The organism is Streptomyces sp. NPDC030814 (assembly GCF_055572155.1).
In genome coordinates, this window is record NZ_JBVIDX010000008.1 from 220979 (window position 1) to 278480 (window position 57502).

Genomic DNA, 57502 nt, shown 5'->3' on the forward strand with positions numbered 1-57502 from the left:
CTCCGCCCCGGTGACGGCGGCGGCCACGGCATCCGCATCCGCGGACGCGCGGGGTGTACGGCCGCCGTCCGGGCCGTACCCGAAGCGAATCAGCAGGTGCGGGCAGCACCGCCGCCTCGATCCCGCCATGGCCGCGCGCAGGTCCGGCCACTCCATCGCCTGGTGCAGCATCGAGGTCCGCACCCCGCGCCGGGTCGCCGTGAGCAGCACGCTCTGAAGCGCCTGCCCCGCCCGCAGCCAGTCCTCCCGCCGGTCCAGTGGCGTCCACAGCAGGGCCACCTGGGCGTGACGTTCGAAACGCAGGGCGGGCAGGTGGGGATCGGGCAGACGGCCCGTGAAGTCCCGCAGCGGCATCCGCCCGGACGCGTCCCGCGGGCCCAGCGCCGTGAGGGGAATGCCGTAGGAGGCGTCCGTTCCCGCAGCGGTGATCCAGGTGCGCGCCTCGGCCGCACGGGCCGGATGGGCGGCGTTGCGCGCCTCTGCCGCCTGGGTCAGTCGCAGCAGACGCCGCGTTTCCACGATGCCGGGCACGACCAGGTGAGCGCCCTCGGCTCTGGCCGAGCTGATCATCTCGGCCACGATCGAGTCCGGAACCGGACGTCCGGTGAACGGCATCCGGCTCGTGTGGCGGCGCTCGACCGCCTCGTACACATCGCCGAGGGGCGGCTGTCCGGCCGCGGCGGGCCCGGCCAGTTGGACCCGAGCCAGCAGGTCCGGATCATCCGCGACGGGCAGCAGCCGGACGACGGGCTCCCAGCCCAGATGCGCGGCGGCCACCCGCAGGTTGAAGACCGCCGCCCCCACCGACAGGTGCTGGGCGCGCAGGTCCGGGTCGGCCAGTGGCAGCTGCCGCCGACGGTCGGCACGGACCTCGACCGACCGGCTCTCGGAGTCGAGGCCGAACCGCCAGGGCTGCGTGTTGTGGATCGACGGCGCCGCCACCGCCGCGGCCAACAGGGTGTGCACCACTGTGGCGTCGACTTCCCGGGCCTGCATCACGGCTCCTTCGCAGAGACGTCCTCCGTTTCACCAACCCTGCGCCGCGGTCCCTTCGCGGGGGAGGGTTGGCCGGCCCCGGGGCCGTGGGCCGTACGGCCTCATTCGGCGGCCGAAGTGCCCGGGAGGGCACTCCGCGCGGCAGGGCAGGGACCTGCGCGACCCAAGGGGTGCGGGACACGGGTGCTCGACGTCGAGACGGGGCGTCGGCGTCGGCGTCGGCGTCGGCGTCGGAGTCGGCTCCATGGTGACCGCGTCAGGCGGGACTTGGTGTGCCGGCCGTCGCTGCTTCCTCGTGGCCACGGCTCACGTCGCGGGCAGCGCCGTGGCCAGCAGCACGGCGCCCAGTGAGCCGACGAGGGACACGACCGCCAGGGCCCGCGCCAGCTCGGCGCGGCCCCTGGCGTGGGCGATGCCGTGTCCGGCCGCCGCGACCATCACCAGCACGAACAGGGCGAGTTTGGCCGTCAGGGTGCGGCCGTAGCCGGGGTCGGCGAGGGATGCCCAGGTGACACCCCGGTGCCAGACCATGGCCCAGCCGGTGGCCAGTTGCACGGGCAGGAACACCGCCCCGGTCAGCATCCCGAAGCGGCGCCCGGCCGCGGCGGTGAAGCCGTCCCTGGCCTCAGGGGCGAGCAGACGGCGGGCCAGCGGGAGGATCACCAGGGAGAGGGCCAGTTGGCCGCCGACCCACAGGGCGGCGCCGGCCACGTGCGCGAACCGCACCAGGGACCACCAGCCGACGGTGTCCATCAGTTCGTCACCTCCACCACGCCGTGCGCGCCGGATTCGGCGTGCCGCATGTCGTGGTCGACGAAGGCATAGTGGCCGGGCCCGGGAAATGTCGTCTCGACGAAGCCGCCTTGCGCGGCGGCCAGGTCCAGGACCTGCGCCCCGCCCGGCTGATCGGGCCTCAGCAGGTAGGCGCCTTCCTTGTACACGGTGTCGAAGACGGTGCCGACGAGGTGGAAGGCGATGCCGTCACCGGGCCCCGCGGCCACCACCCAGAAGCGGGCCCGCTCACCGGTCTTCACCTTCAGGGGCCGCTTGGCGTACTGGGAGGCGATGCCGTTGAACGCCCAGGCGTCGGGGATGCCGGCGCGCATCTTGGCAACCTGTCCGGGACTGCCGGTCGTGCCGAGGTAGAGCTCGGAGCTGACCAGCACGTACTCGTGGTCGACCTTCCGCAGACCGGGCGGGTCGATGATCACGGCGCCGTACATGCCGTTGCCCATGTGCTGGAGCATGGGCGAGGTGCTGCAGTGGTAGAGCCATGCCCCGGCTCTCTCGGCGCGGAAACGGTAGACCAGCCGCTCGCCCGGGTCGAGGGTGCGCATCGGCCGGTCGGGGGCGAGGGACCCCGCATGGAAGTCGATGCCGTGGCCCATGTCCTCGTCGTCGTTGACGAGGGTGACCTCGAAGACGTCGCCGACCCTGCCGCGCAGGGTGGGGCCGGGTGCGGTGCCTGAGAAGGTCCACATCTGCTGCTTCACCCGCGGGGCCACTTCCACCATGGTGTGGGCGGCGTGCAGTTCGACCTTGTGGACCGTCCCGCCGGGGGCGGGCGCCAGGTCGGCGGCGCGCGGCTGCCAGCCGGCGGAGAAGTCAGCGGAGAGGTCGGCGCCGGTGTCGTGCACGTCGGCCCGGTCCTCGCCGGCGGCGGCCGACGTGTGCCCCGCGTGTCCGCCGCCGTCCGTCGCCCCGGCGTCCGGCACGACGATGCTCATGACCATTCCGGCCGCCTTGTGGCCCGGCAGCGTGCACCACGCCTCACGGTTCCCGGTGACCGGCCCCACGTCGAGTACGCGGGTGTCGCCCCGGCCGAGCATCGGGGTGCCGGGGCCGTCCTCGACCTTGAGGTCATGGCGCTGGGCGTCCTTGTTGGTGACCTTCAACCGCAGCGCGGTGCCCGCCGGGACCTCGATCCGGGCGGGGCGGACGCGCATGCCGGCCAGAGTGACGGCGACCGTGCGGGTGGTCCCGGCGCCGGCGCCCGACGCTCCGGCGGCGCTCGTACCGCCGCCTGTGTCCCCACCGCTGTTGGCCACCAGTACCGCCAGCACGGTCAGGACGACACCCGTGGCGGTGCCCCACAGGACCGGGCGCCGTGCCCCGCCGGCCCCCTCCGCGTCCGTCTCCCCGACCAGGCCCCGTCCACTGCGCACGAGCACCGGCACCGCGAGGGCGAGGAACGCCGCCCCGGCCAGCGCCGCCAGCAGCATGCCGGTCGTGGTGGCGGGACCGGGCAGCGGGAGTGCCGCCAGCGCGACACCGGCGTTCAGCGTCACCAGCCGCGCCATCCAGCCCCGCTCCAGCACCGCCCGTACGGCCGCGCGGTCTCTCGGGCCGCTGCTGAGGACGACGGGGAGGAGGTAGGTGAGCGCGCCGATCAGGATCTGGGCGACGAAGCCGACGAGCAGCACCGGGAGCAGGGCGTCGACCCCGGCCTGCGCCGCCGCCAACGGCCGGCTGACCAGCCAGGCGAGATCCGCCGCGACCCCGGTCAGCAGCCAGCAGGTGGCCGCCGCGAGCATCCAGGCCGCCGCCGAGACGGGCCGGTTGCCCCGTACGGTGCGGAGGAACAGGCTGACGGCGAGGGCGACTCCCTCCACGTAGAGAGCGAGGCCCGCCACGGCCGGCCAGCGCCATCCGAGGGCCAGCGCGGCGACCGCCACGAGCAGCCCGCCGCCGGTGAGCCGGAGCGCCTTCCGGGACCCCTGCGTGGTGCGGTCCTTCATCCGTACGCCCAGCACGGTCGGCCACAGCATGAACAGCGTGCCGAGGACGGGCAGCCCGATCCAGCCGAGCAACGTGACGTGCAGGTGCGCGAGGCGCAGCCCCGCGTACCGGTCGGACCCGCCGGCACCGCCGGTGGCCAGCAGCCAGCCCAGGAGGGCACCGGCGATCAGGGCCGCGGTGGCCGCCTGGTAGTAGGAGACGACCGGCTTGAGACGTCCGCCGAGCGCGCCCCGCCTCAGCCGGAGCAGCATCACCAGGTGCGCGACGGCCGCGGCCACCAGCACCGCCGCGGAGATCGAGGTCAGCACGACGGTCGCGGTCCACACGCCGACGAACAGGCCGGCCACGGCGAGGTTGGCCGCCGCCAGCCGGGCGGCACTGCCTCGTGCGTCCGGGATTCTCGCGTGCAGCAGGGCGACGGCGAAGTGCTCGCTCCACACGAGCACGGACGTCGTGACGGCGCCGAGCAGGAACATGTGCACGGCGAGCCAGTGGGCCACCGGCCATGCCTCCCGCCCCGCGACCGCCACCAGGGCCAGGGCCAGCCACGCCACGACCAGGACGTGGGCGCGCAGATGCCGGGCCCTCACCCCGGACGACCTGAACCTGTTGGGATACGTACCGGGTTCCCTCCCTTTTCCGGCCCCGGTGGGCCCGGCCGCGATGCTGGTCATGCCTCTCCTTGCCGCTCGGGTGAACCCTCGCTCCTGCGCTGCGGCACACTCCCGGCCGGGTGCCCGGGGGCCGACCGGCCCTCGGCGTCGGCGCCCTCGGACAACAGCGCGGCCAGTTCCCGCCGACGCGAGAAGGATCCGGGCCGGTATCCGCACCAGGGCTCCTCGGCGTACGGGTCGCCGGTGACGCCGTAGGCGCGCGATCGGGAGCCGCCGCAGACCCGGCGGAACTCACAGGCACCGCACCGGCCGCCCAGCCGGTCGGGGTCCCGCAGGGCCGTGAACAGCTCCGAGGTGCGGTAGATCTCGGTCAGCGGCCTCTCGCGGACGCTTCCCGCGCCCAGCGGCAGGAAGCCGCTCGGGTGCACGGTCCCGGTGTGGGAGACGAAGACGAAGCCGCGGCCCGCGTTGACGTCCAGCGGTGGCCGCCGCACCCGGCGCGCCACGGTGTCCAGGCCCAGCTCGGCGGCCCGTTCGCGCAACTCCCGGTACAGCGGGCCGAGTCCGAGCACCGCCACATGGTCCTCGCCGGTGGTGGCAAGGACCTGGCGCTGCAGGGCGACACGGCGGAAGTGGTGTGCCTCGGTGGTCTTGGCCGGCACGGTCAGGCCGACGTCGTGGACGAAGTTGAGGACGTCCTCCACCTCACCGGGGGCGAGCGCGCCGAGGGCGCGGCCCCGGCCGGTGGGCACCAGGAAGAAGGCGCTCCACAGCATCGCCCCGTGCTCGGCGACGAGGCGGACAATATCGGGGAGGTCGTGCAGGTTGTGCCGGGCGACCGTGGTGTTGATCTGGACCTTCATACCGAGGGCGCGGGCGGTGTCCCAGGCGTCCAGGGTCCACTGGAACACGCCGGGCACCCCGCGGAAGGTGTCGTGTATCCCGGCGGTGGAGCCGTCCAGGCTCAGCGAGAGACCGACCGCCCCCGCCGTGTGCAGGTCCCGCAGCCGGTCCGCGGTGAGGGTCGGGGTACCGGAAGGGGACACCGCGACCCGGACGCCGATCTCCTGCCCGTAGGCGATGAGTTCGGTGAGGTCGGGGCGCTGGAAGGGGTCGCCGCCGGTGATCACGAACAGCGGGGCGGGACGCCCGAAGTCGGCCACCTGGCGCAGCAGGTGCTTGGCGGCGGCCGTGTCCAGCTCGCGCGGGTCGCGGTCGGGTACGGCCTCGGCGCGGCAGTGCAGACAGGCCAGCGGGCAGGCCCTGGTCGATTCCCAGATGACGATGAACGGCCGCTCTCCCGCGTCGTGCCGCTGGCGCCGGACGGCCTGGGCGGTGGCGCTCACCGCGCGGTCCTGCCCAGTGCCCTGGGGCTGTGTCCGGCCGCCCTGGAGTCAGGGCAGACGAGGCGGGCGGCCGGACGGTGACCGGGCCGGACCGTGCGCGGCGCCCACCGCGTGCGGCAGCGGCGGCATCGGCCTTGAGGGCGGTCGACATGGTCGTGCACGGAACACCTCCGGATCGGTCGCCGTCAGCATCCACCGGCGGCGGTGGCCGGCGCGGCGGCCGATGGTCTTGTGCGGCAGGGCCGACGGTCCCTGTTCGGGGCAGGGGTACCAGGGCCGAACGGGCCGTCGGCGGCGCGAGCGGCTGCACACCGGCCCGGCCGGGCTGCGTGCCGGCTGTGTCGGGCCCGAGCCACCGCACCGGGCCGCCGGGGCGCCCCCTCCCACGCGGGGCCATTGGTCCCCATGGGCGGCCGGCCACATGGGGCCGGAAGGTCGGCCCTCAGGGACCGCCGGCCCCGGGTGGGGGACGCCTTGCACCACCTAGCGTTCCCGGCCATGGAGATCGATCGGAACGCACGGCAGCGGGAGTCACGCGCCGGTGAAGGCTGGCCGCTGGCCGCCCGTCGACTGCTGACGCGTCGTGAGGTGTCGGCGGACGGACGTGCCGTGTTCGGCACGGGCGACCCGCAGTGGGAGGGCTTCTACCGTGACCGGTGGGCCCACGACAGGGTGGTGCGCTCCACACACGGGGTGAACTGCACGGGTTCGTGCTCGTGGATGGTGTACGTCAAGGACGGCATCATCACCTGGGAGCACCAGGCCACCGACTACCCCTCCATCGGCACCGACTGCCCCGAGTACGAGCCGCGCGGATGCCCGCGCGGGGCGTCGTTCTCCTGGTACACCTACTCCCCCAGCCGCGTCCGCTACCCGTACGTACGGGGTGCCCTGCTCGAGCTGTGGCGCGAGGCGCGTGAACGGCTCGGTGACCCGGTGGCGGCGTGGGCGGAGATCACCTCCGATCCGGCGAAGGCGCGTGCCTACAAGCGGGCCCGCGGCAAGGGCGGCCTCGTGCGCGCCGACTGGGACGAGGTCGGTGAGCTGATCGCCGCGGCCCAGGTGCACACCGTCAAGACGTACGGCCCCGACCGGGTCGCCGGCTTCTCGCCCATCCCGGCGATGTCGATGGCGTCGTTCGCGGCCGGTGCCCGGTACCACTCCCTGATCGGCGGCACCCTGCTCTCCTTCTACGACTGGTACGCCGACCTGCCGATCGCCTCCCCGCAGGTCTTCGGCGACCAGACCGACGTGCCGGAGGCCGCCGACTGGTGGAACGCGGGCTACCTGATCATGTGGGGCTCCAACATTCCCGTCACCCGCACGCCCGACGCGCACTTCCTGACCGAGACGCGCTACAACGGCACCAAGGTCGTCGCCGTCAGCCCCGACTACGCCGACAACGTCAAGCACGCCGACGAGTGGCTGGCCCCGCACCCGGGCACCGACGGCGCGCTGGCGATGGCCATGGGCCACGTGATCCTCCGCGAGTTCCTCGTTGACCGCGAAGTGCCTTACTTCCAGGACTACTTGAGGAAGTTCACCGACGCGCCGTTCCTGGTGGCCCTGCGCGAGCACGACCGCGGACTCGTCCCCGGCGGCTTCCTGACCGCGGCCGACCTCGGACACGACACGGAGCACGCCGAGTCCAAGACCGTTCTCCTCGACTCGGTCACCGGTGAGCCGGTCGTACCGAACGGCTCGCTCGGCTTCCGCTGGGCGAACGGGGAACAGGGCCGCTGGAACCTCGAACTGGGTGATGTCGTCCCCGCGTTGAGCATGCTGGAGCAGTCTGGGGAGACAGCCGAGGTGGCGCTGCCCCGCTTCGACGAAGGCAGCACGGAGGGCGGCTCGGTCCTGATGCGCGGTGTGCCCGTGCGCCGGATCGGCGACCGCCTCGTCACCACCGTCTTCGACCTGATGCTCGCCCAGTACGGGGTGGAGCGGCCCGGTCTGCCGGGCAGTTGGCCTGCGTCGTACGAGGACGCGTCCGAGCCCTACACCCCCGCCTGGCAGGAGACGATCACCTCCGTCCCCGCCGAGCAGGCGGCCCGGATCGCCCGGGAATTCGCCCGCAACGCCGAGCGCACGGGCGGCCGGTCCATGATCGCGCTGGGCGCCGGCACCAACCACTGGTTCCACTCCGACACCATCTACCGCGCGTTTCTGGCGCTGACCACCATGACCGGCTGCCAGGGCGTCAACGGCGGCGGCTGGGCCCACTACGTCGGCCAGGAGAAGGTCCGCCCGGTCACCGGACAGCAGCATCTGTCGTTCGCCTTCGACTGGCAGCGGCCCACCCGGCACATGGCGGGCACCTCCTACTGGTATCTGAACTCCGACCAGTGGCGCTACGAGGCGTTCGGCCCCGAGGAACTGGCCTCCCCGCTCGGCAAGGGGCGGTTCCAGGGCAAGGGGTTCGCCGACTGCCTGGCGCAGGCCGTGCGGCTGGGCTGGACACCCGGTCACCCCGGGTTCAACCGCAATCCGCTCGACCTGACCGACGAGGCGCGGGCCCAGGGCAAGCAGGTCGCCGACCACATCGTGGACGAGCTGAAGGCCGGGCGGCTGCGGTTCGCCGCCGAGGATCCCGACGACCCGGCCAACTTCCCCCGCGTGCTGACCGTGTGGCGGGCCAACCTGCTGGGCTCCTCCGGCAAGGGCAACGAGTACTTCCTGCGCCACCTGCTGGGCACGGACGCGGCGGTCCGCTCCGAGGAGACCCCGCCCGAGGGGCGCCCGAAGGACGTGGTGTGGCGGGAGGAGGCCCCGGAGGGCAAGCTGGACCTGCTGGTGACCGTGGACTTCCGGATGACCTCGACCGGTCTGCTCGCCGACGTGGTCCTCCCGGCCGCGACCTGGTACGAGAAGGACGACCTGTCCAGCACGGACATGCACCCCTTCGTGCACGCCTTCACCCCGGCCATCGCCCCGCCCTGGCAGGCCCGCACCGACTACGACGCGTTCCTGACCATCGCCGACCGGTTCAGTGAGCTGGCGGCCGAGCACCTGGGCACCCGTACCGACGTCCTGGCCGTACCGTTGCTGCACGACACCCCCGACGAACTCGCCCAGCCCGGCGGTGTCGTACGGGACTGGAAGACCGGCGAGTGCGAACCCGTCCCGGGTCGCACCATGCCGAAGCTCGTCGTCATCGAGCGCGACTACGCGGCGGTGTCGCAGAAGATGCGGGCCGTCGGTCCGCTGCTGGACAGCCTGGGCACCACCACCAAGGGCGTCACCGTCCACCCCGACCAGGAGATCGACGACCTCCGGCGCCGCAACGGCACCATCCGGGACGGCGTCGCCGCCGGACGGCCCTCCCTCGCCACCGCGAGCGACATGTGCGAGGCGATCCTCGCCCTGTCCGGCACCACCAACGGACGCCTCGCCACCGAGGGGTTCCGCGCCCTGGAGCGGCAGACCGGCAGCAAGGGCCTGGTGGAACTGGCCGCCGAGCGGGAAGCGGAGCGGATCACCTTCGCGGACACCCGGACCCAGCCGCGCTCCGTGATGACCTCCTACGAGTGGTCGGGTTCGGAGACCGGCGGCCGGCGCTACTCGCCCTTCGTCATCAACACCGAGCACAAGAAGCCCTGGCACACCCTCACCGGGCGCCAGCACTTCTTCGTCCAGCACGACTGGATCACCGAACTCGGCGAACAACTGCCCGTCTACCGGCCGCCGTTGAACGCGCCCAAGCACTACGGCAACGAGCACCTGAACGACGGCCGGGCAGAGGTCACGGTCCGCTATCTCACCCCGCACTCCAAGTGGTCCATCCACTCGAACTACCAGGACAACAAGTACATGCTCGACCTGTCCCGCGGCGGACCCACGATCTGGATGTCCACCACGGACGCCGACAAGATCGGCGTGAAGGACAACGAGTGGATCGAGGCCTACAACCGCAACGGCGTCGTCGCCGCCCGGGCCGTGGTCACGCACCGGATGCCCGAGGGCACGGTGTACATGTACCACGCCCAGGACCGCACCGTGAACGTGCCGAGGACCGAGGTCAGCGGCAAGCGCGGCGGCATCCACAACTCACTCACGCGGCTGCTGCTCAAGCCCACCCATCTCGCCGGCGGCTACGCCCAGTTCACCTACGCCTTCAACTACTACGGCCCGACCGGCAACCAGCGCGACGAGGTCACCGTCATCCGCCGTCGCTCGCAGGATGTGGAGTACTGACATGGCCCGTGGCCAAGCCACCATCGGACGCGTCATGGCTCAAGTGGCGATGGTGATGAACCTCGACAAGTGCATCGGCTGCCACACCTGCTCGGTCACCTGCAAGCAGACGTGGACCAACCGCACCGGTGTCGAGTACGCCTGGTTCAACAACGTCGAGACCAAGCCGGGCGTCGGCTACCCCCGCCGCTACGAGGACCAGGAGCAGTGGAAGGGCGGCTGGACGCTCGACAAGCGCGGACGCCTCGTCCTGCGCTCCGGCGGCCGGATCAAGCGCCTGCTGTCGCTCTTCTCCAACCCTGACCTGCCGTCCATCGAGGACTACTACGAGCCGGTCACCTACGACTACGACAACCTCGTCAACGCCCCCGCCCAGAAGGACATGCCCGTCGCCCGCCCGCGATCGGTCCTCACCGGCCGGCCCGCGGCCATCACCTGGGGCGCCAACTGGGAGGACGGCCTGGGCGGCGCACCCGAGCACGCCGGCGGCGACCCCAACCTGAGCGGGCGATGGGCGCAGAAGGTCAAGTTCGAGTTCGAGCAGACCTTCCTGTTCCACCTGCCCCGCCTGTGCGAGCACTGCCTCAACCCGGCCTGCGTCTCCGCCTGTCCGTCGGGCGCGATGTACAAGCGGGTCGAGGACGGCATCGTCCTCGTCGACCAGGACCGGTGCCGCGGCTGGCGGATGTGCGTGACGGCGTGCCCGTACAAGAAGGTCTACGTCAACCACGCCACCGGCAAGGCCGAGAAGTGCACCTTCTGCTTCCCGCGCATCGAGGCCGGGCAGCCCACCGTCTGCTCCGAGACCTGCGTCGGCCGCCTGCGCTACCTCGGGCTGCTGCTGTACGACGCGGACCGCGTCGGCGAGGCCGCCGCGACCCCGGACGAGAAGGACCTGCTGGACGCCCAGCGCGATGTCTTCCTCGACCCCAACGACCCCGACGTCGTCGCGGCGGCCCGGAAGTCGGGGATTCCGGAGGACTGGCTGGAGGCCGCCCGCCGCTCGCCGGTGCACGCGCTGGTGTCGACGTACAAGGTGGCGCTGCCCCTGCACCCGGAGTACCGGACGCTGCCGATGGTCTGGTACGTGCCTCCGCTGTCCCCCGTCCTGGACGCCGTCGACGCGGCCGGCGGGAACCAGGACGACCCCGACCATGTCTTCGCCGCGGTCACCCGGCTGCGGATACCGCTGGAGTACCTGGCGGAGCTGTTCTCCGCCGGGGACGTCGATGTGGTCGCCGGTGTGCTGATGAAGCTGACCGCGCTGCGCTCGTACATGCGCGAGCGCACCCTCGGCGAGGCCGGCGACGAGGCCGTGCTCGAAGCCGTGGGCCTCACGGCACGCGAGGCGGAGGACCTGCACCGCCTCCTCGCCGTCGCCAAGTACGCGGACCGGTATGTCGTCCCCGCCGCGCACAAGGAGGACGCCGCCGCGCTGAGCGCCATGGAGAACCGCTGCCCGGTCGAGACCTCCGACACCGCCGGCTCCCGCACGACCATGCTCGGCATCCCCACCCTGCGCCGCCGTACATCCGAAGCCCCCGCCGGAGGCCACCCGTGAGTCCGCTGCCCTCCCCCGGTGCCGCACGCCTGGGGGGACCCCCGTCCGTTCCCGCCGTCATCCGCTCCCGCATCCGGGCAGCGGTGCGCCGCCCGGGCCGGGCGCGGGCGGGACGTCCGGCCCCGCTCACCCCGGAGGAGACCGAGGACCGGGCGCTGCTGCTGCGGCTGCTGTCGCTGCTGCTGCAGTACCCGGACACCGAGCTCGCCGCCGCCCGCCCCGTGCTCGCCGCCACCGTCGAGGCGCTCCCGCCGTCGCCCGCCGCCACGCATCTGGCGGCCTTCACGAACTGGTGCACCGCCGAGGAGCCCCAGACACTGGAGCGCCACTACGTCGAGACGTTCGACCTGCGCCGCAGGAGCAGCCTCTACCTCACCTACTACCTGCACGGCGACACCCGTCGCCGCGGCATGGCCCTGCTCACGCTCGGGCAGCGCTACCGCGCCGCCGGCTGGGACACCGACGGCGGTGAACTCCCCGACCACCTCCCGGTCGTCCTGGAGTTCGCCGCACTCGCCGGGCCACGGGCCGGCGAGGCACCACTGCGCCAGCACCGCCGTGGCCTGGAACTGATCCACCGCGCGTTGACCGACGCCGAGTCCCCCTACCGGCACGTCCTGGCCGCCCTGCTCGCCCTGCTGCCACCGCCCACCGAGGCCGACCTGCGGGCGGTCGCCGAACTGGCCGCCCAGGGCCCGCCCGACGAGGACGTGGGACTCGACCCGTACGGAACGTACGGGACCGGGGAGTTCGCCCCGCCCGGCGCCTTCGTCCCGCCCGAGCGGGCCACGCCCACTCTCATGCCGCCCCTCTCCACCCCGGAAGGTCCCCGATGACCGCCGCGTCCTCTCCCCTTGCCGCAGCGAGCGGCGCCGATCTGCTCCTGTGGGTCGCCGTGCCCTACATCTGCCTCGCCGTGTTCGTGGTCGGGCACGTCTGGCGCTACCGGCAGGACCAGTTCGGCTGGACCTCCCGCACCACGCAGCTCCTCGAACACCGGTGGCTGCGCTGGGGAAGCCCCCTGTTCCACCTGGGCGCCTTCATGGTGATCGCCGGACATGCCGTGGGGCTCGCCGTTCCCGGCACATGGACCGAGGCCGCCGGGATCTCCGAGCACGCCTACCACACGACGGCCGTCTGGGCGGGCTCGGTCGCGGGCGTCGCCATGGTCGCCGGGCTCGGCATGCTGTGCGCCCGCCGTCTCCTGACCCGCCGGATCCGGCTCGGCACCGACCGCAGCGACAAGCTCCTCTTCCCGCTGCTGTCCGCGACCGTCCTGCTCGGCATCACCGCCACCGCCGCACACAACGTCTTCGGCACCGGCTACGACTACCGCTCCACCGTCTCCGTCTGGTTCCGGGGCCTGTTCGTCCTCCAGCCGGCGCCCGAGGCGATCGCCGGAGCTCCGCTGCTGTTCCGGTTGCACGCCCTGACCGCGTTCCTGCTCTTCGCCGCCTGGCCGTTCACCCGGCTGGTCCACGTGTGGAGCGCCCCCGTCGGGTACCTGGTCCGCCCGTACCTGGTCTACCGGCGGCGCACCACCCCGGTGGCCGCGCCGACGGCGGGCGGCCGGGCCCGGTCGGCTCCGGGCTCCCGGCGAGCCGCCTGAGCCGCCTGAGCCGCGAGGACGCGCTCCCGGCAGCCACCGATCGCCAGGGCCGCCCCCGCCACCCGCCGCGCCATCGAGGCCACCTGAAGCTGCAGCGGGGTCGTCTGCCGCGGGGCGGCCGCGGCCAGCCGGTAGATCCGCCCGAACTCGGTCGCCGCGCCGGTGCCGAAGACCACGGCCCGCCCGGAGCCGGCGACCACGTCGGGCCCCATGAACACGCAGTTGCAGGCCTCCAGCGGTGGTCCGGCGGCCACCGGGTCGGCCGTGCGGCCGACGGCGTTGCTCTCCCCGGTCAGCGGCGCGTTGTTCACCGCCGGCTCGTGCGCCTCCACCACCCGGCAGTGGGATCAGGTGCTGCGGCGGACGCCCTGGATGTGGAAGTTGAAGTCCGTGTGGCCGAGTGCGCCGTACAGGCGCAGCCAGAGGGACAGCAGCATTTCAGGGCCACGGGCGGTGGTGATGTCGCCCAGGTCGATGATGTCGCCCGCCGGCCACCGAAGGATCTGAGCAGGTCCGTGACGACCCCCTTGGCCCCGGCGTCGTCACCGGAGACGAACACGGTGTGCGCACCCGGAACCCGTGCCGGGTCGACCATGATCCGGACGTTCATGGTGTTGAGGGTCTTGACGACCTTCGCGTCGGGGAAGGCGCGCTGGATCTGTTCCGCGAGGCTGTCGGTGTCGACCGGGGTAAGCGACGGCGGCATGCCCCGGGAGGAGTCCAGGGGGTTGGCGATGTCGACGACGATCTTGCCGGTCAGGTTCGCGGCACCGGCGGACTCCAGGGCCCCCAGGCTGCTCAGGCCGGCGGTGGCGTTGACCACCACCTCGCCGTGGGCGGCCGCGTCGGCGAAGGTCGCCACCCGGATCTGCGGATGCTCGTCCTGCCACCGGGCGTACGGCGGGTTGCCGTAGGCGTCGGGCTCGGTGCGGGCGAGGGTGGCCTGCGGGTCGCGCGTGCCGACGACGACCTCGTGGCCGAGTGAGGAGAGCTTGCCTGCGATGGTCCGGCCGACGACGCCGGTGCCGAGAACTGCGTAACGCATGGGTGCGGGTCCTTTCCGGCGGTACGCACGCCTCGGTGTGTTCCCCCGTGACGCCGGGACGAAGCGGACATGGATACGTCCACCCTCGCCCCGGGACGTCGACAGCGCCCGCGAACTCGGCCGAATGCCCGCTGCGGCGCGCGGTTCGGCGCGCAGCGCCATCAGGTGCCCGACCGGCCCCGCGGCTCCGGGACGGTCGGCCCCGGGCCGGGACCTTTGCCGCCTGGGGGGCGGCTCCCGTCCACGGGAGGGTGATGGCGGAGGCGGTTCCGGTTCCCGGCGCCGCTCCCCGCACGGCCACGCTGCCGGACTTCCGGCCCACGACCTCGACGACGGAGGCTCAACGCCATGACCCGACAGGACGCCCTGACCCGCCCCGCCGCCCCGGGCGAAGAGCCGTCCGAGACCGCCATCGCCGTCGACCGGTTGGTCACGAACGGGCTCAAGGCGCTCGCCGACTACGAGGACCTGACACAGGAACAGATCGACCACATCGTCAAGAAGGCCTCGGTCGCCGCCCTGGACCGGCACACGGAACTCGCGCGGCTCGCGGTCGAGGAGACCGGACGCGGTGTCTTCGAGGACAAGGCGGCCAAGAACATGTTCGCGTGCGAGCACGTCACGCACAGCATGGGCGGGATGAAGACCGTCGGGGTCATCGCCCGCGACGACATCGAGGACATGGTCGAGATCGCGGAACCCGTGGGGGTGGTGTGCGCGATCACTCCGGTCACCAACCCGACCTCCACCACGATCTTCAAGGCGCTCATGTCGCTGAAGACCCGCAACCCGGTCGTGTTCGCCTTCCACCCCTCGGCCCAGCGCTGCAGCGCGCAGGCGGCCCGCGTCGTGCGCGACGCGGCCGTCGCCGCCGGCGCCCCCGAGCACTGCGTGCAGTGGATCGAGGCTCCGTCGGTCGAGGCGACCGGAACGCTGATGCGCCACCCTGGCGTCGCGCTGATCCTCGCCACCGGCGGCAATGCCATGGTCAGGGCCGCCTACTCGGCAGGCAAGCCCGCTCTGGGCGTCGGCGCCGGGAACGTCCCCGCGTACGTCCACAAGAGCGCCGAACTGCGCCGCGCCGTCAACGACCTGGTGCTGTCCAAGTCGTTCGACAACGGCATGATCTGCGCCTCCGAACAGGCCGTCATCCTCGACGACGAGATCTACGACGCCGCGCTGGCCGAGTTCCGCGTCCTGCACGCCCACATGGCGACCGCCGACGAGAAGGCGAAGCTGGAGACGTTCCTGTTCCCCGCCGACCGGGCCGGCGCCGGCTGCGAGCCCAAGGTCAACGCGGCCGCCGTGGGTCAGAGCCCGGTCTGGATCGCCGAGCAGGCCGGCTTCACCGTGCCCTCCGACACCTCGCTCATCCTGGTCGAGGCCGACCGGGTGGGCCCGGACGAGCCGCTGACCCGCGAGAAACTCTGCCCGGTCCTCGCCGTTCTGCGGGCCGGCTCCGAGGAGCAGGGCTTCGCCCTGGCCGCCGACATGGTCGCCTTCCACGGCCAGGGCCACAGCGCGGTCGTCCACACCGAGGACAGGGCGCTGGCGGAGGCGTACGGCAGGCGGATGAAGACGGTACGGATCATCGTCAACGCGCCGTCCTCGCAGGGCGCCATCGGCGGCATCTACAACAGCCTCCTGCCGTCCCTCACCCTGGGCTGCGGCTCCTGGGGCAGCACGTCGGTGTCCAACAACGTGTCCGCCGCCCAGCTCCTCAACGTCAAGCGGGTCGGCACCCGCCGCAACAACCTCCAGTGGTTCAAGGTGCCGCCGAAGATCTACTTCGAGCCACAGGCCATCCGGTACCTGGCCGCCATGCCGGACGTCCACCGTGTCACGATCGTCACCGACGCGACCATGACCCGCCTCGGCTTCGTGGACCGCCTCGACCGCGTCCTCAAGCGCCGTCCCGAACCAGTGACGCTGCAGATCATCGACAACGTCGAACCGGAGCCCAGCATCGATTCCGTGCAGCGCGGCGCCCGCCTCATGCGGGACTTCCGCCCGGACACGATCATCGCGCTCGGCGGCGGCTCGCCCATGGACGCGGCGAAGGTGATGTGGCTGCTCTACGAGCACCCCGACGTCGACTTCGCCGACATGCGGCACAAGTTCTCCGACATCCGCAAGCGCGCCTTCCGCTTCCCGACGCTGGGCAGCCGGGCCCGCCTGGTGTGCGTGCCCACCACCTCCGGTACAGGCGCCGAGGTCACCCCCTTCGCGGTCATCTCCGATCCCGCGACGGGCAAGAAGTACCCGCTTGCCGACTACGCGCTCACCCCCAGCGTCGCCATCGTCGACCCCCTGCTGACCACCGCCCTGCCCCCGGCCCTGGCCGCCGACAGCGGCTTCGACGCCCTCACCCACGCCATCGAGGCGTACGTCTCCGTCTACGCCAACGACTTCACCGACGGCCTCGCGCTGCACGCGATCCGGCTGATCTTCGACCACCTCGAAGCGGCGGTGAACGACCGCCAGGGTTCGGCGCAGGCCAGGGAGAAGATGCACAACGCCGGCACCATCGCGGGCATGGCTTTCGGCAATGCCTTCCTCGGCATCGTCCACGCCATGTCCCACACTCTCGGCGCCACCTTCCACATCGCCCACGGCCGCACCAACGCCGTCCTGCTCCCCCACGTCATCCGCTACAACGGCACCGTCCCCGGCAAGCTCACGGGCTGGCCCAAGTACGAGCACTACCGCGCCCCCGAACGCTTCCAGGACATCGCCCGGACCCTCGGTCTGCCCGCCGCAACCCCGCAGGACGGCGTGGAGTCGCTCGCCCGGGCCGTCGAGCGGCTGCGCGACGCCGTGGGTATCGAGCCGTCGTTCGCGTCCCTCGGCGTCGACGAACACGCCTTCCTCGACGCCCTGCCCCAGCAGGCCCTCAATGCCTACGAGGACCAGTGCGCGCCCGCCAACCCGCGGATGCCCATGCTCGACGACATGCAGGACCTCATGCGAGCGGCCTACCACGGCCCGGACCGAACAGCCGGCGCACAACGGGCGGCGGCCTCGTTCACCGCCGAGCCGCCCCACGCCGCTTGCCCCGTCCGCCCCTGAAGGGCGGGCCCACGGACGCCGCCGTCGTCGGACGCCCCGACAGCGGCGGCGGACAGGGGCCGTCAGGAGGTCGGCCCCGCACCATCCGGTCCTACCCGGCCGGGACCGGTGGGGCCACTGTGCCGGAATCGACGGGGCCGTTCGGCCCCTCTTCGTCCAGCGCCCCCGAAACGCCGTCCGCCGCCTGCTAGACAGAAGACGGTCGCCCCGGGGCGCGGCGCCCCACCCCACTCACCCACCCTTCCGGGAGTCTCCATGCTGTCCGAAGAGTCCGCCGCTGTCGTCCGTGCCACCCTGCCCGCCGTCGCCGGAGCGCTCGACGAGATCACCACCCGCTTCTACGGAGCGATGTTCCGCGACCGTCCGGAACTGCTCGACGGGATGTTCAACCGCGGCAACCAGGCCAGCGGCGCCCAGCGCCGGGCCCTGGCCGGGTCGATCGCCGGGTTCGCGACCGCCCTCCTGGACGACCCGGACACCCGCCCGGACACACTCCTGGACCGCATCGCCCACAAGCACGCGGCGGTCGGGGTCACCGACGACCAGTACACGATCGTCCACAAGTACCTCTTCGGCGCGATAGCCGAGGTGCTCGGCGACGCGGTCACCCCGGAGGTGGCCGCCGCCTGGGACGAGGTGTACTGGCTGATGGCCGGCGCGCTCATCGGCCGCGAGGCCCGCCTCTACCAGGACGCCGGCGTCGAGCCCGGCCAGGTATGGCGACCGTGGACGGTCGTCGAACGCCGCACCGAGACCGACGACGTGGTGTCCTTCCTGCTCCGCCCGTCCGACGGCCGACCGGCACCGCGGGCGCGGGCGGGCCAGTACGTGAGCGTACGGTCGCTGATGCCCGACGGGGTGCACCAACTGCGCCAGTACAGCCTGTCCTCCGACCCCGGCGGGGACCTGCGGCGCATCACCGTCAAACGCGTCGCCGGCACGGCCGGCACGCCGGACGGGGAGGTCTCCACCCTGCTGCACGACCAGGTCCGCGAGGGGGACGAACTGACGCTCTCCGCCCCCTTCGGCGATGTCTTCCTCGACGACCCGGCCGACGCCACCACCCCGGTCGTCCTGGTCTCCGCGGGCATCGGCGGCACCCCCATGACGGGCATGCTGGCCCATCTGGCGGCCCTCGGTTCGCCCCGGCCCGTGCTGGTGCTGCACGCCGACCGTTCCCCCTCCGACCACGCCCTGCGGGCCGAGACACGGGAACTGGTCCGCCGACTGCCGGGCGCCCGCGCGGTCTTCTGGTACGAGCGGCCCGGCCCGCAGGAACCCGGGGCGCGCGAAGGCCTGATGAACCTCGACGGCGTCGAACTGCCCGAGGACGCCACCGTGTTCCTGTGCGGCCCGCTGCCCTTCATGCGGGAGGTGCGCGGGCAGCTGCTGGCCGCAGGCGTCCCGGCCCGCGGCATCCGCTACGAGGTCTTCGGCCCCGACCTGTGGCTGCCCGGTCCGGTGGCCTGACCCCCGTGAGCCCTTCAGAAAGGACATCACCATGACCAGCGACACGTCCCGGACCACACCCGCGGTGCGGTTGCGTTCCGACGGCCCGGTGGACAAGGAGACGCTCGACTACGCCCGCGCGAAGATCGACGCCCTGCTCGGCCGGCCGGGGCTGCCGGCCGTCACCGGCGAGGTGCGGATCGTGCGGGCGGCCGGCCGACACGCGGAGTACCCCTGGCTGGCCACGGCCGACCTGCGCGTCGGCGGCCACCAGGTGGTCGTCCTGGCCGAGGAGGCCACCGGCCGGGAGGTCGTCGACAAGCTGCAGGACCGGCTGCACCGCCAGACCGACAAGGCCGCCCACACCGGGAAGGACACCCACCGCGCGACGGCCCCGCCGTGGCGTGGCGGTCGCCGGTCGGCGTGAACCCGCGAGGAACATGGCCCGGTCGGTGCCGCCCCACCGACCGGGCCGTCGTCGTCCCCGCGCACTCACCCACGGTGGCCTTTCCGGGGCATCGCCCCTGAACGGAACCGGGACACCAACCTCGCGGCACGACACCCCGATCACCCACGGCCCTGGCCGGTCCACGGACCTCGCAGCGGCGGCGGGCCGGACCCCGGCCGACCGCCTCGGTCCCGTGAGCCACCGTCCCTCGTGGCCACCGAGTCCACCCGTCACGCTTCCCGGTGGGGAAACCCGTTCGCCAGACCGGCGAGTGCTCTGCTTGGCTCGGCCCATGAGCGATCTTCATATCCGCCACGCCACCCTCTCGGACATCGACACCGTGCTGCGGTTCTGGGGCGCCGCCGCGGAGGGAACGAGCATCAGCGACGACCACGACGGGGTGGCCCGGCTCATCACGCGGGACCCCGAGGCCCTGCTTCTCGCGGAGCGTGACGGCGGCCTCGTCGGAACGGTCATAGCCGGGTTCGACGGATGGCGGTGCTCCGCCTATCGGCTGGCCGTGCACCCGGACCGCCGTCGGCAGGGCATCGCCACCGCGCTGCTGGAGGCGGCAGAACAGCGTTTCGCCGCCCTGGGCGGTCGGCGCGTCGACGCCATGGTCCTGGAAGCCAACGAACAGGCCCACCACGCCTGGGCCGCCGCCGGCTACCACCGCGAGGACCACTGGCGACGCTGGGTCAAGCCCCTGTAGCCGCGAAGCCGCTCGGGGCCCCGGGAAGCCGGCCTCCGGAGACCACGACGCTCCACTTTGCCGACCCTTTACCATGGGTGGACCAGTGAACCTCTACGAAAGGTCGTGAGCGTCCGCCCATGGGCGAGCCTCCCAGTAGTCGGCCCGGTGCCCGTCGCACCCGCGCGGGTACCCGACATCGCGCGATCAACCCGCCCCTGCCGGATCATGGGACGGAGGTGACCCGATGACCGAAGTGCTCCTCCTTCTGGTGGCGGTGCTGCTGTCGCTGGTCTGCGGCGCGTTCGTGGCCGCCGAGTTCTCGCTGACCACCGTCGAGCGCGGCCGGCTGGAGCGGGCCGTGGAGCACGGCGAACGGGGCGCCGCCGGCGCCCTCAAGGCCGTACGGAATCTGACGTTCCAGCTGTCCGGCGCCCAGCTCGGCATCACCGTCACCAATCTGGTCGTCGGCATGCTCGCCGAGCCGTCCATCGCCAAGCTCATCGCGGGCCCGCTGGAGGCGGTGGGCGTGCCTGCCTCCGCGTCGGGTTCCGTCGCGCTGGTGATCGGTACGGCGCTGTCCACGGTCGTCCTGATGGTCGTCGGCGAGCTGGTGCCCAAGAACTGGGCGATCTCGTCGCCACTGTCGGTGGCGAAGAAGGTGGCGAACCCGCAGCGCTGGTTCAGCGCGGCGTTCCGGCCCTTCATCACCCACCTGAACAACACCGCCAACCGTCTCGTCCGCCTCTTCGGGATCCAGCCCGCCGAGGAGTTGGCCTCCGCGCGCGGCCCCCAGGAGCTGGCGGCGCTCGCGCGGCACTCCGCGAGGGAGGGCGCGCTGGAGGCGGACACCGCCGAGCTGTTCGTGCGGACGCTGAACCTGGCCGACCTGACCGCGGAGAACGTGATGACGCCCCGCGTGCAGGTCATCGCCCTCGACGCCCTGGCGACCTGCGAGGACGTGGCGAACGCGACCCGGGCGACGGGACTGTCCCGCTTCCCCGTCTACCGCGGCAGCCTCGACGCCGTGATCGGCACCGTGCACATCAAGGACGTCCTCGCCGTGCCCGCCGAGCGCCGGCTGCGCACCTCCGTGTCGGAGCTGCTGCGCGAGCCGCTGCTGGTCCCCGAGTCGCTGACCGTCGACCGGGTCCTCGACCGGCTCTCGGGCAAGCGCACGATGGCCGTCGTGATCGACGAGTACGGCGGCACCGCGGGCGTGGTGACGCTGGAGGACATCGTCGAGGAGGTCGTCGGCGAGGTGCGGGACGAGCACGACCCGCACGAGACGCCCGACCTGGCCTCCGTGGGTACCGACGAGGACGGCCGTGAGCTGTACTCGGCCGACGGCGCCGCCCGCACCGACCAGCTCGCCCGCGTCGGCCTCAGGGTGCCGGAGGGGCCCTACGAGACGCTCGCCGGCCTCGTCGCCAACGAGCTGGGCCGTATCCCTGCCGTCGGCGACACCGTCGAGGTCGCCCGCTGGCGGCTCGACGTCGTGGACGCCTCCGGGCGGCGGGCCGCCCGGGTGCTGCTGCACGCGCCGGTCGACGCCGCCGACGAACCCGAGGAGGAGGGGCGATGACCGCCGTCCAGTTGCTGATCGGCCTCGCGACGCTGGTCGTCAACGCCTTCTTCGTGGGCGCCGAGTTCGCGCTGATCTCGGTGCGCCGCAGCCAGATCGAACCGTACGCCGAACAGGGCGACCGCCGGGCCCGCAGTGTGCTGTGGGGTCTGCGGCACGTGTCGGCGCTGATGGCGGCGGCGCAGCTCGGCATCACCCTGTGCACCCTGGTCCTCGGTGTGGTGGCGGAGCCCGCGATCGAGCATCTGCTGGAACCGGTGTTCCACGCGGTGGGCGTACCGGAGGGCGCGGGGCATGTCATCTCGTTCGTCATCGCCCTGACGCTCGCCACGTATCTGCACATGCTGCTCGGCGAGATGGTGCCGAAGAACATCGCGCTGGCCGAGCCGGTGCGCAGCGCCCTGCTGCTCGGCCCGCCGCTGGTGACGCTGTCGCGGGCGCTGCGGCCGGTGATCTTCACGGTGAACGCCTTCGCGAACGCCCTGCTGAAGCTGATGCGGATCGAGACGCGGGACGAGGTCGCGGCGACCTTCTCCGATGCGGAGCTGGCCCGGCTCGTCCGGGACTCCACCGAGGCCGGTCTCCTGGACGACCGTGCCCGGGAGCGGCTGCACGACGCGCTCGAACTGGGCCGAAGGCCGGTCCGGGACGTCGTCCTCCCGCTGGAACGCGTCGTCTACGCGCGCGTGGGCGTCACCCCGGAGGAGCTGGAGCGGCTGTCTGCGGAGTCCGGGTTCTCCCGTTTCCCCGTGGTGGACGAGGGACGCCGGATCGTGGGCTACCTCCATGTGAAGGACGCGCTCGACGCGGCCCCGCGCGATGTGCCCTTCCCCATCCGGGACATGCGGTCCATCGCCCGCGTCCGGGAGACCACGCCCCTGGACGACGTGCTCACCGCGATGCGGCGCAGCCGGACGCACCTGGCGGCCGTGCTCGGCGCGGACGGGCGGCTCGCCGGGATCGTGACCATGGAGGACGTCCTGCGGGAGCTGCTCGGGCAGCCCGCCGCCTGACGCGGGTACGGCCCAGGGGCGGCCGACCACGGGTCGCGTGGCGGGCGACCGGCCGCGGTCGGCGACGAGGCCGGTCCGCACGACAGGCGACCGACCGTCGGGTATGTGAAGGCGATACCATCGCTTTCGCCATGCAGACGAACGCCACGCATCCCACGTACTCCAGCCTTGTCGCGGTCGGCGACTCCTTCACCGAGGGCATGTCGGACCGGCTTCCCGACGGTTCCTACCGGGGCTGGGCGGACCTCCTCGCGGGCCGGATGGCCGCACGCTCGCCCGGCTTCCGGTACGCCAACCTCGCGGTACGCGGCAAGCTCATCGGCCAGATCGTCGCGGAGCAGGTCGACGTGGCCGCCGCGATGGGCGCGGATGTGATCACGCTGGTCGGCGGTCTGAACGACACCCTGCGCCCGAAATGCGACATGGGCCGGGTGCGCGGACTGCTGGAGGAGGCCGTGGAACGCCTCGCGCCGGCCTGCAAGCAGCTCGTCCTGATGCGCAGCCCCGGCCGCCAGGGCCCCGTCCTGGAACGGTTCCGCCCCCGTATGGAGGAGCTGTTCGTCTGCGTCGACGACCTGGCCGCCCGGCACGGCGCGCTCGTCGTCGACCTGTACGGCGCGCCGTCACTGGCCGACCCCCGGATGTGGGACGTGGACCGGCTGCATCTGACCACCGAGGGGCACCGCCGGGTAGCCGAAGCCGTCTGGCAGACCCTCGGCTATCCGGCCGAGGACACCGAGTGGCATACCCCGATGCCCGCGACGCCGCCGCCCGCCTGGCTCGTCCGCCAGATGGCCCACGCCCGCTTCGCCCGGCAGTATCTGCTGCCGTGGATCGGACGCCGGCTGACGGGCCGTTCCTCGGGCGACGGGCTGCCGGCGAAGCGTGCCGAGTTGCTGCCGTACGAGGGTCCGGCAACCTAGAGCTCAGAGATTCCGAGCAGGGGCCGGACCGGAGGGAGCCACGCGTGACCACGACGGTGATCAACCTGAAGGGCCGCATCCAGGACTTCGGGCCCCGGCTGGAGAAGGCCCCCGACGACATCGTGTACATCGGCAGACGATGGACCATGGGCCACTGGGACCTGCCCCAGCATCCGCTCTACAACCCGTTCCAGCCCGACACCGACAAGAAGAAGCGGGACGGGACGCGCGCCGAGGTGATGGCCAAGTACCGGGAGTACCTGTCGGCCCGGCCCGAGCTCCTGGAGCTGGTCCCCGAGCTGCGGGGCAAGACACTGGCCTGCTGGTGCACGCCGGAACTGTGCCACGGGGACGTCCTGGCCGAACTCGCCGACGAGGGCTGAGGCCGCCTCCGGGAGGACGCGCGGGCGGGCGCTCGCCGATCGGGCACGCCTGTGACCGGCGTCTCGTAGGTTCCGACGAGCAGGCCCGCTGCGCTCACCTGCAGGAATCGCCAGTAGAATCCGTACACGTGACTTCTGCGCCAGCCAAGCCCCGCATCCCGAACGTCCTCGCCGGACGCTACGCCTCCACCGAGCTCGCCACGCTCTGGTCGCCCGAGCAGAAGGTGAGGCTGGAGCGGCAGCTCTGGCTGGCCGTCCTGCGGGCCCAGAAGGACCTCGGCATCGAGGTGCCGGACGAGGCGCTCGCCGACTACGAGCGGGTCCTCGACACGGTCGACCTGGCCTCCATCGCCGAGCGCGAGAAGGTCACCCGGCACGATGTGAAGGCGCGGATCGAGGAGTTCAACGATCTCGCCGGGCACGAGCACGTCCACAAGGGCATGACCTCCCGCGATCTCACCGAGAACGTCGAGCAGCTCCAGATCCGTCTCTCCCTGGAGCTGATGCGCGACCGTACGGTGGCGGTCCTCGCCCGTCTCGGCAAGCTGGCCGGCGAGTACGGCGAGCTGGTCATGGCGGGCCGCTCGCACAACGTGGCCGCCCAGGCCACCACCCTCGGCAAGCGTTTCGCGACCGCCGCCGACGAGCTGCTCGTGGCGTACGGCCGGGTCGAGGAGCTGCTGGGCCGCTACCCGCTGCGCGGCATCAAGGGCCCGGTGGGCACGGCGCAGGACATGCTGGACCTGCTGGGCGGGGACGCCGCGAAGCTGGCCGAGCTGGAGGACCGGATCGCCGGGCACCTGGGCTTCTCCCAGGCCTTCACCTCCGTCGGCCAGGTGTACCCGCGCTCGCTGGACTACGAGGTGGTGACGGCGCTGGTCCAGCTGGCGGCGGCCCCGTCCTCGCTGGCCAAGACCATCCGGCTGATGGCCGGGCACGAGCTGGTGACCGAGGGCTTCAAGCCGGGCCAGGTCGGCTCCTCGGCGATGCCGCACAAGATGAACACCCGCTCCTGCGAGCGTGTCAACGGCCTCATGGTCATCCTGCGAGGCTACGCGTCGATGACCGGCGAGCTGGCGGGCGACCAGTGGAACGAGGGCGACGTGTCCTGCTCGGTGGTGCGCCGGGTCGCACTGCCGGACGCGTTCTTCGCGCTGGACGGTCTGCTGGAGACGTTCCTGACGGTGCTCGACGAGTTCGGCGCCTTCCCGGCCGTCGTCGCGCGTGAGCTGGACCGCTATCTGCCGTTCCTCGCGACGACCAAGGTGCTGATGGGCGCGGTGCGTGCGGGCGTCGGCCGCGAGGTGGCCCACGAGGCGATCAAGGAGAACGCCGTCGCCTCGGCCCTCGCGATGCGCGAGCAGGGCGCCGAGCGCAACGAACTGCTCGACAAGCTGGCAGCGGACGAGCGCATCCCGCTGGACCGGGCGCAGCTCGACGCGCTGATGGCCGACAAGCTGTCCTTCACCGGCGCCGCGGCCGACCAGGTCGCCGTCGTCGTCGGCCGCGTCGAGGAGATCGTCAAGCAGCGTCCGGAGGCCGCCGGTTACACCCCGGGAGCGATCCTCTGACCCGCTTCACCCCCGAGGAGCTGGAGGCCGCCCGCGACCGGCTGGTGCCGGATGTGGTCGCGGACGGCCTCCGGGTGCTGTTCTGCGGCATCAACCCGGGCCTGATGACGGCCGCGACCGGCCACCACTTCGCCCGGCCCGGCAACCGCTTCTGGCCGGTCCTGCACCTGTCCGGTTTCACGCCCCGCTTGCTGAAGCCTTCCGAGCAGGGCGAGTTGCCGTCGTACGGGCTCGGCATCACCAACGTGGTCGCCCGTGCGTCGGCACGTGCCGACGAGCTGACGGCGGAGGAGTACGTAGAGGGCGGCCGCCTGCTCACCGCCAAGGTGGAGCGGCTGCGGCCGCGGTGGCTCGCAGTGGTCGGGGTGACCGCCTACCGAGCGGCGTTCGGTGACCGCAGGGCCGCGATCGGGCCGCAGGAGCGGACGATCGGCGCGTCCCGGGTGTGGGTGCTGCCCAACCCCAGCGGTCTGAACGCGCATTGGACGGCGGCGACGATGGCGGAGGAGTTCGCACGGCTGCGGCTGGCGGCGGAGGACTGAGGGGTCCTTTCACTATGAGCGTCCGATCAGGTCGCGCGGTCTGGTGCCGTGCATCGCAAGGCGCCGGAGAGCCCTGGTAGCGGAGCTACCTGGGCTTTTCGGCAACGCGGCGAGGTGCGGTGCCAGACCGCGCGACCCGGGCGGGCATAGTGAAAGGACCCCTGAGGCCGCCGTGGGCGGGGGCAGTGGCCCGTCGGCCCGGGTGGTGCCGGGGCCGGTCAGGGCGGATCCGTCTCCGTTATCAGGGCGACGAGTTGGAACGGCAGTTCCTTGTCCCACTGAGAGACGCCGAGGGCGACCCAGCGGCCGTCGACCTGCCACAGGTGCACATCCGGGACGTGCGCGCTGAGCACCGCCCACGGCTCCGGTATGTCCTCGCCCTCCATGGAACGGTCGTGGACGCTCCAGAGGCTGAACACGTCCGGCGCGCCCCAGCGCTCGGCGAGCCGCTCCGACAGGGCGTCCCGGTCCGCCTCGTACTGTTCCTCGGTCTCCTCCCGACGGGTGCCGTCGTCCTCCCAGAAGTCGGCACTCGTCTGTAATTCGGCGACGTGAAACCCCGGCCCGCCCGTGCCGGCGTCCGACCGGCCGCGCTCAGCGGGGAACTCGGCGGAGCACAGCCGCTCGATGAGGGCGAGGTGCCGCGTGATGCTCATGCGTCCAGTAAAGCGGGCACCACTGACAATTGGCGTCCCGTCAGCGGCCGGTCCCGGCCCGACGCCGGACGGGATGCGCAGGGATGGCACCGGGACCCCCGGTGGCCGGGGAGGCTGCCGGGCCCGACCAGCGGGGCGGCCGACGATGCGGGGGCGGTCGGCCGACGGAGCGGGGGCCGTGGGCCGGCGATGGGCGGGGCGGCGGTCGGCCGGCGAAGCGGCCGCGGTGGGCACGCGGGACGCTCGTGCGGGTCGGGGAGGGCAGGCACTCGCCGGGGCCCCCGTCGACGAGTACGATCCGGCAGACACGCGTGCTAGCTGGGAGGACGGCGTTGGGGCAGCTGACCGGCGGGGATCCCTCTCTGCTCCGGAGAATCAACTCGGCGGTGGTGCTGCACGCACTGCGCGCCACGGATCACGCCACGCTCACCGAGATCACCCGGGTGACGGGGCTGTCCCGGCCCACGGTCGAGGGCGTCGTCGAAGGGCTGGTCGAGGCCGGGCTGGTGGTCGAGCGGGCCGCCGAGGAAGGGGCCGCACGGCGCCAGGGCCGGCCGGCGCGGCGGTACCGGTTCCGGGCGGAGGCGGGGCACCTGCTGGGCCTGGAGGTGGGCTCGCACGGGGTCACCGCGCTGCTCGCGGACCTCGACGGGCGGGTGCTGGGCTCACTGGCCAAGGACGTCGCCGAGACAGCGGTGGCGGACGAGCGGCTGGAACGGCTGCGCTCGACCGTCGCGGAGCTGCTCCGCAGATCCGGTGTCTCGCGGGACTCGCTGCGCGCGGTCGGCGTGGGCACCCCCGGCATCGTCGAGGCGGACGGCACCGTGCGGCTGGGCACGGCCCTGCCCGAGTGGACGGGGCTGAACCTGGGCGAGCGGCTGAGCCGTTCCTTCAAGTGCCCGGTGCTGGTCGAGAACGACGCCAACGCCGCCGCGGTCGCCGAGCACTGGAAGGGCGCCGCCACCGAGTCCGACGACGTGGTGTTCGTGCTGGCCGGGCTGAGCCCGGGCGCGGGTTCACTGATCGGCGGGCGGCTGCACCGGGGCTACGGGGGCGCGGCCGGGGAGATCGGCGCGCTGCATCTGCTGGGCCGTGAGGCCACACCGGAGGCGCTGCTGTCGACCACCGGCGAACCGCTGCACCCGCTGGACGAGCAGGCCGTCGCCGAGGTGTTCCAGCACGCGCGGGAGGGCGACGAGCGGGCCCGCGCGGCGGTGGAGCGTTTCCTACAGCGGCTGGTCCACGACGTGGCCGCGCTCGTGCTCGCGCTCGACCCCGAGCTGGTCGTCGTCGGCGGCTGGGCGACCGGCATCGACGACGTCCTCGGCCCGTTGCGGCACGAACTCGCACGCTACTGCCTGCGTCCGCCCCGGGTGGCCCTGTCCCGGCTGGGCGAGACGGCCGTCGCCATGGGCGCGCTGCGGCTCGCGCTCGACCATGTCGAGGAGCAGCTCTTCGCGGTCGAGGGCACGGTCACGGCCCGGCGCTGACCCACGGCCCCTCTTCCGCCCCATGAGAAACGTCGTGCCCCGGAAGTGTCCGGGGCACGACGGGTGCGGCTCGCAGGCCCGGTGTCCTCAGGAAGCTCGGCGTTCCGGGCCGTGGTGGATCTCGACGCCGCCCGAGGCGCCGAAGGTCAGGCGACACGTGTCGGCGCGGTAGGTGGCGAGGGAGACGGCGGCGGCGCGTCCCTCGGCGAAGAAGCGGGTCGTGACGATGAGAACGGGCGCGCCCGGCAGCCGGTCCAGTTCCTTGGCGTCCTCGGCCCGCGCGGAACCCAGCTCCACCGAGCGGTCCTGCCCCTCCAGTTCCAGCCGCTGGAGCTCGCGCAGCACGGCACGCGCGCGTGCCGAGCCGGAGGGCGCGTCTATGGCGGACAGGTCGGGAACCGAGGCCGCCGGGATGTAGAGCAGTTCGGCGGCCACGGGCTGGCCGTGAGACACACGGGAGCGCCGTACGACATGCACCTGCTCACCGTGGAGGGTCTCCAGGATCTCGGCGACCGCGGTGGGCGGAACCGCCTCCGTGCAGTCCACGGCCTGCCAGGCGTCGCCGACGGTGCCCGGCCAGACGTGCTGCTCGCCGCCGACGGAGACACCCACGCGCGGCGGGGCCACGGTGGTGCCGACGCCGCGCCGGCGCTGCAGCCGGCCTTCCAGTTCGAGCTGTTCCAGCGCCTGGCGGAGTGTGGCCCGGGCGACACCGAAACGGGCCGCCAGATCACGCTCGTTGGGCAGGATCTCGCCCACCGAGAACTCGGAGTCCAATGCCTCACTGAGCACGGTCTTCAGATGCCAGTACTTCGGTTCCGGCACCGTTTCGAGCTGCTGGGTCCCCACCCTGTCCTCCGCTGCTTCGCCGTGTCCCGGCGGCGTTTTTAGCGCCCTTGTTTATTAAAGGTTGTTGCACTTTCTTGCGACCATAGGCGCGCCCCCACCCTTGGTCAAGACCAATCCTCGAACCCTCGGGCATCCCCTGGGCAGGGCGTGGCACAGCGTTCACGGAGCCTTCATGACGGCAGGACGAACCGCCGTACGACCGGTCGCGTGGCGCGTCGTACGGCGGTTGACGGGCGAGAGCCCGACGGTCCACGGACGAGCCGGTGAACCTTTCCGGTCACAGCCCTAACGGTCGAGCGACAGGGCGAGCAGCTTCTGGGGGTTGCGCAGGATGTGGATGCGCTGGATCCGCCCGTCGGCGACGTCGAGCTGGAACACGGCGTCGGGCTTGCCTGCGGCGAGGACGACCAGCGCGAAGCCGCCGTTGATCTCCATGAAGCGGAACGAGGCGTCCTCGACGCCCTGGCCGGACACGCCGTGCAGGAAGCGCCCCACCTTGTCGGCGGACTCGATGATCCGCACCGGCGCCTTGGCGAGGCCTCCGCTGTCGGCGACGAGGCGGACGTCCGGGGCGAGCAGCGCCATGAGCCCGTCGAGGTCGCCGCCGGCCGCCGCAGCGAGGAACCGCTCGGTGAGCTCCCGGCGCTCGGCCGGGTCGACCTCGTAGCGCGGGCGCCGCTCGTCGACGTGCCGGCGGGCGCGTCCGGCGAGTTGGCGCACGGCGGGCTCGGTGCGGTCGAGCATGGCGGCGATCTCGGCGTAGGGGTAACCGAAGGCCTCCCGGAGCACGAACACGGCGCGCTCCAGGGGCGAGAGGGACTCGAGGACGACGAGGACGGCGAGGGAGACGGTGTCAGTGAGCACGGCGCGTTCGGCGGCGTCCGGGACGGTGGCCTCGTAGTCGGTGACGTAGGGCTCGGGCAGCCATGGGCCGGGATAGGCCTCGTTGCGCGACTGCACCTGGCGGAGCCGGTCGATGGCGAGACGGGTCGTCACGCGGACCAGGTAGCCGCGGGGTTCGCGTACGTCGGACCGGTCGGCGCCGGTCCAGCGCAGCCATGCCTCCTGGACCACGTCCTCGGCGTCGGCGACCCTGCCGAGCATGCGGTAGGCGACTCCCATGAGGACGGGGCGGTGCGCTTCGAAGACGTCGGTCGCGATGTCAGTGGTCACGGCACCATCCCATCCGACACGCGGTCAGGTGTCCAGGGCGTTTGTTACCCGCGGGGACTACCCGTCGGTAGCGGTTGCTGACAAGCTGTCTAGGGATGCCGTACGACGGCGTGCCCCACCCGTACAGACGAGGAGCTGCACCATGTCCGCCACGGTCTCCTTCAAGGTTCCCTCCCCGCTCGGCCCGCAGCCCGTGACGGTCTCCTACGCGCGCGAGGGCACCGGCGAACCCCTGCTCCTGCTGCACGGCATCGGCCACCACCGGCAGGCCTGGGACCCGGTGGTGCACCTGCTGGCGGCCGAGCGCGAGGTCATCAGTGTGGACCTTCCCGGATTCGGCGCGTCCCCCGGCCTCCCGGACGGCCTGACCTACGACCTGCCCACGACCACCGCCGTGTTCCGCGCGTTCTGCGAGGCGCTCGGCCTCGACCGCCCCCATGTCGCGGGCAACTCCCTCGGCGGTCTCCTCGCCCTGGAGCTGGGCCGCGAGAAACTCGTGCGGTCGGTCACGGCCCTGTCGCCCGCCGGATTCTGGAACGAGACCGAGCGGCGCTACGCCTTCGGCATCCTGCTCACGATGCGGCACATCTCCCGGCGGATGCCGCTGCCGCTGGTCGAGCGGTTGTCGCGCTCGGCGGCCGGCCGGGCCGCGCTGACGAGCACCGTCTACGCGCGCCCGAGCCGCCGTTCACCCGAGGCCGTGGTCGCGGAGACGCTCGCGCTGGCGGGGGCCACCGGGTTCGACGCGACCCTCAGGGCCGGTGGCGGCGTCCTGTTCACCGACGACATCCCGGAGCTGCCCGTCACCGTGGCGTGGGGCACGCGGGACTGGCTGCTCGTCCCGCGGCAGGGCGTCCGCGCCAAGCGGATCATCCCCGGGGCCCGGCTGGTGCGGCTGCCCGGCTGCGGCCACTGCCCGATGAACGACGACCCGGCGCTGGTGGCCCGCGTCATCCTCGACGGCAGCCGCTGACGGGCGGCGGGCGGCCAGCCCCGAGCCCAGGACGACCCCGGCGCCCACCAGGGCACTGCCCGCGGCCTGGGCGGCGCCGTAGGAGCCGGTGCCGACGAGGGGCGCGGTGCAGGCGGCGGCCACCGGGATGAGGCCGGAGAACAGGGTGGCGCGTTCGGCGCCGATGCGCTGCATACCCATGTACCAGCACACGAACCCGATGACGGTGACGACCGCCGCCTGCCACACCAGCGCGGTGGCCTCGGTGCCGTCCGGACGGCGCAGCCAGGCGCCGCCGTCGACGACCAGGCCGACGGCCGCCGACTCGACCGCGGCGACACCGCACACGGCCGTCGACAGCAGCCGCGGTCCGAGCGGCCGCAGCACCGGCACGGCCAGGACCGCGAAGCCGACCTCACCGGCCAGCGCGCAGAGGGAGAAGGTGATCCCGGTACCGTCCGTGCGGCCCCAGCCCTGGACGGTGAACGCGCCCGCCGCGACCAGCGACGCCCCGTACAGGACGGCACGTTGCGGGCGCCGGCCCTCCGACAGGGGCACCAGCACGGCCACGACCACCGGGGCGCATCCCACGAACACGCCGGGCACGGCCGGTTCCGCCGTGCGCTCGGCGGCGAGCACGGCGAGGTTGAAGCCGACCATGCCGACCGCCGCGAGCAGCGCCAGCCGCAGCCACTGCCGGGCGGTGAGGCGGCGCAGCGGTGCCGTGCCGCCCCGGCCCAGGAGCGGGAGCAGCAGCAGGCAGGCGAGTCCGTAGCGGAGGAACTGGCCGCCTGCGTACGGGTAGTCGCCGAGGACGCTGTTGGCGGTGAAGGAGCCGCCGACGAGGACACAGGCGAGGGCGGCGAGCAGGGCTCCGCGAGCGGTGGTGGCGTTCATGACGGTGACGCTAGGGACGCGGGCGGACCGGTTTAAGGTCCACTTCCATGACGTCATCGGGGACCAATTCGCCGCCGGACTCCTCCCCCTTGGACGGCGAGGAGTCCACGCCCTGGGCCGCCGCCTGGGAGTTGCTGCTGCCGGTCGCCTCGGCGCCCGCACGCGCGCGTGGACGTACGTTGCAGGCCGCGCTGCGGGAGGCGATCCGTACGGGGCGGCTCGCCCGGGGGACCCGGCTGCCGTCGAGCCGGGATCTCGCCGCCGATCTGGGGGTGTCGCGCGGGCTGGTGACGGAGGCGTACGAGCAGTTGGCGGCGGAGGGGTATCTGCGCAGCGGCCGGGGGGCGGGAACCTGGGTGGAGGCCGCGGTCCGTGCCGCCCCGCCACGCGCGCGTGATCTGGCTCCCCGCTCCCCCGGTGCCCTCGCCGACTTCGTCCCCGGGACTCCCGACCTGTCGCTCTTCCCGCGCGCCGCCTGGGCCGCCGCGCAGCGCGGGGTGCTCGCGGAACTCCCCCACGACGCACTCGGCTACCCGGATCCGCGGGGTCTGCCCCGGCTGCGTACCGCCCTGGCCGAACTGCTCGCCCGCCGCCGGGGCGTGGTCGCCGACCCCGAGCGGCTGGTGGTGGTCTCCGGGGTCGCCCAGGCGATGACCCTGCTCGGCTTCGTGCTGCACGCGCGCGGGTCACGCGTCTTGGGCGTCGAGGACCCCGGCAGCCCGGAGCACACGTCCCTGTACGCCGCCGCCGGGATCGGCACCGTGCCGCTGCCGCTGGACGAGGCGGGGCCGGCCATGGGGCCGCTGCGTGATTCGGGGGTGCGGGCGGTGGTGACGACGCCGTGCCACCAGTTCCCCTCGGGCATCGCCTACTCGGCGCGGCGCCGGACCGAACTCCTCGACTGGGCACGGTCGGTGGACGGTCTGATCGTCGAGGACGACTACGACGGCGACTTCCGCTACGACCGCGCCCCCGTGGGCGCCCTCCAGGGCCTCGACCCCGACCGGGTCGCGTACACGGGTTCCGTCAGCAAGTCGCTCGCGCCGGGGCTGCGGCTCGGCTGGCTCCTCGTACCGGCGTCGCTGGCCGAGGAGGTCGTCGAGCGCAAGCGGACCATGGATCTCGGCCATCCCACCCTCGACCAGGCCCTGTTCGCCCGGTTCGTGGAGCGCGGCGACTACGACCGGCAACTGCGCCGCTGCCAGCGGGCCTACCGCGAACGCCGGGACACCCTGGTGGCCGCCCTCACCGAGCACCTCCCGGGTACGCGGGTGTCCGGGATCGCCGCCGGGCTCCATGTGATCGCCACGCTGCCCGAGCGCTACGGACCGTGCGACCGCTTCCTGGAACGGGTCGCGGCGGCCGGGGTCGCGGTGCGGGAGCTGGGACGGTACGGGAGCGTGCCGGACGACCGACCGCGACTGGTCCTGGGGTACGCGCACCTGTCACCGGCGCGCATCCGGGAGGGCGTACGGCTGATGGCGGAGGCCTCCCGCTAGCCCATGCCGCGAAAGCTCCCGTCCGCCACCCGCGGCCCCGCGACACGCCCCGCTCGCAGCGCCACGGCCTGCTTCCCCCGCGACCCCGGTCAGTTGTTCACTTGTCGTTTCCGCGTGCGCCTCGGCGCACCAGTACTTGTGGCACTGCGCATTGGCCGAATCCGTCCCAGGAGGCTCATTCATGTCACACCGTCCGCCGATCTCCCTGCCTGGCCGCCGCAGTGTGCTGCGCGGTTCCCTGGCCGCGTCGGCGGCCCTGGCCGTCCCCGGCTCGCTCGCCGCGGCTCCGGCGTTCGCCCTGTCGGGGCGGCCGCGGGCCGGTTGGGGTGTGCAGACCGGAGACGTGAGCGCCCACTCCGGACTGGTGTGGGTGCGTTCGGACCGGCCGGCGCGCATGATCGTCGAGACGTCCGCCACCGAGTCGTTCCGCAACCCGCGCAGATGGCACGGCCCGCTGCTCGGCGCCGGCACCGACTTCACCGGTACGACCCGGCTGCGCGGCCTGCCGGCCGGCGAGCAGATCCACTACCGGGTGCTCCTCGCCGACCCGGACGACCCCCGCCGCACCGGCGAACCGGTCACGGGCACGTTCCGTACGACCCCGGTGAAACGGCGCTCCGGTGTGCGGTTCCTCTGGTCGGGCGATCTGGCCGGGCAGGGCTGGGGCATCAACCCCGATCGCGGCGGCTACCGCATCTTCGACGCGATGGGCCGGCTGGACCCGGACTTCTTCCTGTTCAGCGGTGACACGATCTACGCGGACGGGCCGATCGCCCCGACGGCGGCGCTCCCCGGCGGCGGGACCTGGCGGAACATCACCACCGAGGAGAAGGCCAAGGTGGCGGAGACGCTGGCCGAGTTCCGCGGCAACTTCCGCTACAACCTGCTGGACGAGAACCTGAAGCGGTTCAACGCGCAGGTGCCGTCGATCGTGCAGTGGGACGACCACGAGGTCACCAACAACTGGTATCCGGGAGAGATCCTCACCGACGCCCGCTACACGGAGAAGAGCGTGGACGTGCTCGCGTCCCGGGCCCGGCGCGCCTTCAGCGAGTACTTCCCCGTCTCCACCCTGCGGCCGGGCTCCCGCGAGGGCCGGGTCCACCGTGTGCTGCGCCACGGCCCGCTCCTCGACGTGTTCGTCCTGGACATGCGGACGTACCGCAACGCCAACTCGCCCGGCAAGCAGACCACCGACCCGGTCGGCATTCTCGGCGCCGAGCAGTTGCAGTGGCTGAAGCGGGAGCTGTCGCGGTCCCGTGCCGTGTGGAAGGTGATCGCCTCCGACATGCCGCTCGGCCTGGTCGTACCGGACACCGGCGACGGGAGGCCGAACATCGAGGCCGTGGCTCAGGGCGACCCGGGCGCGCCCCTCGGGCGTGAGCTGCAGATCGCCGAACTGCTGCGGTTCATCAAGCACCGGAAGATCACCGGGACGGTGTGGCTGACGGCCGACGTGCACTACACCTCGGCCCAGCACTACCAGCCGTCGCGGGCCGCATTCACCGACTTCGAGCCGTTCTGGGAGTTCGTCTCCGGCCCGCTCAACGCCGGTGCGTTCCCGGCGAACGCCCTCGACGACACCTTCGGTCCCGAGCGGGTCTTCCTCAAGGCGCCGACCACGGCGAACGTGTCGCCCGCCGGCGGCTACCAGTTCTTCGGCGAGGTCGACATCGACGGGCACAGCGGGGAATTGACGGTACGGCTGCGCGAGCAGGACGGCACCGTGCTCTACGCCAAGACGCTCCAGCCGGGGCTCGTGGGCCAGTGATCCGCACGGCCTGAACGGGGGCGGCAATATTGGCCCCCGGTCAAGTGGCGGACGGCTCGGCAACACCGGGCCGTCCGCCGCGTTTTCGCAGGTCGTCACTCGTTGTCAGTGGGCACTTCTACGGTTTTCCCATGACGCGATCTGTGCAGGCCGTGGCCTATACCCGACCCTCCGTGCTGGAGTCCGCGGCGGGCGGACCCCGACTGGGGCTGGAGACCTCCCGCGGTGCGACCCCGACGGGCCTCCAGGACCATCCCCGGTTCTTCTCGGGGTTCCTGACGGCACCTCAGACGGCCGCGGCCGGGCTGCTCGCGGTCGCCGACGTGGCCGCCGCGCGGTACTACCAGCAGCAACTACGGGCCTCCCTGGACCCGGTGGTGACGGGCAACGGCGACCGGCTGCGCTTCGAGTCGTTCTCCGGCTGCGGCGGGGTGTACGCCCGGCTCGACGTCCTGGAGCCGGTCCTGGAGGGGGGCGAGGTCGGACACGGCACGACCAATGTGGACGTCAACAACCCGCTGCGCGAGGCGCTGTCCCGCGTCGGCTCGGACGATCCGCTCCATCTGCGCGTCGGCCCGGACGAGTTGGCGGTGACCACACTGGACGGCCCGGTGGTGGAGAAGAAGGTGCCGCTGCCGGACCGCTGGCTGCGTGGTTTCGCCGAGGCCCAGGTGATCGCCGCCGGTTTCGATCTGCGGGCCGAGCTGTCCGCCGCCGAGGCAGTACGGTTCCTGCGGTCACTGCCGCGCGGTGGTGGGCGGGGCGCGTCGCGGGGCGCCCAGTGGGTCGTACCCTCCGGCCGCACCCTGCGCCCGACGACACGGCCGGTGCCGGGCGCCGTCTGTCTGCCCGGCCCGGAGCGGCTGGTGGCCCTCCAGCGGGTGCTGCGCCACGCGACCGCCCTGCGCGTCTACGGCCCGCCGACCGCCGGGACGGCCGCCCTGGCCAGTGCCTGGGAGGTCGAGCTGCCCGGTATGCGGCTCACCCTCACACTGTCCCCGGAGGCCGCGCGCGGCTTCTCCGGCGAGGGCGGCGTGCTGGACGCCCTCGCCACCGACGAGGCCGCCGAGGACGCGGAGCTGATCTCGGTCCTCCTCGCCTGGGAGCCGCGTATCGACATCGGCGACCTGGCCGCGTCCTCCGGTCTCACCACCGAGCGGGTACGGGCGGCGCTGACCCGGCTGGGGACCTCGGGCCGCGTCGGCTACGACACCGCGGAGGCCGCCTACTTCCACCGCGAACTCCCCTACGACGCCGACCGAGTCGAGCGCCACAATCCGCGGCTGCGCTCGGCCCGCGCCCTGGTCGCCGCCGGAGCGGTGTCCCTGGACGGCTCCCTCGGCACGGTGACCGCCGAGGACGGCCATGTCCACCGGGTCCGCGACGACCAGGGCACACTGAGCTGCTCCTGCCTGTGGTGGGCGAAGTACCGCGGCGGCAGGGGCCCCTGCAAACACGCGCTGGCGGTGCGGATGGTCCGCCGGGGCGCGGACGCGGAGACCGGCGGGACACCGGCCCCCGTGGGACCGCACAGCACCACGACCGACATGGAACCGAGCGGGACGAGCATCGACGGGGGTGCGCGATGACGGCGACGATGCTGATCAACGCGGTACGGGCAGGCAGCACGGGCGACGTGGTCATCCTGGCGGACGCCATGACGGACGCCGAGCGACGGGCGTGCATGCCCGAGTTGAAGGAGTTGCGCAAGAAGCTGCGGGCCGAGCCGTGGGGTTCGCCGTTCCAGCGCGCCTATCCGGCGCTGCACGCGGCCGGCGCGGCCTGCCAGACGGGCGCGGCGGCGGTGGCCGACTGGCTCGCGGCATCCGACATGCGCTGGCGGCAGGCGCCGACGTCGGTCCTGATCGACGTGCTCGGCGACCGTGAGCCGCGCTGGCTCGCCGATCTGGTGCACCGGCTGGCGGAGCGCCCGCTCACCGCGGAGGTGCCCTACCAGCTGATGTCCGGCCTGGTGAAGCTCGCCGGCTGCGCGGTGCCGACGTCCGAGAGCTATGTGCGGGGCTGGATGGAGCACATCGGCCGGGCGCGCTGGAAGGCGGGCACGGTCATCGGCAATCTGCGGACGGACCCGCACCTCACGGAACTCGTCGCCGCCCTGTTCGACATCGAGGAGATCGGCGCCCGCAGCGACTGGCGGTACGGCGAGGGTCTGAACAACTGGACCGACGCCCTCACCCAGCTCGCCGAGGAGGGCCTCCTCGACCGCAAGGTCCTCATCGACGGCTGTGTCGCCCGGCTGCTGCGCGGCGGGGGCTCCACGGCGGACAACAAGGTGTTCCTCGGCCTGCTGGCCTCGCTCGACCTCACCCGCGACGAACGGTGCGAACGGATCGCGGACTGGATGTCCCTCTGCTCTGACGCCCCCTCCACGGTGGCCGGGCACGCCCAGTCCGTCCTGGCCGGCTTCGCCCTGGACGGCGAGCTGGGGGCACGCCGGCTCACGGAGATGTCCGGTGCCGTGCTCTTCCGCACCGAGCGCAAGCTCGTCCGCTCGCAGCTGGTCCTCCTGGGCAAGGTGCTCAAGCAGGACCCGTCCACCGCGGGGGAGCTGCTCCCGGTGCTCGCCCAGGCGTTCGGTCACGACGACACGGAGGTGCAGGAGAGGGCGCTGAAGCTGGTCGAGCGGCACATCGGCCACATCGACCACGAGGACGCCGCGCGGGACGAGATCACCGCCGCGGCGGCCGATCTGAGCCCGGGCCTGCGGGCCCGCGCGCACGAGATCCTCGGCGTCTCCCCCATGGAACAGGCCGCCGAGGCGTACGAGGAGCTGCTCCCTCCCGTCCCCCTGCCGACACCCCTCGCGCCCGCGCCGGGGACGGTCGCCGAACTCGCCGAGGAGATCAACGCGCTGCTGGCCTCGGACGGCGACGTCAGCGCGTTCGAGCGGGCGCTGGACGGACTCGTTCGGCATGCGCACCGGGATCGCGAGGGGCTGGTGGAGGCGCTCCGCCCGGTGGCGGCGAGGCGTTGGTGGGCGGAGATGGAGCGGGAACACGTCGACCGGTACTTCCGGGAGTCCCCGCACGGTCTGGAGATCGTCCTGGCGTCGCTGTTCGAGCGGGTCCGCCTCTCCTCCCTGCGCGGAGCGCAGCAGAACACGTCCGTGTCCGACGGATGTGTGCACAGCGGTCTCGCCGACGTCTTCGACGCCCGGCTGCGGGAGATCGCTTACCGCGTCCGCACGGAGCCGCTGCCGTTCCTGCTGGCCACACCCACCTGGAGCACGGGGTCGCTGGAGGCCGGGGAACTGGTGGAGAGGCTCGGCGCCTGCCGGAGTCTCGGTACCCGGCCCGGTCAGGTCGACTTCGCGCAGGCGTTGCTGCGGGTGCGGCGCGGCGACGCGGCCGCGATGGCCGCCGCCGCGACGGCAGCGCGCGAGCTGGGCACGCAGGAGGGCGACCGGCTGGCGGAGTGGCTGGCGACCGACGTGCCCTCCCAGCCGGCTCAGCGCTGCCGTACGAAGGGACCGAGAGTCCTGGTGGAGTTCGGGGAACTCCCGGAGCTGCAGAGCGACTCCTTCCCTCCGCAGATCCGTCGGCTGGGGCGTCCGCTGTCCGTCTACCGGGCCCGCTGGTACTGCTCCCACTGGGACGACTCGGAGTGGCGGCACTGGCTGGCGGTCGTTCCCGGGCGCCCGGAGCTGGTGGCGGGACGCGTCCTGCGGGACCTCTCGCAGGGAGCCGTCGAGGACACGCGGGCCGGCTTCCCGTTCCTGCCGACGCTCGCCGAGGCGGAGGGCGAGACGGGCCCGGCCGTGCGGCTCTGCGTGGTGTACGGGCTGGGGGCCAAGCGCCCGGAGGACCGGCTCGCCGCCGTGGACGCCCTGCTGGTCCTGGCGGCCCGGGGGCAGCTCGACATCGAGCAGACGGGCACCGATCTCGGGCGACTGGCCGTGGCGGGATGTGTGAAGCCGCTGCGGATCGCCGAGGCGATACGCACGGCGGCGTCCACCGGGGCATACGGCACGGCCTGGTCGCTTCTGCGAGCGGCCCTGCCGCACCTGCTCGCCGAACTCGCCGACGACCAGGGCGGCGCGAACAGCACGCACGGCAAGGACGGCTTGGACCGCGCGGGCGGCTCGGACGGCTCGGACGGCTCGGACGACGCCAAGGGCAAGAGCAGGGCGACGACGCCGGCGCGGGGGCTCGGAGAACTGATGGCCGTCGCCGCGGAATGCGTGGAGCGGTCCGGGGCACACGGGGAGCTGCCCCACCTCGAACTGGCGGCGGACCGGAGGGGCTCGTCCCGGCTGGTGACCGAGGCACGGCGGCTGCGCACGGCGCTGGCGGGCTGATCCGGGACCCACCGGTCATCCAATCTGGAACAAAAGGTACGGAAGGATGCTTTTACCGGCCGGTCACAAAGCGTTCGTGATCGCGCAACACCCTTCCTTCACAGTAGCCACATGACTGCAGACATGTCTGATGTGACCCGGGCGAGGAACGGTCGCCCGGTACGCCACTGGCGGCGGGCCATGGTCGGCCTCGCCGCGCTGCTCGCGGCGGTCGCCGCGGCCGAGGCGGTGTCGGGCCCGGCCGGACACGGGCCGCGCGGTGCCGCGCTGTTGGCGGCCCCGACGGCCCTCCTGCTGGCCGCCGCCGCGTTCCACGCACGGTGGGCACGACGCCACGGGCACGCGCCGCCGAGTAGCGATACCGACGCCCGGCCGCCGCTCACCGCGCAGCGGCAGGCCGGGCCGGGCGGAGTGGTCGAGGCGGGCGCCGAGGCCGTGGCCGAAGCCGCCGTGCTGTGGCGGATGCGGACGACGGTGAAGGACGAACCGGGCTCTCTGGCGATGCTGTGCACGGCGTTGGCCGACCACGGGGTGGACATCCTGAGCCTGCAGACGCACCCGTTGGCCGAGGGCACCGTGGACGAGTTCCTGCTGCGGGCGCCCGCGGAGCTGTCCGCCACGGAGATCAGCCGGGCGGTGTCGGGCGCGGGCGGCAGCGATACCTGGATCGAGCGGGGCGACACCCACGATCTGGTGGACGCGCCGACGAGGGTGCTCGGCCTGGCGACCCGTACGGCGCTGGACGCCGCGGAACTTCCGTTGACGCTACGCCAGTTGCTCGGCCGCTGCACCATCCGGTCACTGCCCGCCACCGCCCCCGGCTCGGGCCGGGTCCAGGAGAGCGCCCCGGTCGAGGGCGCCCTGGAGGGCACGGTGATGCGACTGCGGGGGCCTGAGGGCGGGGTCATCACCGTGGAGCGGCCGTATCTGCCTTTCACACCCACGGAGTTCGCGCGGGCGCGGGCGCTGGTGGAGCTGGACGCCCGGCTGGGGCCGCGAATCCCTCGCAGCCAGGACGTACTGACGCTGCCCGAGGGCGACGACATCACGGTGCGCCGTGCCGACGCCGGGGACCTGCGAGCGGCGAAGGCCATGCACGAGCGGTGCTCGGCGCGGACGTTGAGCATGCGGTACCACGGACCGGTCGCCGACGCGGACCGGTATCTCAAGCATCTGCTGAGCCCCCGTTTCGGGCGGACGCTCGCCGCGCAGACCGCCTCGGGGCGCCTCGTCGGACTGGGACACCTGCTCTGGGACGGCGACGAGACGGAGATCGCGCTGCTCGTCGAGGACGACTGGCAGCGGCGCGGTATCGGCAGCGAGTTGCTCCGCAGGCTGGTGGCCATGGCGGGCGAGGCCGGCTGCGCGAACGTATACGTCGTGACACAGTCGTCCAACACGGGGATGGTCGCGGCGATGCGGGCGTTGGGCCTGCCACTCGACTACCAGGTCGAGGAGGGGACGCTGGTGATCACGGCCCGCCTGACGGCCGTGCCGGCGCGCCGGGCCGAGGACGCGGAAGGACTCCGCCGGGGCCGGTGACCGGCCCCGGCCGCAGCGGGGCGGCATACGGAACTGCGGGAGCCGGTGGCCGGCTCCCGCACTTCGCCGTCACCGCGCTCCAGGTGGTTCGCGACAAGGGCCGGGTCCAGGAGGGCCGGGAGGTTCTGATCACCGGAGCGGCCGGCGGAGTGGGGACCTTCGCCGTCCAACTCGCCCACGTCCTCGCCGCCCGGGTCACGGCCGTCGCCCGCACGGTGAAACTCGACGCCGTGCGGGCGCTGGGCGCCGACGAGGTGATCGACTCACCTGCGAGGACTTCCTCGCCGGCCCGCGACGCCACGAGGTCGACATCGACATCGCGGGCAACCGCGCCCTGATGCCCAGATCCCAGGCCGCGGAGCCCGCCGACCGGAACCCGGAACCCGTAACCCGGGATCTGAACGCCGGGATCTGAACGCCGGAGCGCCCAACCGCGAGCCCCGGAGCCCACGAGCCTCGACACCCAGAGCCCCGGGGCCCATGCGTTCGGGAGCCGAGAAGCCGAGAAGCCGCCGAGATCAAGCCCCAGTCCGAAGCCCTGAGTCCAGCGCCTGAGCCCAGCGCCTGAGCGCAGCCCCTGAGCCCTGTCACAGGTTCTTCTTCAAGGACCAGGACATCGCCGTTGGCCCGAGTCCGGCAGCCGGAGTCCGGCAGCCGGCACCCAGCACCCGGCACCCGGCACTCGAGGCAATGCCCCTCAAGGCAGGGCCGGTTGCGGCAATGCCCCTCAGGACCTGCTCAGCGGCCGAATGCCGACCCGAGACTCATCGACGGCCGTTCCGCACCGGAGCTGGAGTCGGCGGTGACGGTGGTGCCCGCGCCCAGCGCCCCGTCCAGGTCCGCCCACAGGTCGTCCACGTCCTCCAGGCCCACCGACATCCGCAGCAGGCGGTCGCTCACACCGGCGCCCCGGCGGTCGGTCTCGTCGACGATGCGGTGGCTGATGGAGGCCGGGTGCTGGATCAGGGTGTCCACGCTGCCGAGGCTGACGGCGGGCGTGATCAGCCGGACGCCGGCGATGACGTCATGAGGGTCCCCATGGACCTCGAAGGCGATCATGGCCCCGCCGATGCGGGGGTAGTGGACCCGCGCCACCCGCGGGTCGGCGCTGAGCCGGCGGACCAGCTCCGCGGCGGTCGCGGACGCCGCCCGGACACGCACGGGAAGGGTCGCGAGGCCGCGCAGGAGGAGGTAGCCGGCGAGCGGGTGGAGGACGCCACCGGTCGCGAAGCGTATCTGCCGCAGTCGCCCGGCGAACTCCTCGTCACAGGCCACGACCCCGGCCATGACGTCCCCGTGGCCGCCGAGGTACTTGGTGGCGCTGTGCAGGACGAGCCGGGCCCCCTGTTCGACGGGCCGCTGCAGGACCGGCGTGGCGAAGGTGTTGTCCGCGAGGAGCGGGACCGAGCCGCAGGAGTGGGCGAGGGCCCGTAGATCGAGCTCGGCGAGGGTCGGGTTGGCCGGGGACTCGACCATCACCAGACCCGTGTCGGGCCGCAGCGCCCCCGCCACGCCGGCCGGGTCGACCCAGGTGACCTCCGAGCCGAGCAGCCCCGCGGTGAGGAGATGGTCGCTGCAGCCGTACAGGGGCCGTACGGCGACGACATGGCGCAGGCCCATGGAGGCGCGGGCGAGGAGCACGGCGCTCAGCGCGGCCATGCCGCTGGCGAAGGCGACGGCGCTCTCGGTGCCCTCCAGGCGGGCGAGGGCGGTCTCGAAGCGGGCGACAGTCGGATTGCCGAGCCGTCCGTAGATCGGCGTGCCCTCCGGCTCGGCGCCGTCGACGGCGAACGCGTCGATACGGGCGGCCTCCCCGCGGCTGTCGTACGAGGGGTAGGTCGTGGACAGGTCGATGGGCGCGGCGTGCAGGCCCTGGCGCGCGAGATCGTCGCGGCCGGCGTGCACGGCCTCGGTGGCCAGTGCTCTCGGCATGGTGCGTGCGGGGTCGTACGCGTGCGTGCTCGCTGGATTCATGGGCGTCAGGGTGAACATCGGCCGGGCCTGGTGGGGCGGTTTCCGTGCTACGTTCGAACAATGGCCGAATCTGTCGTACTGGATCCGGTGGACCTCCACCTTCTGCGCCTGTTGCAGAACGACGCACGGGCGACCTACCGCGATCTCGCCGCGCAGGTGGGGGTCGCGCCGTCGACGTGTCTGGACCGGGTGACCCGGCTGCGCCGCTGCGGAGTGATCCTCGGCCATCAGCTGCGACTCGATCCGGCCAAGCTCGGGCGGGGGCTGGAGGCGCTGTTGTCGGTCCAGGTCAGACCGCACCGGCGGGAGCTGGTGGGTCCGTTCGTGGAGCGGATCCGGGCGCTGCCCGAGTCGCGGACCGTGTACCACCTCACGGGGCCGGACGACTATCTCGTGCATGTCGCGGTCGCGGACATGGCGGATCTCCAGCGACTGGTGCTCGACGAGTTCACGTCCCGGCGCGAAGTGGCGCGGGTGGAGACCAGGTTGATCTTCCAGCAGTGGGAGTGCGGGCCGCTGCTGCCGCCGGATGCCGGACGGTCCGCGGCCTGAGCGGTGCCGGGCGCTGCGCCGTGAGCGGAATCCAGCCGCCGTAAGGCTCAACACCCGGTCAAGCAGCTGACGGAGAGCTGTCGCCGTACCAAGATTGTCGGCATGTCTGACACCAAGAGTGCCCTGCCCCGCGAGGTCGCCGACGCGTATGTCGACGACCTCATCGCCCTCGACCCCGTGACAGGTACGTACCTCGGTGTGAAGGAGAGTTCGAGCAAGCTGCCGGACACCTCGCCGGCCGGTCTGGAGGCCCGCGCGGAGCTGATCCGGACAACGCTCGCCCGGCTCGACGAGGCGGAGCGGCAACCGGGCGCGGACAGCGCCATCGAACGCCGGTGCGCGCGCCTGCTGCGCGAGCGCCTCACCGCCGAACTCGCCGTGCACGACGCCGACGAGCATCTGCGCGCGGTCGGCAACATGGTGACGCCACCGCACGAGGTGCGGGAGGTCTTCACCCTCACCCCGGCCAAGACCGAGGAGGACTGGGCGGCGATCGCGGAGCGGCTGCGCGCGGTGCCGACGGCGCTCGCGGGGTACCGCGAGTCGCTCGCCCTCGGCCTGGAGCGCAAGCTGTACGCGGCTCCGCGGCCGACCGCGACCTTCATCGGGCAGCTCACCGAGTGGGCGGACACGGACGGCGCGGGGCGCGGCTGGTTCGAGGAGTTCGCGTCGACGGGCCCCGAGTCCCTGCGCGCCGGGCTGGACGAGGCGGCCCGCGGGGCGACGCGGGCCGTGGTCGAGCTCCGCGACTGGATGCGCGACGTGTACGCGCCGGCGATCGAGGGCGCCCCGAACACGGTGGGCCGGGAGCGTTACGCCCGCATGGCCCGCTACTTCACAGGGGCGGACCTGGACCTCGACGAGGCGTACGCGTACGGCTGGTCGGAGTTCCACCGGCTGCTCGGCGAGATGCGGCAGGAGGCCGAGAAGATCCTGCCCGGAGCCGAGACGCCCTGGGTGGCGCTGGCGCACCTGGACGAGCACGGCCGGCACATCGAGGGCGTCGACGAGGTCCGCGAGTGGCTCCAGTCGCTGATGGACGGGGCGATCGAGGCGCTCGACGGTACCCACTTCGATCTGGCGGAGCCGGTGAAGAAGGTCGAGTCGTGCATCGCCCCGCCCGGCGGTGCGGCCGCTCCGTACTACTCGGCGCCGAGCGAGGACTTCTCCCGTCCGGGCCGCACCTGGCTGCCGACGATGGGGGAGACCCGCTTCCCGGTGTACGACCTGGTGTCCACCTGGTATCACGAGGGCGTCCCCGGCCATCACCTCCAGCTCGCGCAGTGGGTGTACGTCAAGGACGACCTCTCCCGCTACCAGGCGACCGTCGGCGGGGTCAGCGCCAACGCGGAGGGCTGGGCGCTGTACGCGGAGCGGCTGATGGACGAGCTGGGCTTCCTGGAGGACGCGGAGGAGCGGCTCGGTTATCTCGACGCGCAGATGATGCGCGCGACCCGGGTCATCGTCGACATCGGTATGCACCTGGAGCTGGAGATCCCCGCGGACTCCCTCTTCCACCCGGGCGAGCGCTGGACGCCCGAGCTGGCCCAGGAGTTCTTCGGCTCCCACAGCAGCCGCCCGGCGGATTTCGTGGAGAGCGAGATGACGCGCTATCTGACGATGCCCGGTCAGGCCATCGGCTACAAGCTCGGCGAGCGCGCCTGGCTCCTCGGCCGCGAGAGGGCCCGGCAGCGCCGCGGCGACGCCTTCGACGCCAAGGCCTGGCACATGGCCGCCCTCTCCCAGGGCTCCCTGGGCCTGGACGACCTGGTGGACGAACTCTCCCAGCTGTGACCCGAGCGTGCCGGGCCCGCCGACCGCACCACGGGCCCGGCCGCCGGCCGGCGAACGGCGGTGCGTTCAGCCCCCCGACGGTCTGACCCGCACCAGACCGAGCCATGTCTCCGGCCCCGTCGAGACGTACGCCGCGCTGACCCCGTAGCACCCGGGCTCCAGCTCCACCCGCACATGATCGGTCGTGGTGGCGGCACCTCCGGGCCGGGCCGCGTCGAAGAGGACGAGCGGGCCCGGCACACGCCACTCCAACTCGGGCTCCCATGCGGCGATGTCCAGGGCCGTCGGCACATCCGCCAGAAGCCGGTCCTCGGGGCCGGTCGCGTAGCGGCGTACGAAGGTGCCGTGCTCGGGGAGGTACGCGGTGGCGGCAGGTTCGTCGCCCAGTACCAGGGCGCGGGTGTCGCCGACGGGCAGGAGCCCGGCGTGGCCGCCGATCTCGCAGGCGCGGTCGTGGTCGGAGGACGTCTCGTCGCCGTCGGCACCCGCCCAGAACGGCAGGACCGCTTCCGGAACGGCTATCAGCGGTCCCCCGCTCGACTCCACCCACCGCACCACACCTGGAACCACCGGATCCGCGTATCGAGCCATGCCCAGAAGCTACACGCCCGACGCCTCGCCCAACTCGCCGGGCTCGCAGGCTTCTTGACGGGCTGCCAGCAAGGGCCAGGGCGGTGGTCAGCAGCCGCAGTCCTCGGCGTCCACCGGCGCGGTCAGCGGGTCGGCCGAGCGGCGCCCGGAGCCCTCCCAGGTCTCGTACGCGAAGCCCTCACGGACCCAGTATTCGAAGCCGCCGAGCATCTCCTTGACCTTGAAGCCGAGTTCGGCGAGGGCGAGGGCGGCACGGGTCGCGCCGTTGCAGCCGGGGCCCCAGCAGTAGGTGACGACCGGCACGGACCTGTCGAGGAGCTGCTCGGCCTGCTCGGGGACGAGGGCGGTGGGCAGGTGGATCGCGCCGGGGATGTGCCCCTGGTCCCAGGACTCGGTGGAGCGGGAGTCGAGGACGACGAATCCGGGGTCACCGTCGGCGGCGAGGGCGGCGGCCACGTCGGAGACATCGGCGTGGAAGACGAGACTGGCCCGGAAGTACGCGGCGGCCTCGGCCGGGGCGGCGGGCGGGACACGCAGGACGGGGTTCACGGCGGTCGTGGTGCTCATCTGGGGGGCCTCTCTCTGCCCGGCGCTGCGCCGGCTCCTCGACGGGGCCGCGGCCCGGCCCCGTCGACCAGAAATCTACGAGGGGTGATCACCTTCCTGAAGGGGCATTCCACGGCCCGAGCCTTGCCCAGCCGGGGATTCCCCTGGTATCCCTCCCCCATGACCGTGAATTCCCCGCACGTGCCGGACGCCACCGACTGGCGCATCCTCGAAGTCCTCCAGCGGGAGGGCCGGGTGAGCTTCGCCGATCTGGCGCGTGCCGTGTCGATGTCCGCGAGTGCCGTCACCGAACGGGTGCGACGGCTGGAAGAGGCGGGCGTGATCGAGGGGTACGCGGCCGTGGTGGACCCGGAGCGGCTCGGTCTGCCGATCCTGGCGTTCGTCCGCCTCCGGTACCCCAACGGCAACTACAAGCCCTTCCACGACCTGGTGGCCGTCACCCCCGAGATCCTGGAGGCGCATCACGTCACGGGCGACGACTGCTTCGTGATCAAGGTCGCCGCCCGTTCGATGCGCCACCTGGAGGAGGTGTCGGGCAAGATCGGCTCGCTGGGCTCCGTCACCACCAGCGTCGTGTACTCCTCACCGCTCCCCCGGCGACCGCTGGGTCACTGACGCCCGTCCCCATGCCTGCGGGCCGCGCACCGTCACCCCGTGGTCCGCTGCCGCACGACCGATCCCGACCGCTCCTTCACGACCTCCAGCTGGGCGTGGATGCGCCGCCGCAGATCCCCGACATGGCTGACGATGCCGACGCTGCGGTCCCGTTCGCGGAGCGAGTCGAGGACGTCGAGGACCTCGTCGAGGGTCTGGTCGTCGAGGCTGCCGAACCCCTCGTCGATGAAGAGGGTGTCCAGGCGTACCCCGCCCGCCTCGTCGGTGACGACGTCGGCGAGGCCCAGCGCGAGCGCGAGCGACGCGAAGAACGTCTCGCCGCCCGAGAGCGTGGCCGTGTCCCGCTCCCGGCCGGTCCATGCGTCGACGACATGCAGTCCCAGTCCGCTGCGCCCGCGCCCGGACCGGTCGTCGGAATGGACGAGGGTGTAGCGGCCCGAGGACATCCGCTGGAGCCGTACGGTGGCGGCGGCGGCGACCTGTTCGAGGCGGGCGGCCAGGACGTACGCCTCCAGACGCATCCTGCGCTCGTTGTCGGCGGCGGTGCCGGCGGCGAGTCCCGCCATACGGGCGACGCGGTCGTACTCCTCGCGCAGCGGCGCCAGCCGCCGTACGGAGGCGGTGGCCCTCGCGGACAGCCGGTCGAGTTCGGTGCGGCGCCGCTCGGCCTCGTCCCACGCGGACACGGTCCGCTGGAGGCGCGTGGCCGCGGCCTCGGCGGCCCGCTCGGCGGCGGCGACATCGGCGGGGGGGTGCTGGGCCGCGGCGGCCGTATCGGCCTCGGCGAGCACGGCCCGCACCGCCGCCTCCTCCGACTGCCACGCGTCGAGGCGCCGCTGCAGATCCCGGTGGGCCGCGTCGTCGAGAAGCGCCGCGGCGGCTTCCTGCGGTGTGTCGAACCCGGCGCGGAAAGCGGCGTCGGCGAGGCGCGCGTCGGCGTCCTTCAGCCGCTGCGCGGTGTCGTCGGCGGTGCGCGCCGCCTCGGCTGCCTCGGCGAGCCGGGCTGCCCGCAGCTCCAGTTGCGCGGCCCGCGCGGCCACGCTCTCGGCCTCGCCCCTGGCCTGCGCCAACTCCTCCTCCAGAGCGGCCCGTTCCCGTTCCAGGGTGTCCCGCCGGGTGTTGCGGGTGGCGGCCCTGACCGCTGCCTCCTGCCGTGCGGCGGCCCGCCGGTCGCGCTCCCGCTCGGCGTGCAGCAGCGCCTCCTGGGCGGGGTGCAGGTCCATGGCGCCCCGCCGGGCCTCCGCGTAGTCCCGCTCCACCTCCTCGGCCTGCGAGGCGAGCCGCTCCGTCGGGGCGTCACCGGCCTCGGCGCTCGCGGCGGCCAGCGCCCGCTGGACGAGCCCGAGGCGCTGTTCGGCCTCGGCGCGCTCCTCGTCGGCCCGCTGGAACGCGGTGAGTGCCCCTTCCTCCGCCTCCCGGTCGACGTGCCCGGCGACCTTGCGGGCGGGCGCGGGGTGTTCGGTGCCCCCGCAGACTGCACACGGCTCGCCGTCGACCAGTTCGGCGGCAAGCTCCGCCGCGACGCCCTTCAGACGCTGTTCCTTGAGGTCCAGCCAGTGGGCGCGCGCGTCCGCGGCCCGCTCCGCGAGCCGGAGCACGCTCGCCCGGGCCTCGTCGGTGTCCCGGCCCAGCCGGTCCCGCTCACGGGCTGCCCGGAGCCGTTTCCCGGCGGGCTCGCGCCGGACGGCGAGCTGTTCGGCCCGGGTGGCGGCCTCCTGGGCGGCCTCGACACGGCCCTGCAGCGCGGCCCGTGCCGTCTCCCACCCGTCGAGCCAGCCCTCGGCGTCCTGGAGGACGTCCTCGTCCGCGCGCTCCTCGCTGTCGAGTGCCGCGCGCTCCGCGAGGAGGTCGGCCAGCTTCCGCTCCGCGCGGCGGGCCGACTCCAGACCGCCCAGCTCCTGCGCGACCTTCCGGGCGGCGGTCGCGAGCCCGGCGGCACCGGCGTCGGCGTGTTCCGCAGGGAGGGCGGCACGTGTGCGTGCCTCGTCCGCGCTCGCCCGCCGGTGCTCGGACTCGGCCTCGTCCCGCAGGTCCAGCGCCGGTGCCACGGCCTCGGCCTTGCGGGCCCGTTCCATGCGGGCCCGGTCCTCCTGGTGGGCGTCGGCCCGCTCCTCCAGCCTCGCGGCCCGCTCCCGCGCCTGAGCGAACCGCCGCTGGAGCCGCGCCACCTCGCGTACGTCGTCCAGGTCGCGCTCGGCGGCCGCGTGCGCCGACTCCGCCGCCGCCCGCGCGCCATGGGCGATGGTGAGCCGTTCCCGTGCGGTGCTGCGGGCGACGGCGGCCCAGCCGAGGACCGCTTCGGCGAGTCCCGGGTCGCCCGGCGCGAGCCGGGGCGGTTCGAGGTCGTCCCCGGCGGCCTGCTGCATACGGTGGGCGTCCGCGAGCAGGTCGGCGTCGCCCTCGCGCACCCGTGCCTCGGTCGCCCGGCGCCGGTCGGCGAGGCGCTTCTCGACCGCGGCGAAGCGCTGGGTGTCGAAGAGCCGGCCGAGCAGGCGGCCACGCGCCTCGGCGTCGGCCCGCAGGAAGCGGGCGAAGTCGCCCTGCGGCAACAGCACCACCTGGCAGAACTGCTCCCGGCTCATGCCCAGGGCCTGGGTGATCTCCTCGCCGATCTCCTGGTGGGACCGGCTGAGGTCCTTCCAGGAGCCGCCGGCGGCGTCGTACTCCCGCAGCCGGCTCTGCGCCTTGTCGAGCGTGGTGCCCGTGCCGCGCTTCTTGGGCCGCTCCCAGGGCGGTTGCCGGGTGAGTTCCAACCGGCGTCCGGCGACGGTCAGTTCGAGGCGGACCTCGGTGCGCGTCGACGGGTCGGCGTGGTCGCTGCGCAGGGTGGTGGCCTGGCCGCTCTGGCGGGCGCCGGGCACCGAGCCGTACAGCGCATAGCAGACGGCGTCCAGGACGGAGGTCTTGCCGGCGCCGGTCGGGCCGTGCAGCAGGAAGAGTCCGGCGGCCGAGAGGTCGTCGAAGTCGACGGACTGGGTGCCGCCGAAGGGGCCGAAGGCGGTGATGTCGAGCCGGTGCAGTCTCATCGGGCGGTCTCCCCGAGGGTCTCGTCGGCCCGTACGGCGTCGAAGGCGTCCCTGAGCACGGCCTGTTCGTGGGCATCGGGTCCGGTGCCGCGCACATGGGCCACGAAGTCCTCCGCGATCTGCTGGTCGTCACGGCCCGCCAGGCGCCGGGCGTAGGACACGTCCGGGTCGTCGGGGGCGCGTTCCGGGTCGAAGAGGAGGCTGAGAGTGTGCGGGAAGCGTGCGCAGAGCCGGGCCATGGGCTCGGCGGGCCGCACCGGGTCGGTGAGGGTGGCCTCGACCCACGCGTCCTCGTGCCGGGCGAGGCCGGGGTCGTCGAGCAGCTCGTCCAACCGGCCCCGGACCCGGGCCAGTCGGCGCGGCACGGGGCAGTCGACGCGCTCGGCGCGGATCGAGCCGTCGACACCGAGGTCGACCAGCCACATGCTCTTGCGGTGGTCGGCCTCCGAGAAGGAGTACGGCAGCGGGGAACCCGAGTAGCGCACGCGTTCGGTGATGGTCTGGCTGCCGTGCAGATGGCCCAGGGCGACGTAGTCGACGCCGTCGAAGACCTGGGCGGGCACGGAGGACACCCCTCCGACGGAGATGTCCCGCTCGCTGTCACTGGCCGCTCCGCCGGTGACGAACGCGTGGGCGAGGACGACGGAACGGGTGCCCGGCGCGCGGGTGGCCAGGTCGGAGCGGACCCGGTCCATGGCGGCGGCGAGCACCACCTCGTGCCCCGGCCTGTCCACCGCGAACTCGTCCTTGACGAGCGCGGGTTCGAGGTAAGGCAGCCCGTAGAAGGCGACGTCGCCATGGGCGTCGGCAAGGATCACCGGGACACCGGCCGCGGAGGCGTCGGTGCACAGGTGGATGCCCGCACGGCCCATGAGCCCGGAGCCGACACCGAGCCGGCGCGCCGAGTCGTGGTTGCCGGAGATCATCACCGTGGGGACGTCCAGCTCGGCGAGGCGGTGCAGGGCGTCGTCGTAGAGCTCGACGGCGGCCAGCGGCGGCACCGCCCGGTCGTAGACATCACCGGAGACGACCACCGCGTCCACCTCGCGCTCCCGCACGGTCGCGACGAGGTGGCCGATGAACTCGGCCTGCGCCCCCAGCATGCTCACCCGGTGGAACGCCCGACCGAGATGCCAGTCGGAGGTGTGCAGAATCCTCAAGACGCCACTCCGACCCGCATTTTTCCCCTCATCCCTCCCGGACCCGCCGCGACCGGCCCACACCGCGCCGACGCACCGACCACGCTAATACCTGCCGGCACCTGGTCCCGCACGGTCCGGCACAGTCACCGTTCGCGGAAGTGCGCCGACATTCGGCAGGGAAATCCGCCGAATTGGGAGAAACCTCCACAGCCCTCGCGCCGCGACCGGTCACCGCCGGAGAGTGTCACGTCCCGTCGGCGACTCCCGGCGCCCCCGTCACGCGTCGCCGTACGCCTCTCCACCCAGTTCGAAGCCGGCCGTGCCCGCGGTGGTGTCGGCGAGCCAGGCGCGGAAGGCGGGCACGTCGGCGTCGGGGAGCCCGATCTCGATGGTGACGGCCTCCCCGTAGCGGACGTCGCGGACCTCGCGTCCGGTGGCCCGCAGGTCGTTCTGCACCTTGCCGGCGCGCTGGTGGTCGACGGTGACCGTGGCGAGGCGGAAGCGTCGGCGGGTGAGGGTGCCGAGCGCGTCCAGCGCCTCGCCCACGGCACCGCCGTACGCCCTGATGAGGCCGCCCGCGCCCAGTTTGACGCCGCCGTAGTACCGGGTGACGACGGCGACGACGTAGCGCATGTCACGCCGCATCAGCATCTGCAGCATGGGGACACCGGCGGTGCCGCCGGGCTCCCCGTCGTCGCCCGCCTTCTGTACGGCGGCGTCGGCGCCGATGACGTACGCGAAGCAGTTGTGCGTGGCGTCGGCGTGCTCCTTGCGGACGGCCGCGATGAACTCCTGGGCCTCCCGCTCGGTGGCGGCCGGGGCGACCGCGCACAGGAACCGTGAGCGGTTGACCTCGGTCTCGTGCACGCCGGCGCGGGCGACGGTGCGGTACTCGTCCTGCATCCGGCCAGCCTATGCGCAGCCCGTACGGGTCCGCGCCGGGGCGCCCGCGCCGACGGGCGGGACCCGGTCAGGCCTTCTTCCTGCCCCGGGCCACGATCAGGTCCGTCAGCAGTCCGGTGCCCGGGGCGAGCGCGGCCCAGGTGTCGCCGTGCCAGGCGAGGACCGCGATGGCGGAGGTCGGGAATTTGACGCGGACGGCGTCCAGCGCGTCGTCGAGCGCGTCCCCGGCCAGGTCCAGCACCAGTTCCTCCAGGCCCGGGTTGTGCCCCACCAGCAGCAGCGTCCTGACCCTGTCGGGGACTTCGCGCACGACCTCCAGCAGTTCCGCGGCGTCGGCGGCGTACACGCGGGGATCGAGCCGTACGGGCGGCGGCGTCCCCCACTGGGCCGCGACCGCCTCCCAGGTCTGTCGGGCGCGTACGGCGGTGGAGCACAGGGCCAGGTCGGGCAGGCAGTCCGCGTCGGCGAGGGCCCGCCCGGCGGCGGGGGCGTCACGGCGACCGCGCGGCGCCAGGGGCCGTTCGTGATCGGGCACGCCCACCGGCCAGGCCGACTTGGCGTGCCGCAGGACGACGAGTCTGCGCAGTGGTCCCGCTCCCCGCCCGCTCATGCCGATGCTCCGATCTCCCGGGTCAGCTCCAGTCCGAGGAGCCGGTCCGCGTAGGCGAACGTCTCGAACCTCGCCCCGTCCGGCACGTCGTCGGCCCGTTCCACGGCCCGCAGGACGGCGAGCACGGCGGGCATGTCCAGGTCGTCCTCCCAGGCGGTGCGCAGGGCCTGCCGTACGTCGTCCGGGATCGGCTTCGACGGGCGGGTGGCCCAGCCGGCCACCGCCTCGCGCCAGGTGTCGAGGGCCTCGTCAGCCTCGGCCAGGACGGTGGCGTCGAGGGCGGCGGGGGTGCGGCGGGGCTGGCGGAGCAGGGCGAGCCGCAGGGCGGTGCCGGACACGGCAGGTGCCTCCGGCCAGGTGACCGGGGCGACCTCGACGCCGACGCCGTCGCCCGCCGCCTCCCCGGTGCCGGCCACCCACAGCACCTGACGCCCGCCGCCCGCCCCGGCGGCCTCCGTCGGCCGGATGCCGAGGTCGTCGGCGCGTCCCCGCAGCTCGGCGGGCGGATCGGCGACCAGCAGTACGGGGACACCGCCCATGTCCAGGGCGCGCGCGAGGACGTCGGCGACCAGCAGCACCCGCAGCCCCGATGCGTCGTCGGTCGGCACATGGGCGTGGACCCTGGTGAGTGCCCTGTGGACGTCGACGGGCTCGCCGGTCCGGGCGTCGGTGATACGCAGCACGCAGTGAGCGTAGGCGTGCGAGCGGCGGAGCGCAGTGCGGACCACGACATTCCGTGCGGCGGACCGACACGATCCCCGCCCCGCTCCCGGGCGCTCTCCTGCCACGCCGCTCGCAGGGGCGCGGGAATCGCCGGGCACGCTCCGCTGTTGGCGCAGGCAGCCCGCACCGGGCGCTCTCGTACGGAGATGAGGAGACGGGACATGTACGGCGACGCCGCCACGATCCGCAAGATGCTGACGGAACTCGGCGACACCTGGGCCGTCGTGGGCCTGTCCACCAACCGCAGCCGCGCCGCGTACGGCGTCGCCGAGGTGCTCCAGCGCTACGGCAAGCGGGTCGTGCCGGTCCATCCCAAGGCCGAGACCGTCCACGGCGAGCAGGGTTACGCCTCGCTCGCGGACATCCCGTTCCCGGTGGACGTCGTGGACGTCTTCGTCAACAGCGACCTCGCCGGTCCGGTCGCCGAGGAGGCCGTCCGGATCGGCGCCAAGGCCGTCTGGTTCCAGCTGGGCGTCGTCGACGAGCAGGCCTACGAGCGCACCCGCGCCGCCGGGCTCGACATGGTCATGGACCGCTGCCCGGCCATCGAGATCCCCCGTATCGGCTGACCGTCCGCGGGGCGGCTCGGGGCGACTCAGGGGCGGCTCAGGGGTGGGCGACAACCGCCACCGGGGTCGCCGCGTGGTGCAGCACCGCGTGGGTGACGGGCCCGATGCGGGTGCCGAGCGGGGAATGACGCACCTTACGGCCGACGACGACCAGCGAGGCCTCGCGTGACGCCGCGACCAGGTGGTCCGCCGCCTTGCCGGGACGGGACTCCCCGACGACCTCGACGGCGGCGAACTCCCTTCGCCAGGGAAGCAGTGCGTCGGCGAAGGCGTCCCCGTGGGTGGGCCCGGCGGGGGATTTGGGGTCCGGGTCGTGCACGACCCGCAGCGCCGTGTTCCGCCGGGCGGCGGCCTCGAAGGCGAACCGGAGCAGCGTCTCGTCCGGGTGCGCGGCGTCCAGGCCGAGGACGACGGGCCAAAACGGCGTCCCGGCGGACGCGCCACCCGGCGGATCCGGCGCGTGCTCGTCGGCGGCCGACTCGCCGGCCCGGACGAGGACGACCGGACGCTCCGTGTGCGCGACGACGTGCAGTCCGACGGACCCGACGAGGAAGCCCGCGACACCGCTCCGCCCGTGCGAGCCGAGGACCAGCAGTTCCGCGTCCGCGGCCGCCTTCAGCAGTTCCTCCGCCGCCCGGCCCGTCAGCTGCTCCAGACCCACCTGGACGGCCGGATGACGCCGCCGGACCTCGTCGGCGGCCTCGCTCAGGATCCGCCGTGGCCCGGGACCCGCCGACGTCACACCGTGTTCGGCCCAGCCCTGCTGCGCCGACGGGCCCAGCATCGGGGACCGTCCCATCGGCTCGGGCACCGGTTCCCAGACGTTGACCAGGAGCAGGGGCAGGGCGCGGAGCCGGGCCTCCCGAGCCGCCCACTCGACGGCGGCGAGGCTCTCGCGGGAACCGTCGAAGCCCACGGTGACGGTGCGGGGCATGGGCGCACCTCCTGACGTCGAGGTCTGTCTCCAGGATCGCGGCAAGGCGGCGGACACGCAGCGGCGGGGCGGCGGACACGCAGCGGCGCGGCGGCGGACACGCAGCGGCGCGGCGGCGGGCTGCGCGAGAATCGGCTCATGCTGAGCATCGGATCCGTGGTGATGGGCGCGTCCGACGTGCGGCGGGCGGCCGCGTTCTGGACGGAGGCTCTCGGTTATGTGCCGCGCGAGGAACCGCAGGACGACTGGGTGGTGCTGGTGCATCCCGACGGGACCCGGCCCCAGTTGTCGCTCGGGCTGAGCGAGACGCCGGTGCAGGAGCGGCCCCGGGTGCATCTGGACCTCTACGCCGGGGACGCGGCGGACCAGGCGGCGGAGGTCGAGCGGCTGGTGGGCCTCGGGGCGCGCCGCGTCGAGTGGGAGCTGTACCAGGAGGACTCCGACTTCGTCGTCCTGGAGGACACCGAGGGAAACCGGTTCTGTGTGATCGACACCGGGCGGGACTGACGCGGCCCGCCGGCGCCCCAGCAACCGGACCGCCTCCGCCCCCGCCGACGCCGCAGCAACCGGACCGCCTCCGCCCCCGCCGACGCCGCAGCAACCGGACCGCCTCCGCCCCCGCCGACGCCGCAGCAACCGGACCGCCTCCGGCCCGTCGCGCCCCGGCAGCTGGACCGGACTCCGGCCCGTCCCGCCCCTGGTGTCACACCGGGCGCTTCACGTCACACCGGCAGCAACCGCGTCACCAGTTCCCCGAGCCGCCGCGCGTTGCGGCAGGCGTGCATGTCGACGACCTCGGCGTAGACGTGCGCGGCGGAGTCGCCCGTGGACCACACGTCGGGTGACTCGGGGTTGAGCCAGTGGACGCGGCGGGCGCGGCCGGCGATGCGGCGCAGGGCGGCCGTGTTGGGGTCGAACCCGTTGGTGCGGGCGTCGCCGAGGATGATGACCGAGGTGCGGGGGCCCACGGCGTCGAGATGGCGCTCGGCGAACTCCCCGAGCGCGCTCCCGTAGTCGCTGCTGCCGTGCCAGCCGCTGATCGCCGCCTCCTCGGCGATCCGGCGGCCGAGTTCCGCCGGATCGGCCTCACCGGTGGTGACGAGGTGGGTGACCTCGTCGACCTTGTTGACGAAGGCGAAGACCCGCACCTTGCTGAACTGGTCCCGCATCGCCTGCACCAGCAGCATCGTGAAGTTGGCGAACCCGGCGACCGACCCGGACACATCGCACATCAGCACGATCTCCGGGCGGGCCGGCCGGTGCCGCCGGTAGGCCGGGCGCAGCGGCACTCCCCCGGTGGACAGTGAGCGGCGCAACGTGCGCCGGATGTCGATCCGGCCCCGCGCGGCCCTGCGGCGCCGGGCGGCCAGCCGGGTCGCCAGCTTGCGGGCCAACGGCTGGACGGTGCGCCGGAGTTCGACGAGTTGTTCGCGGTTCGCGACGAGGAAGTCGACCTGGTCCGCGCTCCGGGCGATGCCGCGCTGGGCGATCAACTGCGCGCCACGCCGCTCGGCGACCCGCCGCCGCGCCTCGGTGCGCACCCGGTCGCGGAAGTCCTCGATGCGGCGCCGGATCTCGTCGGCGTCCAGCCGGTCGGTGAATCCGCCCGAACCTGAGCCGCCCGAGCCCGCCCCGGCCCCCGCGCCTCCCGCCCCGACGCCGGACCCGGGCCCGAAGCCGGGACCACCGCCGCCTCCGCCGGCCCGCTGCGCCGCGAGGATTCCCGCGAGCAGCGTCTGCGGACGCAGGCGGTCCAGCGTCTGATGGGCCGACCAGCCGCCCGACTCGGGCGACGAGCCGTACCGGCCGAGCAGTTCCACCGCCTCACCGGCGAGCCGGTTGAGCGCGGCGAGGTCACCGGCGGCGAGCGCGGCGGCGAGCCGTGCGCGCAACTCGTCCCGGTCCGCGGCCGGTGCCTCCCACGCCCCCGTCAACTCGCCCACGCCGAGGGGGAAGTACAGCTCGAAGGCCGCGTCGAACACGGCCCGCTGACGGTCGGCGCGCAGCAGCGCCGCCGCCAGGCCCTCACGGATCCGCTCCCGGTCGGCGAGGCCCAGCACCTCCAGAACGGACGCCGCGTCCACGGTCTCGCCGGGGCCGATCCGGATGCCGTGGCCGCGCAACGCCCGTACGAAGCCGGTGAGCCGCTCGGAGAGCGGCGCGCCGGAGGAGGCCGCGACGCCGTCCCCGGCGGTCATACCAGGGTCAGCTTCCGTGTGGCCTTGTCGATGTCGTCGCGGTGTTTGAGGATCACGCCCAGGCTGTCCCGGACGACGGCCTCGTCCAGGGTGTCGGCGCCGAGCGCCAGCAGGGTGCGGGCCCAGTCGATCGTCTCGGCCACCGAGGGCGCCTTGCGCAGGTCCATCTCCCGCAGCGCCCCGACGACGCGGACCAGGGAGTCGGCGAGCACGGCGTCCAGGCCGGGCACCTTGAGCCGTACGATCCGCTGCTCCAACTCGGCGTCGGGGAAGTCGAGGTGGAGGAAGAGACAGCGGCGGCGGAGGGCCTCGGAGAGTTCGCGGGTGGCGTTCGAGGTGAGGAGCGTGAAGGGGCGCCGGGTGGCGGCGATGGTGCCCA

Annotated in this window: 46 protein-coding genes and 2 pseudogenes (1 of these 48 only partly in view); 27 read left to right on the top strand and 21 right to left on the bottom strand. The window is 73.1% G+C overall.

The genetic code is table 11. The annotated features are described in order from the left end of the window. From ACZ43N_RS19425 to ACZ43N_RS19440, 4 genes are all read right to left on the bottom strand, one after another. Nucleotides 1-996: Acg family FMN-binding oxidoreductase (locus ACZ43N_RS19425; protein WP_468098881.1), on the bottom strand; the 996-nt coding region annotated here is incomplete at its 3' end. A gap of 306 nt (nt 997-1302) precedes the next feature. Continuing rightward, complete coding sequence (locus tag ACZ43N_RS19430; protein ID WP_468098883.1) at nt 1303-1749, bottom strand: hypothetical protein; 447 nt, start codon at nt 1747-1749, stop codon at nt 1303-1305. Then, the gene (locus tag ACZ43N_RS19435) at nt 1749-4409 is read right to left on the bottom strand and encodes a multicopper oxidase domain-containing protein (RefSeq protein WP_468098885.1); all 2661 of its coding nucleotides are present in this window, start codon (nt 4407-4409) and stop codon (nt 1749-1751) included. Before ACZ43N_RS19435 ends, ACZ43N_RS19430 begins: the two co-directional genes overlap by 1 nt. Further along, the gene (locus ACZ43N_RS19440) at nt 4406-5695 is read right to left on the bottom strand and encodes a TIGR04053 family radical SAM/SPASM domain-containing protein (RefSeq protein WP_468098887.1); all 1290 of its coding nucleotides are present in this window, start codon (nt 5693-5695) and stop codon (nt 4406-4408) included. The genes ACZ43N_RS19435 and ACZ43N_RS19440 overlap by 4 nt, the downstream gene beginning before the upstream one ends. A gap of 498 nt (nt 5696-6193) precedes the next feature. Here ACZ43N_RS19440 and ACZ43N_RS19445 point away from each other — a divergent pair, with 498 nt between their 5' ends. Genes ACZ43N_RS19445 through narI form a run of 4 tightly spaced genes read left to right on the top strand, consistent with a single transcriptional unit; the run spans nt 6194 to nt 13059 of the window. Further along, nucleotides 6194-9889: a nitrate reductase subunit alpha gene (locus tag ACZ43N_RS19445; RefSeq protein WP_468098888.1), complete on the top strand. Its 3696-nt coding sequence runs from the start codon at nt 6194-6196 to the stop codon at nt 9887-9889. A 1-nt stretch (nt 9890) separates the two neighbouring features. Further along, the gene (narH, locus tag ACZ43N_RS19450) at nt 9891-11450 is read left to right on the top strand and encodes a nitrate reductase subunit beta (RefSeq protein WP_468098889.1); all 1560 of its coding nucleotides are present in this window, start codon (nt 9891-9893) and stop codon (nt 11448-11450) included. A 5-nt stretch (nt 11451-11455) separates the two neighbouring features. After that, nucleotides 11456-12286 (top strand): nitrate reductase molybdenum cofactor assembly chaperone, encoded by an 831-nt coding sequence (narJ, locus tag ACZ43N_RS19455; protein WP_468099055.1) that lies wholly within the window; start codon nt 11456-11458, stop codon nt 12284-12286. Further along, on the top strand, nt 12283-13059 hold the full coding sequence (narI, locus tag ACZ43N_RS19460; RefSeq protein WP_468098891.1) for a respiratory nitrate reductase subunit gamma: 777 nt from the start codon (nt 12283-12285) through the stop codon (nt 13057-13059). The genes narJ and narI overlap by 4 nt, the downstream gene beginning before the upstream one ends. On the opposite strand, the gene ACZ43N_RS19465 is transcribed toward narI, so the two are convergent. Both ACZ43N_RS19465 and ACZ43N_RS19470 read right to left on the bottom strand, forming a co-directional pair. Continuing rightward, a complete protein-coding gene (locus tag ACZ43N_RS19465; protein WP_468099057.1) occupies nt 12975-13370 on the bottom strand; it encodes a P-type ATPase actuator domain-containing protein in 396 nt (131 codons plus the stop codon). The genes narI and ACZ43N_RS19465 overlap by 85 nt on opposite strands. Before the next feature lie 36 nt (nt 13371-13406). Continuing rightward, nucleotides 13407-14104, bottom strand: a pseudogene (locus ACZ43N_RS19470) (NADPH-dependent F420 reductase). 348 nt (nt 14105-14452) lie between these two features. Between ACZ43N_RS19470 and adhE the strand changes: the two are divergent. The 10 genes from adhE (at nt 14453) to mug (ending at nt 25778) form a co-directional block, all read left to right on the top strand. Next, nucleotides 14453-17173 (top strand): bifunctional acetaldehyde-CoA/alcohol dehydrogenase, encoded by a 2721-nt coding sequence (gene adhE, locus ACZ43N_RS19475; protein ID WP_468098893.1) that lies wholly within the window; start codon nt 14453-14455, stop codon nt 17171-17173. Nucleotides 17174-17428: 255 nt separating this feature from the next. Further along, entirely contained in the window at nt 17429-18643 is a 1215-nt protein-coding gene (locus ACZ43N_RS19480) for a globin domain-containing protein (protein WP_468098895.1), read from the top strand. A 31-nt stretch (nt 18644-18674) separates the two neighbouring features. Beyond that, nucleotides 18675-19049, top strand: a complete 375-nt coding sequence (locus ACZ43N_RS19485) for a hypothetical protein (protein ID WP_468098897.1) — start codon at nt 18675-18677, stop codon at nt 19047-19049. Nucleotides 19050-19362: 313 nt separating this feature from the next. Further along, the gene (locus ACZ43N_RS19490; RefSeq protein ID WP_468098899.1) at nt 19363-19782 is read left to right on the top strand and encodes a GNAT family N-acetyltransferase; all 420 of its coding nucleotides are present in this window, start codon (nt 19363-19365) and stop codon (nt 19780-19782) included. Nucleotides 19783-20008: 226 nt separating this feature from the next. Further along, nucleotides 20009-21346, top strand: a complete 1338-nt coding sequence (locus tag ACZ43N_RS19495; protein ID WP_468098900.1) for a hemolysin family protein — start codon at nt 20009-20011, stop codon at nt 21344-21346. Then, a complete protein-coding gene (locus tag ACZ43N_RS19500; protein ID WP_468098901.1) occupies nt 21343-22359 on the top strand; it encodes a hemolysin family protein in 1017 nt (338 codons plus the stop codon). Before ACZ43N_RS19495 ends, ACZ43N_RS19500 begins: the two co-directional genes overlap by 4 nt. 131 nt (nt 22360-22490) lie before the next feature. Continuing rightward, entirely contained in the window at nt 22491-23282 is a 792-nt protein-coding gene (locus tag ACZ43N_RS19505) for an SGNH/GDSL hydrolase family protein (protein WP_468098902.1), read from the top strand. 44 nt (nt 23283-23326) lie between these two features. After that, nucleotides 23327-23665: a DUF4326 domain-containing protein gene (locus ACZ43N_RS19510; RefSeq protein WP_468098903.1), complete on the top strand. Its 339-nt coding sequence runs from the start codon at nt 23327-23329 to the stop codon at nt 23663-23665. 128 nt (nt 23666-23793) lie between these two features. Further along, nucleotides 23794-25236: an adenylosuccinate lyase gene (gene purB / locus ACZ43N_RS19515; RefSeq protein WP_468098904.1), complete on the top strand. Its 1443-nt coding sequence runs from the start codon at nt 23794-23796 to the stop codon at nt 25234-25236. A gap of 44 nt (nt 25237-25280) precedes the next feature. After that, nucleotides 25281-25778, top strand: a complete 498-nt coding sequence (gene mug, locus ACZ43N_RS19520) for a G/U mismatch-specific DNA glycosylase (protein WP_468098906.1) — start codon at nt 25281-25283, stop codon at nt 25776-25778. A 218-nt stretch (nt 25779-25996) separates the two neighbouring features. On the opposite strand, the gene ACZ43N_RS19525 is transcribed toward mug, so the two are convergent. Beyond that, on the bottom strand, nt 25997-26434 hold the full coding sequence (locus ACZ43N_RS19525; RefSeq protein WP_468098908.1) for a hypothetical protein: 438 nt from the start codon (nt 26432-26434) through the stop codon (nt 25997-25999). Nucleotides 26435-26766: 332 nt separating this feature from the next. On the opposite strand from ACZ43N_RS19525, the gene ACZ43N_RS19530 reads away from it, so the two are divergent. Then, on the top strand, nt 26767-27924 hold the full coding sequence (locus ACZ43N_RS19530) for an ROK family transcriptional regulator (protein WP_468098909.1): 1158 nt from the start codon (nt 26767-26769) through the stop codon (nt 27922-27924). A gap of 87 nt (nt 27925-28011) precedes the next feature. On the opposite strand, the gene ACZ43N_RS19535 is transcribed toward ACZ43N_RS19530, so the two are convergent. Both ACZ43N_RS19535 and ACZ43N_RS19540 read right to left on the bottom strand, forming a co-directional pair. Next, nucleotides 28012-28773, bottom strand: coding sequence for a GntR family transcriptional regulator (locus ACZ43N_RS19535; protein ID WP_468098911.1), 762 nt, complete (start codon nt 28771-28773; stop codon nt 28012-28014). A 285-nt stretch (nt 28774-29058) separates the two neighbouring features. Further along, a complete protein-coding gene (locus ACZ43N_RS19540; protein ID WP_468098912.1) occupies nt 29059-29946 on the bottom strand; it encodes an RNA polymerase sigma-70 factor in 888 nt (295 codons plus the stop codon). Between the two features lie 142 nt (nt 29947-30088). Between ACZ43N_RS19540 and ACZ43N_RS19545 the strand changes: the two genes are divergently transcribed. Continuing rightward, nucleotides 30089-30919 carry an alpha/beta fold hydrolase gene (locus ACZ43N_RS19545; RefSeq protein WP_468098913.1) on the top strand — a complete coding sequence of 277 codons (831 nt, stop codon included), beginning with the start codon at nt 30089-30091 and terminating at the stop codon, nt 30917-30919. A gap of 519 nt (nt 30920-31438) precedes the next feature. Here ACZ43N_RS19545 and ACZ43N_RS19550 read toward each other — a convergent pair. Continuing rightward, a pseudogene (locus tag ACZ43N_RS19550) lies at nt 31439-31852 on the bottom strand (EamA family transporter); the annotation flags it as partial. Between ACZ43N_RS19550 and pdxR the strand changes: the two are divergent. From pdxR to ACZ43N_RS19580, 6 genes are all read left to right on the top strand, one after another. Beyond that, on the top strand, nt 31843-33294 hold the full coding sequence (pdxR, locus tag ACZ43N_RS19555) for a MocR-like pyridoxine biosynthesis transcription factor PdxR (protein WP_468098914.1): 1452 nt from the start codon (nt 31843-31845) through the stop codon (nt 33292-33294). The pseudogene ACZ43N_RS19550 and the gene pdxR sit on opposite strands and share 10 nt — an antisense overlap. Nucleotides 33295-33475: 181 nt before the next feature. Continuing rightward, on the top strand, nt 33476-35065 hold the full coding sequence (locus tag ACZ43N_RS19560) for an alkaline phosphatase D family protein (RefSeq protein ID WP_468098915.1): 1590 nt from the start codon (nt 33476-33478) through the stop codon (nt 35063-35065). A gap of 131 nt (nt 35066-35196) precedes the next feature. Further along, nucleotides 35197-36654 carry an SWIM zinc finger family protein gene (locus ACZ43N_RS19565; protein ID WP_468098916.1) on the top strand — a complete coding sequence of 486 codons (1458 nt, stop codon included), beginning with the start codon at nt 35197-35199 and terminating at the stop codon, nt 36652-36654. Continuing rightward, complete coding sequence (locus ACZ43N_RS19570) at nt 36651-39383, top strand: DUF7824 domain-containing protein (protein WP_468098918.1); 2733 nt, start codon at nt 36651-36653, stop codon at nt 39381-39383. The genes ACZ43N_RS19565 and ACZ43N_RS19570 overlap by 4 nt, the downstream gene beginning before the upstream one ends. Before the next feature lie 123 nt (nt 39384-39506). Next, nucleotides 39507-40925 (top strand): GNAT family N-acetyltransferase, encoded by a 1419-nt coding sequence (locus ACZ43N_RS19575; protein ID WP_468098920.1) that lies wholly within the window; start codon nt 39507-39509, stop codon nt 40923-40925. After that, entirely contained in the window at nt 40922-41263 is a 342-nt protein-coding gene (locus ACZ43N_RS19580) for a zinc-binding dehydrogenase (RefSeq protein ID WP_468098921.1), read from the top strand. Before ACZ43N_RS19575 ends, ACZ43N_RS19580 begins: the two co-directional genes overlap by 4 nt. Before the next feature lie 400 nt (nt 41264-41663). Here ACZ43N_RS19580 and ACZ43N_RS19585 read toward each other — a convergent pair whose 3' ends face one another. Continuing rightward, nucleotides 41664-42899, bottom strand: a complete 1236-nt coding sequence (locus ACZ43N_RS19585) for a trans-sulfuration enzyme family protein (RefSeq protein WP_468098922.1) — start codon at nt 42897-42899, stop codon at nt 41664-41666. 60 nt (nt 42900-42959) lie between these two features. On the opposite strand from ACZ43N_RS19585, the gene ACZ43N_RS19590 reads away from it, so the two are divergent. Further along, the gene (locus tag ACZ43N_RS19590; RefSeq protein WP_468098923.1) at nt 42960-43451 is read left to right on the top strand and encodes an Lrp/AsnC family transcriptional regulator; all 492 of its coding nucleotides are present in this window, start codon (nt 42960-42962) and stop codon (nt 43449-43451) included. A 102-nt stretch (nt 43452-43553) separates the two neighbouring features. Next, nucleotides 43554-45245 carry a DUF885 domain-containing protein gene (locus tag ACZ43N_RS19595; RefSeq protein ID WP_468098924.1) on the top strand — a complete coding sequence of 564 codons (1692 nt, stop codon included), beginning with the start codon at nt 43554-43556 and terminating at the stop codon, nt 45243-45245. A gap of 66 nt (nt 45246-45311) precedes the next feature. Here the strand turns inward: ACZ43N_RS19595 and ACZ43N_RS19600 are convergent, their stop codons facing one another. After that, nucleotides 45312-45836 carry an immunity 21 family protein gene (locus ACZ43N_RS19600; RefSeq protein ID WP_468098925.1) on the bottom strand — a complete coding sequence of 175 codons (525 nt, stop codon included), beginning with the start codon at nt 45834-45836 and terminating at the stop codon, nt 45312-45314. Nucleotides 45837-45923: 87 nt separating this feature from the next. Further along, nucleotides 45924-46403: a rhodanese-like domain-containing protein gene (locus ACZ43N_RS19605; protein ID WP_468098927.1), complete on the bottom strand. Its 480-nt coding sequence runs from the start codon at nt 46401-46403 to the stop codon at nt 45924-45926. A gap of 159 nt (nt 46404-46562) precedes the next feature. Between ACZ43N_RS19605 and ACZ43N_RS19610 the strand changes: the two genes are divergently transcribed. After that, nucleotides 46563-47018 (top strand): Lrp/AsnC family transcriptional regulator, encoded by a 456-nt coding sequence (locus ACZ43N_RS19610; protein WP_468098928.1) that lies wholly within the window; start codon nt 46563-46565, stop codon nt 47016-47018. Between the two features lie 32 nt (nt 47019-47050). Here ACZ43N_RS19610 and ACZ43N_RS19615 read toward each other — a convergent pair whose 3' ends face one another. From ACZ43N_RS19615 to ACZ43N_RS19635, 5 genes are all read right to left on the bottom strand, one after another. After that, the gene (locus tag ACZ43N_RS19615) at nt 47051-50044 is read right to left on the bottom strand and encodes an AAA family ATPase (protein ID WP_468098929.1); all 2994 of its coding nucleotides are present in this window, start codon (nt 50042-50044) and stop codon (nt 47051-47053) included. Continuing rightward, the gene (locus ACZ43N_RS19620; protein ID WP_468098930.1) at nt 50041-51204 is read right to left on the bottom strand and encodes an exonuclease SbcCD subunit D; all 1164 of its coding nucleotides are present in this window, start codon (nt 51202-51204) and stop codon (nt 50041-50043) included. The genes ACZ43N_RS19615 and ACZ43N_RS19620 overlap by 4 nt, the downstream gene beginning before the upstream one ends. 258 nt (nt 51205-51462) lie before the next feature. Then, a complete protein-coding gene (locus ACZ43N_RS19625) occupies nt 51463-52089 on the bottom strand; it encodes a YigZ family protein (RefSeq protein ID WP_468098931.1) in 627 nt (208 codons plus the stop codon). Between the two features lie 67 nt (nt 52090-52156). After that, nucleotides 52157-52699, bottom strand: coding sequence for a SixA phosphatase family protein (locus ACZ43N_RS19630; RefSeq protein WP_468098932.1), 543 nt, complete (start codon nt 52697-52699; stop codon nt 52157-52159). Next, the gene (locus ACZ43N_RS19635) at nt 52696-53382 is read right to left on the bottom strand and encodes a hypothetical protein (RefSeq protein ID WP_468098933.1); all 687 of its coding nucleotides are present in this window, start codon (nt 53380-53382) and stop codon (nt 52696-52698) included. Before ACZ43N_RS19635 ends, ACZ43N_RS19630 begins: the two co-directional genes overlap by 4 nt. Nucleotides 53383-53583: 201 nt before the next feature. On the opposite strand from ACZ43N_RS19635, the gene ACZ43N_RS19640 reads away from it, so the two are divergent. Next, a complete protein-coding gene (locus ACZ43N_RS19640) occupies nt 53584-53991 on the top strand; it encodes a CoA-binding protein (RefSeq protein ID WP_468098934.1) in 408 nt (135 codons plus the stop codon). Between the two features lie 37 nt (nt 53992-54028). Here the strand turns inward: ACZ43N_RS19640 and ACZ43N_RS19645 are convergent, their stop codons facing one another. After that, nucleotides 54029-54925 (bottom strand): universal stress protein, encoded by an 897-nt coding sequence (locus tag ACZ43N_RS19645; protein WP_468098936.1) that lies wholly within the window; start codon nt 54923-54925, stop codon nt 54029-54031. Nucleotides 54926-55063: 138 nt separating this feature from the next. Between ACZ43N_RS19645 and ACZ43N_RS19650 the strand changes: the two genes are divergently transcribed. Then, complete coding sequence (locus ACZ43N_RS19650; protein ID WP_468098938.1) at nt 55064-55432, top strand: VOC family protein; 369 nt, start codon at nt 55064-55066, stop codon at nt 55430-55432. A gap of 215 nt (nt 55433-55647) precedes the next feature. On the opposite strand, the gene ACZ43N_RS19655 is transcribed toward ACZ43N_RS19650, so the two are convergent. Next, nucleotides 55648-57123: a vWA domain-containing protein gene (locus tag ACZ43N_RS19655; RefSeq protein WP_468098939.1), complete on the bottom strand. Its 1476-nt coding sequence runs from the start codon at nt 57121-57123 to the stop codon at nt 55648-55650. Further along, nucleotides 57120-57502 carry the end of an AAA family ATPase gene (locus tag ACZ43N_RS19660; RefSeq protein ID WP_468098940.1) on the bottom strand. It continues 514 nt past the right edge of the window, so the window shows 383 of its 897 coding nt (coding positions 515-897); its start codon lies off the right edge, out of view; it ends in the stop codon at nt 57120-57122. Before ACZ43N_RS19660 ends, ACZ43N_RS19655 begins: the two co-directional genes overlap by 4 nt.

What these genes read in the sequence shown, in the direction of transcription:
- ACZ43N_RS19430 (WP_468098883.1), bottom strand. Translation starts at nt 1,749, where the DNA reads ATGGACACCGTCGGCTGGTGGTCCCTGGTGCGGTTCGCGCACGTGGCC.
- ACZ43N_RS19435 (WP_468098885.1), bottom strand. Translation starts at nt 4,409, where the DNA reads ATGACCAGCATCGCGGCCGGGCCCACCGGGGCCGGAAAAGGGAGGGAA.
- ACZ43N_RS19445 (WP_468098888.1), top strand. Translation starts at nt 6,194, where the DNA reads ATGGAGATCGATCGGAACGCACGGCAGCGGGAGTCACGCGCCGGTGAA.
- narH (WP_468098889.1), top strand. Translation starts at nt 9,891, where the DNA reads ATGGCCCGTGGCCAAGCCACCATCGGACGCGTCATGGCTCAAGTGGCG.
- narI (WP_468098891.1), top strand. Translation starts at nt 12,283, where the DNA reads ATGACCGCCGCGTCCTCTCCCCTTGCCGCAGCGAGCGGCGCCGATCTG.
- adhE (WP_468098893.1), top strand. Translation starts at nt 14,453, where the DNA reads ATGACCCGACAGGACGCCCTGACCCGCCCCGCCGCCCCGGGCGAAGAG.
- ACZ43N_RS19480 (WP_468098895.1), top strand. Translation starts at nt 17,429, where the DNA reads ATGCTGTCCGAAGAGTCCGCCGCTGTCGTCCGTGCCACCCTGCCCGCC.
- ACZ43N_RS19485 (WP_468098897.1), top strand. Translation starts at nt 18,675, where the DNA reads ATGACCAGCGACACGTCCCGGACCACACCCGCGGTGCGGTTGCGTTCC.
- ACZ43N_RS19490 (WP_468098899.1), top strand. Translation starts at nt 19,363, where the DNA reads ATGAGCGATCTTCATATCCGCCACGCCACCCTCTCGGACATCGACACC.
- ACZ43N_RS19495 (WP_468098900.1), top strand. Translation starts at nt 20,009, where the DNA reads ATGACCGAAGTGCTCCTCCTTCTGGTGGCGGTGCTGCTGTCGCTGGTC.
- ACZ43N_RS19500 (WP_468098901.1), top strand. Translation starts at nt 21,343, where the DNA reads ATGACCGCCGTCCAGTTGCTGATCGGCCTCGCGACGCTGGTCGTCAAC.
- ACZ43N_RS19505 (WP_468098902.1), top strand. Translation starts at nt 22,491, where the DNA reads ATGCAGACGAACGCCACGCATCCCACGTACTCCAGCCTTGTCGCGGTC.
- ACZ43N_RS19525 (WP_468098908.1), bottom strand. Translation starts at nt 26,434, where the DNA reads ATGAGCATCACGCGGCACCTCGCCCTCATCGAGCGGCTGTGCTCCGCC.
- ACZ43N_RS19545 (WP_468098913.1), top strand. Translation starts at nt 30,089, where the DNA reads ATGTCCGCCACGGTCTCCTTCAAGGTTCCCTCCCCGCTCGGCCCGCAG.
- pdxR (WP_468098914.1), top strand. Translation starts at nt 31,843, where the DNA reads ATGACGTCATCGGGGACCAATTCGCCGCCGGACTCCTCCCCCTTGGAC.
- ACZ43N_RS19560 (WP_468098915.1), top strand. Translation starts at nt 33,476, where the DNA reads ATGTCACACCGTCCGCCGATCTCCCTGCCTGGCCGCCGCAGTGTGCTG.
- ACZ43N_RS19565 (WP_468098916.1), top strand. Translation starts at nt 35,197, where the DNA reads ATGACGCGATCTGTGCAGGCCGTGGCCTATACCCGACCCTCCGTGCTG.
- ACZ43N_RS19570 (WP_468098918.1), top strand. Translation starts at nt 36,651, where the DNA reads ATGACGGCGACGATGCTGATCAACGCGGTACGGGCAGGCAGCACGGGC.
- ACZ43N_RS19575 (WP_468098920.1), top strand. Translation starts at nt 39,507, where the DNA reads ATGTCTGATGTGACCCGGGCGAGGAACGGTCGCCCGGTACGCCACTGG.
- ACZ43N_RS19585 (WP_468098922.1), bottom strand. Translation starts at nt 42,899, where the DNA reads ATGAATCCAGCGAGCACGCACGCGTACGACCCCGCACGCACCATGCCG.
- ACZ43N_RS19590 (WP_468098923.1), top strand. Translation starts at nt 42,960, where the DNA reads ATGGCCGAATCTGTCGTACTGGATCCGGTGGACCTCCACCTTCTGCGC.
- ACZ43N_RS19595 (WP_468098924.1), top strand. Translation starts at nt 43,554, where the DNA reads ATGTCTGACACCAAGAGTGCCCTGCCCCGCGAGGTCGCCGACGCGTAT.
- ACZ43N_RS19600 (WP_468098925.1), bottom strand. Translation starts at nt 45,836, where the DNA reads ATGGCTCGATACGCGGATCCGGTGGTTCCAGGTGTGGTGCGGTGGGTG.
- ACZ43N_RS19605 (WP_468098927.1), bottom strand. Translation starts at nt 46,403, where the DNA reads ATGAGCACCACGACCGCCGTGAACCCCGTCCTGCGTGTCCCGCCCGCC.
- ACZ43N_RS19610 (WP_468098928.1), top strand. Translation starts at nt 46,563, where the DNA reads ATGACCGTGAATTCCCCGCACGTGCCGGACGCCACCGACTGGCGCATC.
- ACZ43N_RS19615 (WP_468098929.1), bottom strand. Translation starts at nt 50,044, where the DNA reads ATGAGACTGCACCGGCTCGACATCACCGCCTTCGGCCCCTTCGGCGGC.
- ACZ43N_RS19625 (WP_468098931.1), bottom strand. Translation starts at nt 52,089, where the DNA reads ATGCAGGACGAGTACCGCACCGTCGCCCGCGCCGGCGTGCACGAGACC.
- ACZ43N_RS19630 (WP_468098932.1), bottom strand. Translation starts at nt 52,699, where the DNA reads ATGAGCGGGCGGGGAGCGGGACCACTGCGCAGACTCGTCGTCCTGCGG.
- ACZ43N_RS19640 (WP_468098934.1), top strand. Translation starts at nt 53,584, where the DNA reads ATGTACGGCGACGCCGCCACGATCCGCAAGATGCTGACGGAACTCGGC.
- ACZ43N_RS19645 (WP_468098936.1), bottom strand. Translation starts at nt 54,925, where the DNA reads ATGCCCCGCACCGTCACCGTGGGCTTCGACGGTTCCCGCGAGAGCCTC.
- ACZ43N_RS19650 (WP_468098938.1), top strand. Translation starts at nt 55,064, where the DNA reads ATGCTGAGCATCGGATCCGTGGTGATGGGCGCGTCCGACGTGCGGCGG.
- ACZ43N_RS19655 (WP_468098939.1), bottom strand. Translation starts at nt 57,123, where the DNA reads ATGACCGCCGGGGACGGCGTCGCGGCCTCCTCCGGCGCGCCGCTCTCC.